The organism is Agreia sp. VKM Ac-1783, assembly GCF_900177765.1.
Lineage (GTDB): Bacteria > Actinomycetota > Actinomycetes > Actinomycetales > Microbacteriaceae > Agreia.
In genome coordinates this window covers 229,006-286,676 of record NZ_FXWI01000002.1, presented here as the reverse complement: position 1 = coordinate 286,676, position 57,671 = coordinate 229,006, and the positions used below count along the sequence as shown (strand labels likewise).

The 57,671-nt window shown below is 66.4% G+C and carries 58 protein-coding genes (2 of these 58 only partly in view); 55 read left to right on the top strand and 3 right to left on the bottom strand.

The genetic code is table 11. The annotated features are described in order from the left end of the window. The 12 genes from thrS to CCK87_RS06340 all read left to right on the top strand — a co-directional run. Positions 1-570, top strand: partial view of a threonine--tRNA ligase gene (gene thrS, locus CCK87_RS06395; protein WP_249273816.1) — the final stretch only. The gene continues 1,353 nt to the left of window position 1, outside the view; the window shows 570 of its 1,923 coding nt (coding positions 1,354-1,923); the start codon falls outside the window, past its left edge; it ends in the stop codon at positions 568-570. Continuing rightward, on the top strand, positions 570-1,133 hold the full coding sequence (locus CCK87_RS06390; protein ID WP_249273815.1) for an HIT domain-containing protein: 564 nt from the start codon (positions 570-572) through the stop codon (positions 1,131-1,133). The genes thrS and CCK87_RS06390 overlap by 1 nt, the downstream gene beginning before the upstream one ends. Positions 1,134-1,173: 40 nt before the next feature. Continuing rightward, positions 1,174-2,091, top strand: coding sequence for a pyridoxal 5'-phosphate synthase lyase subunit PdxS (pdxS, locus tag CCK87_RS06385; protein ID WP_086460617.1), 918 nt, complete (start codon positions 1,174-1,176; stop codon positions 2,089-2,091). Further along, on the top strand, positions 2,051-2,689 hold the full coding sequence (gene pdxT, locus CCK87_RS06380) for a pyridoxal 5'-phosphate synthase glutaminase subunit PdxT (protein WP_086460616.1): 639 nt from the start codon (positions 2,051-2,053) through the stop codon (positions 2,687-2,689). The genes pdxS and pdxT overlap by 41 nt, the downstream gene beginning before the upstream one ends. A gap of 99 nt (positions 2,690-2,788) precedes the next feature. Beyond that, the gene (locus CCK87_RS06375) at positions 2,789-3,553 is read left to right on the top strand and encodes a YebC/PmpR family DNA-binding transcriptional regulator (RefSeq protein ID WP_086460615.1); all 765 of its coding nucleotides are present in this window, start codon (positions 2,789-2,791) and stop codon (positions 3,551-3,553) included. 13 nt (positions 3,554-3,566) lie between these two features. Further along, positions 3,567-4,157, top strand: coding sequence for a crossover junction endodeoxyribonuclease RuvC (ruvC, locus tag CCK87_RS06370; protein ID WP_086460614.1), 591 nt, complete (start codon positions 3,567-3,569; stop codon positions 4,155-4,157). After that, entirely contained in the window at positions 4,154-4,771 is a 618-nt protein-coding gene (gene ruvA / locus CCK87_RS06365) for a Holliday junction branch migration protein RuvA (RefSeq protein WP_086460613.1), read from the top strand. The genes ruvC and ruvA overlap by 4 nt, the downstream gene beginning before the upstream one ends. Continuing rightward, a complete protein-coding gene (gene ruvB / locus CCK87_RS06360) occupies positions 4,768-5,820 on the top strand; it encodes a Holliday junction branch migration DNA helicase RuvB (protein WP_086460612.1) in 1,053 nt (350 codons plus the stop codon). The genes ruvA and ruvB overlap by 4 nt, the downstream gene beginning before the upstream one ends. Positions 5,821-5,909: 89 nt before the next feature. Then, complete coding sequence (gene yajC / locus CCK87_RS06355) at positions 5,910-6,329, top strand: preprotein translocase subunit YajC (RefSeq protein ID WP_086460611.1); 420 nt, start codon at positions 5,910-5,912, stop codon at positions 6,327-6,329. Positions 6,330-6,414: 85 nt separating this feature from the next. Beyond that, positions 6,415-8,130: a protein translocase subunit SecD gene (secD, locus tag CCK87_RS06350; RefSeq protein WP_086460610.1), complete on the top strand. Its 1,716-nt coding sequence runs from the start codon at positions 6,415-6,417 to the stop codon at positions 8,128-8,130. After that, a complete protein-coding gene (secF, locus tag CCK87_RS06345) occupies positions 8,130-9,161 on the top strand; it encodes a protein translocase subunit SecF (protein WP_086460609.1) in 1,032 nt (343 codons plus the stop codon). The genes secD and secF overlap by 1 nt, the downstream gene beginning before the upstream one ends. Before the next feature lie 57 nt (positions 9,162-9,218). Next, positions 9,219-11,471: a bifunctional (p)ppGpp synthetase/guanosine-3',5'-bis(diphosphate) 3'-pyrophosphohydrolase gene (locus CCK87_RS06340; protein ID WP_085486054.1), complete on the top strand. Its 2,253-nt coding sequence runs from the start codon at positions 9,219-9,221 to the stop codon at positions 11,469-11,471. A gap of 23 nt (positions 11,472-11,494) precedes the next feature. Here CCK87_RS06340 and CCK87_RS06335 read toward each other — a convergent pair whose 3' ends face one another. The 3 genes from CCK87_RS06335 to CCK87_RS06325 all read right to left on the bottom strand — a co-directional run bounded on the left by CCK87_RS06335 (position 11,495) and on the right by CCK87_RS06325 (position 14,244). Further along, the gene (locus CCK87_RS06335) at positions 11,495-12,070 is read right to left on the bottom strand and encodes a type IV toxin-antitoxin system AbiEi family antitoxin (protein WP_086460608.1); all 576 of its coding nucleotides are present in this window, start codon (positions 12,068-12,070) and stop codon (positions 11,495-11,497) included. Positions 12,071-12,149: 79 nt separating this feature from the next. Further along, positions 12,150-13,379, bottom strand: a complete 1,230-nt coding sequence (locus CCK87_RS06330) for a DUF349 domain-containing protein (protein WP_086461198.1) — start codon at positions 13,377-13,379, stop codon at positions 12,150-12,152. Between the two features lie 64 nt (positions 13,380-13,443). Continuing rightward, positions 13,444-14,244: a peptidylprolyl isomerase gene (locus CCK87_RS06325; RefSeq protein WP_086460607.1), complete on the bottom strand. Its 801-nt coding sequence runs from the start codon at positions 14,242-14,244 to the stop codon at positions 13,444-13,446. A 162-nt stretch (positions 14,245-14,406) separates the two neighbouring features. Here CCK87_RS06325 and CCK87_RS06320 point away from each other — a divergent pair, with 162 nt between their 5' ends. From CCK87_RS06320 to gltB, 43 genes are all read left to right on the top strand, one after another. Beyond that, positions 14,407-15,777: a replication-associated recombination protein A gene (locus tag CCK87_RS06320; RefSeq protein ID WP_086460606.1), complete on the top strand. Its 1,371-nt coding sequence runs from the start codon at positions 14,407-14,409 to the stop codon at positions 15,775-15,777. A 288-nt stretch (positions 15,778-16,065) separates the two neighbouring features. After that, on the top strand, positions 16,066-16,695 hold the full coding sequence (rpsD, locus tag CCK87_RS06315; protein WP_044439195.1) for a 30S ribosomal protein S4: 630 nt from the start codon (positions 16,066-16,068) through the stop codon (positions 16,693-16,695). A 113-nt stretch (positions 16,696-16,808) separates the two neighbouring features. Beyond that, positions 16,809-17,195 carry a DUF948 domain-containing protein gene (locus tag CCK87_RS06310; protein WP_086460605.1) on the top strand — a complete coding sequence of 129 codons (387 nt, stop codon included), beginning with the start codon at positions 16,809-16,811 and terminating at the stop codon, positions 17,193-17,195. Positions 17,196-17,202: 7 nt separating this feature from the next. Continuing rightward, positions 17,203-17,973 carry a hypothetical protein gene (locus CCK87_RS06305; protein WP_086460604.1) on the top strand — a complete coding sequence of 257 codons (771 nt, stop codon included), beginning with the start codon at positions 17,203-17,205 and terminating at the stop codon, positions 17,971-17,973. A 48-nt stretch (positions 17,974-18,021) separates the two neighbouring features. Continuing rightward, positions 18,022-18,240 carry a hypothetical protein gene (locus CCK87_RS06300; RefSeq protein ID WP_085486066.1) on the top strand — a complete coding sequence of 73 codons (219 nt, stop codon included), beginning with the start codon at positions 18,022-18,024 and terminating at the stop codon, positions 18,238-18,240. 66 nt (positions 18,241-18,306) lie between these two features. Further along, positions 18,307-20,964, top strand: a complete 2,658-nt coding sequence (gene alaS, locus CCK87_RS06295) for an alanine--tRNA ligase (RefSeq protein ID WP_086460603.1) — start codon at positions 18,307-18,309, stop codon at positions 20,962-20,964. Between the two features lie 4 nt (positions 20,965-20,968). Next, positions 20,969-21,460, top strand: coding sequence for a Holliday junction resolvase RuvX (ruvX, locus tag CCK87_RS06290; protein ID WP_086460602.1), 492 nt, complete (start codon positions 20,969-20,971; stop codon positions 21,458-21,460). Further along, the gene (gene mltG, locus CCK87_RS06285) at positions 21,457-22,644 is read left to right on the top strand and encodes an endolytic transglycosylase MltG (protein WP_249273750.1); all 1,188 of its coding nucleotides are present in this window, start codon (positions 21,457-21,459) and stop codon (positions 22,642-22,644) included. Before ruvX ends, mltG begins: the two co-directional genes overlap by 4 nt. Before the next feature lie 5 nt (positions 22,645-22,649). After that, complete coding sequence (locus CCK87_RS06280; RefSeq protein WP_249273749.1) at positions 22,650-23,543, top strand: shikimate dehydrogenase; 894 nt, start codon at positions 22,650-22,652, stop codon at positions 23,541-23,543. Between the two features lie 126 nt (positions 23,544-23,669). Continuing rightward, positions 23,670-24,875 carry a chorismate synthase gene (aroC, locus tag CCK87_RS06275; RefSeq protein ID WP_086460601.1) on the top strand — a complete coding sequence of 402 codons (1,206 nt, stop codon included), beginning with the start codon at positions 23,670-23,672 and terminating at the stop codon, positions 24,873-24,875. A gap of 9 nt (positions 24,876-24,884) precedes the next feature. Further along, positions 24,885-25,391, top strand: a complete 507-nt coding sequence (locus CCK87_RS06270) for a shikimate kinase (RefSeq protein ID WP_086460600.1) — start codon at positions 24,885-24,887, stop codon at positions 25,389-25,391. Continuing rightward, a complete protein-coding gene (gene aroB, locus CCK87_RS06265; protein WP_086460599.1) occupies positions 25,388-26,473 on the top strand; it encodes a 3-dehydroquinate synthase in 1,086 nt (361 codons plus the stop codon). Before CCK87_RS06270 ends, aroB begins: the two co-directional genes overlap by 4 nt. Positions 26,474-26,551: 78 nt before the next feature. Next, positions 26,552-26,980 (top strand): hypothetical protein, encoded by a 429-nt coding sequence (locus CCK87_RS06260; RefSeq protein ID WP_086460598.1) that lies wholly within the window; start codon positions 26,552-26,554, stop codon positions 26,978-26,980. Between the two features lie 11 nt (positions 26,981-26,991). Then, positions 26,992-27,429, top strand: a complete 438-nt coding sequence (locus CCK87_RS06255; protein WP_086460597.1) for a type II 3-dehydroquinate dehydratase — start codon at positions 26,992-26,994, stop codon at positions 27,427-27,429. An 83-nt stretch (positions 27,430-27,512) separates the two neighbouring features. Then, complete coding sequence (efp, locus tag CCK87_RS06250) at positions 27,513-28,076, top strand: elongation factor P (protein WP_055781292.1); 564 nt, start codon at positions 27,513-27,515, stop codon at positions 28,074-28,076. Between the two features lie 19 nt (positions 28,077-28,095). After that, positions 28,096-28,509, top strand: a complete 414-nt coding sequence (gene nusB / locus CCK87_RS06245; RefSeq protein WP_044438391.1) for a transcription antitermination factor NusB — start codon at positions 28,096-28,098, stop codon at positions 28,507-28,509. A 118-nt stretch (positions 28,510-28,627) separates the two neighbouring features. Further along, positions 28,628-29,179 carry a bifunctional pyr operon transcriptional regulator/uracil phosphoribosyltransferase PyrR gene (gene pyrR / locus CCK87_RS06240; RefSeq protein ID WP_086460596.1) on the top strand — a complete coding sequence of 184 codons (552 nt, stop codon included), beginning with the start codon at positions 28,628-28,630 and terminating at the stop codon, positions 29,177-29,179. Next, positions 29,176-30,132 carry an aspartate carbamoyltransferase catalytic subunit gene (locus CCK87_RS06235; RefSeq protein WP_086460595.1) on the top strand — a complete coding sequence of 319 codons (957 nt, stop codon included), beginning with the start codon at positions 29,176-29,178 and terminating at the stop codon, positions 30,130-30,132. Before pyrR ends, CCK87_RS06235 begins: the two co-directional genes overlap by 4 nt. Then, a complete protein-coding gene (locus CCK87_RS06230; protein ID WP_086460594.1) occupies positions 30,129-31,469 on the top strand; it encodes a dihydroorotase in 1,341 nt (446 codons plus the stop codon). The genes CCK87_RS06235 and CCK87_RS06230 overlap by 4 nt, the downstream gene beginning before the upstream one ends. After that, on the top strand, positions 31,462-32,010 hold the full coding sequence (locus CCK87_RS18555) for a hypothetical protein (RefSeq protein ID WP_249273748.1): 549 nt from the start codon (positions 31,462-31,464) through the stop codon (positions 32,008-32,010). The genes CCK87_RS06230 and CCK87_RS18555 overlap by 8 nt, the downstream gene beginning before the upstream one ends. Further along, a complete protein-coding gene (carA, locus tag CCK87_RS06225) occupies positions 32,007-33,188 on the top strand; it encodes a glutamine-hydrolyzing carbamoyl-phosphate synthase small subunit (RefSeq protein ID WP_249273747.1) in 1,182 nt (393 codons plus the stop codon). Before CCK87_RS18555 ends, carA begins: the two co-directional genes overlap by 4 nt. Further along, positions 33,188-36,481, top strand: coding sequence for a carbamoyl-phosphate synthase large subunit (carB, locus tag CCK87_RS06220; RefSeq protein ID WP_086460592.1), 3,294 nt, complete (start codon positions 33,188-33,190; stop codon positions 36,479-36,481). The genes carA and carB overlap by 1 nt, the downstream gene beginning before the upstream one ends. Beyond that, positions 36,478-37,362 (top strand): orotidine-5'-phosphate decarboxylase, encoded by an 885-nt coding sequence (pyrF, locus tag CCK87_RS06215; protein ID WP_086460591.1) that lies wholly within the window; start codon positions 36,478-36,480, stop codon positions 37,360-37,362. The genes carB and pyrF overlap by 4 nt, the downstream gene beginning before the upstream one ends. Continuing rightward, a complete protein-coding gene (gene gmk, locus CCK87_RS06210; protein WP_086460590.1) occupies positions 37,359-38,240 on the top strand; it encodes a guanylate kinase in 882 nt (293 codons plus the stop codon). The genes pyrF and gmk overlap by 4 nt, the downstream gene beginning before the upstream one ends. A gap of 130 nt (positions 38,241-38,370) precedes the next feature. Then, positions 38,371-38,634 carry a DNA-directed RNA polymerase subunit omega gene (gene rpoZ / locus CCK87_RS06205; protein WP_044438377.1) on the top strand — a complete coding sequence of 88 codons (264 nt, stop codon included), beginning with the start codon at positions 38,371-38,373 and terminating at the stop codon, positions 38,632-38,634. A gap of 136 nt (positions 38,635-38,770) precedes the next feature. Then, positions 38,771-40,021: a bifunctional phosphopantothenoylcysteine decarboxylase/phosphopantothenate--cysteine ligase CoaBC gene (gene coaBC / locus CCK87_RS06200; protein ID WP_086461195.1), complete on the top strand. Its 1,251-nt coding sequence runs from the start codon at positions 38,771-38,773 to the stop codon at positions 40,019-40,021. Further along, positions 40,018-41,214: a methionine adenosyltransferase gene (gene metK / locus CCK87_RS06195; RefSeq protein ID WP_086460589.1), complete on the top strand. Its 1,197-nt coding sequence runs from the start codon at positions 40,018-40,020 to the stop codon at positions 41,212-41,214. The genes coaBC and metK overlap by 4 nt, the downstream gene beginning before the upstream one ends. Positions 41,215-41,217: 3 nt before the next feature. Continuing rightward, a complete protein-coding gene (locus CCK87_RS06190) occupies positions 41,218-43,239 on the top strand; it encodes a hypothetical protein (protein WP_086460588.1) in 2,022 nt (673 codons plus the stop codon). Beyond that, the gene (gene fmt / locus CCK87_RS06185; protein ID WP_086460587.1) at positions 43,236-44,183 is read left to right on the top strand and encodes a methionyl-tRNA formyltransferase; all 948 of its coding nucleotides are present in this window, start codon (positions 43,236-43,238) and stop codon (positions 44,181-44,183) included. The genes CCK87_RS06190 and fmt overlap by 4 nt, the downstream gene beginning before the upstream one ends. Continuing rightward, complete coding sequence (locus CCK87_RS06180) at positions 44,180-45,589, top strand: transcription antitermination factor NusB (protein ID WP_086460586.1); 1,410 nt, start codon at positions 44,180-44,182, stop codon at positions 45,587-45,589. Before fmt ends, CCK87_RS06180 begins: the two co-directional genes overlap by 4 nt. A 49-nt stretch (positions 45,590-45,638) precedes the next feature. Continuing rightward, positions 45,639-46,307, top strand: coding sequence for a ribulose-phosphate 3-epimerase (gene rpe / locus CCK87_RS06175; RefSeq protein ID WP_086461194.1), 669 nt, complete (start codon positions 45,639-45,641; stop codon positions 46,305-46,307). A gap of 9 nt (positions 46,308-46,316) precedes the next feature. Then, positions 46,317-46,580, top strand: a complete 264-nt coding sequence (locus CCK87_RS06170) for a phosphoribosyl-ATP diphosphatase (RefSeq protein WP_044438370.1) — start codon at positions 46,317-46,319, stop codon at positions 46,578-46,580. 82 nt (positions 46,581-46,662) lie between these two features. Continuing rightward, positions 46,663-47,502, top strand: a complete 840-nt coding sequence (gene hisG, locus CCK87_RS06165) for an ATP phosphoribosyltransferase (RefSeq protein ID WP_086460585.1) — start codon at positions 46,663-46,665, stop codon at positions 47,500-47,502. Between the two features lie 2 nt (positions 47,503-47,504). Continuing rightward, positions 47,505-48,266 carry an imidazole glycerol phosphate synthase subunit HisF gene (gene hisF, locus CCK87_RS06160; protein ID WP_086460584.1) on the top strand — a complete coding sequence of 254 codons (762 nt, stop codon included), beginning with the start codon at positions 47,505-47,507 and terminating at the stop codon, positions 48,264-48,266. Then, positions 48,263-48,640, top strand: coding sequence for a phosphoribosyl-AMP cyclohydrolase (hisI, locus tag CCK87_RS06155; protein ID WP_086460583.1), 378 nt, complete (start codon positions 48,263-48,265; stop codon positions 48,638-48,640). The genes hisF and hisI overlap by 4 nt, the downstream gene beginning before the upstream one ends. Next, positions 48,637-50,169, top strand: a complete 1,533-nt coding sequence (locus CCK87_RS06150) for an anthranilate synthase component I (protein WP_086460582.1) — start codon at positions 48,637-48,639, stop codon at positions 50,167-50,169. The genes hisI and CCK87_RS06150 overlap by 4 nt, the downstream gene beginning before the upstream one ends. Beyond that, positions 50,166-50,900 (top strand): Trp biosynthesis-associated membrane protein, encoded by a 735-nt coding sequence (locus tag CCK87_RS06145; RefSeq protein WP_086460581.1) that lies wholly within the window; start codon positions 50,166-50,168, stop codon positions 50,898-50,900. The genes CCK87_RS06150 and CCK87_RS06145 overlap by 4 nt, the downstream gene beginning before the upstream one ends. A gap of 62 nt (positions 50,901-50,962) precedes the next feature. Then, the gene (locus CCK87_RS06140) at positions 50,963-51,193 is read left to right on the top strand and encodes a DUF6704 family protein (protein WP_044438359.1); all 231 of its coding nucleotides are present in this window, start codon (positions 50,963-50,965) and stop codon (positions 51,191-51,193) included. A gap of 3 nt (positions 51,194-51,196) precedes the next feature. Continuing rightward, positions 51,197-51,976, top strand: a complete 780-nt coding sequence (gene trpC / locus CCK87_RS06135; protein ID WP_086460580.1) for an indole-3-glycerol phosphate synthase TrpC — start codon at positions 51,197-51,199, stop codon at positions 51,974-51,976. After that, positions 51,973-53,202, top strand: a complete 1,230-nt coding sequence (trpB, locus tag CCK87_RS06130) for a tryptophan synthase subunit beta (RefSeq protein WP_086460579.1) — start codon at positions 51,973-51,975, stop codon at positions 53,200-53,202. Before trpC ends, trpB begins: the two co-directional genes overlap by 4 nt. Positions 53,203-53,216: 14 nt before the next feature. Beyond that, positions 53,217-54,002: a tryptophan synthase subunit alpha gene (gene trpA / locus CCK87_RS06125; protein WP_249273814.1), complete on the top strand. Its 786-nt coding sequence runs from the start codon at positions 53,217-53,219 to the stop codon at positions 54,000-54,002. 205 nt (positions 54,003-54,207) lie between these two features. Beyond that, on the top strand, positions 54,208-55,161 hold the full coding sequence (gene lgt / locus CCK87_RS06120) for a prolipoprotein diacylglyceryl transferase (RefSeq protein ID WP_249273813.1): 954 nt from the start codon (positions 54,208-54,210) through the stop codon (positions 55,159-55,161). Positions 55,162-55,370: 209 nt separating this feature from the next. Next, positions 55,371-57,671, top strand: partial view of a glutamate synthase large subunit gene (gltB, locus tag CCK87_RS06115; protein ID WP_283160434.1) — the 5' portion only. Its footprint extends 2,223 nt past the window's final position; 2,301 of the gene's 4,524 nt are visible here — the first part of the coding sequence; the start codon lies at positions 55,371-55,373; its stop codon lies off the right edge, out of view.

The following is a 57,671-nucleotide window of genomic DNA, read 5'->3' as shown; positions in this document are numbered from 1 at the left end:
CCCGGGGGAGCCGCGTTCTACGGACCCAAGATCTCGGTGCAGGCTCGTGATGCGATCGGTCGCACCTGGCAGATGTCCACGGTCCAGCTGGACTTCAACCTCCCGGAGCGGTTCGAACTCGAGTACACGGCGTCGGATGGCACCAAGAAGCGCCCGGTGATGATCCACCGCGCACTCTTCGGATCGATCGAGCGCTTCTTCGGCGTGCTCACCGAGCACTACGCCGGCGCTTTCCCGGTCTGGCTCGCACCCGTTCAGGTCGTGGGAATCCCTATCGCCGAACAGTACGAGGACTACCTCGCGGAGGTCGTGTCCACCCTGAAGAAGCAGGGCGTGCGGGCGGAGCTCGACGTGTCGGCCGACCGCATGCAGAAGAAGATCCGCAATCACACTCTGCAGAAGGTCCCGTTCCTGCTCATCGCGGGAGAAGAGGACCGAGCTCAGGGTTCCGTGAGCTTCCGCTTCCGCGACGGCACGCAGGAGAACGGCGTGCCGATCGACGAGGCCGTCGCCCGCATCCGGGCAGCGATCGACTCGCGTCTGCAGGTCACCAGCCAGGGACAGGCGTGATTCCCGCAGACCAAGAATTTCCCGAGGTTCCGATCGAGAGCTCGGCCGATTTCGCTGCGGTTCCGGATGCCTACCAGCGGCTGTGGACGCCGCACCGGATGGTCTACATCGAGAACGGCCCGGTGTCGGGAGAAGACTCGTGCCCGTTCTGCCGTGCGCCCCAGCTGAGCGACGAAGAAGCTCTCATCGTTCATCGAGGCGAGCACGCGTACGTGCTGCTGAATCTCTTCCCCTATAACAGCGGCCACCTGCTCGTCTGTCCCTATCGCCACGTCTCCCTCTATGACGAGGCGACCGAGGCCGAGGTCGTGGAGATCGCCGCGCTCACGCAGACGGCGATGAGAGTCGTTCGTGAGACGTCGCAGTGCCACGGCTTCAACATCGGCATGAATCAGGGCAGAGTCGCGGGCGCAGGAATCGCGGATCATCTTCACCAGCACGTCGTTCCTCGATGGTCCCAGGATTCGAATTTCTTCCCGATCATCGCGAAGACGAAAGCCCTTCCGCAGCTTCTCGGCGACGTACGCGCGTCGATCGCCGCCGCCTGGCCCGAGTCAGCCTAGACACCAGCACCCCGAGTAGAATCGGGTTCGAGAGGACACAATGAGCACCCTAGAAACACCTTCACAGAATGGCCGTACCGAGCATGGATCGAGCCGCGTCAAGCGCGGTCTCGCGGAGATGCTGAAGGGCGGCGTGATCATGGACGTGGTCAACGCCGAGCAGGCGAAGATCGCCGAAGAAGCAGGCGCCGTCGCCGTCATGGCTCTCGAGCGCGTTCCCGCCGACATCCGATCGCAGGGTGGCGTCGCGCGCATGAGCGACCCCGACCTCATCGACGGAATCATCGGCGCCGTCTCCATCCCCGTTATGGCCAAGGCGCGCATCGGACACTTCGTCGAGGCGCAGGTGCTCCAGGTTCTCGGCGTCGACTACATCGACGAGTCCGAAGTGCTGAGTCCCGCAGACTACGTCAACCACATCGACAAGTGGAAGTTCCAGGTTCCCTTCGTGTGCGGAGCGACCAACCTCGGCGAAGCACTGCGCCGCATCAACGAGGGTGCGGCGATGATCCGCTCCAAGGGTGAAGCCGGAACCGGCGACGTCTCCGAAGCCACCAAGCACATCCGCAAGATCAAGTCCGAGATCGCCGCTCTGTCGTCGATGTCGAAAGACGAGCTCTACGTCGCCGCGAAAGAGCTGCAGGCTCCCTACGACCTCGTCGTCGAGATCGCCGAGACAGGAACGCTTCCGGTCGTGCTGTTCACCGCCGGCGGCGTGGCGACTCCCGCCGACGCCGCGATGATGATGCAGCTCGGTGCCGATGGCGTCTTCGTCGGATCGGGTGTCTTCAAGTCGGGCAACCCGGCAGAGCGCGCGGCCGCGATCGTCAAGGCGACGACCTTCTACGACGACCCGACCGTCGTCGCCGAGGTCTCGCGAGGCCTCGGCGAGGCGATGGTCGGCATCAACGTCGCCGATGTGCCCGCGCCGCACCGGCTCTCCGAGCGTGGCTGGTAGTCACGGCACCGCCCCGCGGGTCGGGGTCCTCGCCCTTCAGGGCGACTTCCGCGAGCACCTTCGCGTCCTGAGCTCGCTCGGGGCGGATGCCGTTCCGGTACGCCGCCCCGAGGAGATCGATGACATCGATGGACTGGTCATCCCGGGCGGCGAATCGAGTGTCATGGACAAGTTGTCGAGGGCTTTCGGACTCGCTGAGCCGCTTCGTGCCGCGATCTCGGGTGGCCTGCCGGTCTACGGCACCTGCGCCGGCCTGATCATGTTGGCCGACGGCGTGCTCGACGCGATCCCGGGTCAACAGACCCTCGGAGGGCTTTCCATCTCAGTGAGGCGCAACGCCTTCGGCAATCAACTGGATTCATTCGAGACGGATCTCTCGGTGCCCGCGCTCGGAGATCCACCCGTGCACGCCGTCTTCATCCGAGCGCCCGTCGTCGAGTCCGTCGGCGAGGGGGTCACCGTGCTCGCCCAACTCGACGACGCTCGGGTGGTGGCCGTCGAGTCGCAGAATCTCCTCGGCACGGCCTTCCACCCGGAGGTCACCGGAGACGTGCGATTCCACGAGTACTTCCTCGACAAGGTCCGGGCCTCGCGCTAGGGCGGCACACCGGTCATGAGCGGCGGTTCTCCGAGGGGGGCGACACGCCGCTCACTAGACTGAACGTTGATCGAATAGAGCACGCAGGGAGCAGAAACAGTGTCCGGGCATTCCAAGTGGGCGACCACCAAGCACCAAAAAGCCGTCAAAGACCAGCGCCGAGCAAAGTCGTTCGCCAAGCTGATCAAGAACATCGAGGTCGCCGCCAAGATCGGCGGCGCTGACCTCAACGGCAACCCCACCCTCGTCGACGCCATCCAGAAGGCCAAGAAGACGTCGGTGCCCATCGACAACATCAACCGCGCGGTCAAGCGCGGAGCGGGACTCACCGGCGAGTCGGTCGACTACCAGACGATCATGTACGAGGGTTACGGCCCCAACGGCGTCGCACTGCTGATCGAGTGCCTCACCGAGAACCGCAACCGTGCAGCTGCAGAAGTGCGCACGGCCATGAGCCGCAACGGCGGAGCGATGGCCGACCCCGGAAGCGTCGCGTACAACTTCGCGCGGAAGGGCGTCATCGCCGTGCCCCACGCCGATGCCCTGACCGAAGACGACGTGCTTCTCGCTGTGCTCGACGCCGGCGCTGAAGAGGTCATCGACCACGGCGCCCAGTACGAGATCGTCACCGATCCCAGCGAGCTGGTGGCCAACCGCGAGGCGCTGCAGACGGCGGGCATCGAGTACGACTCGGCAGACGTCGAGTTCGTCGCATCGCTCAAGGTCAATGTCGACGCCGAGGGAGCCCGCAAGGTCTTCAAGCTCATCGATGCGCTCGAAGACAGCGATGACGTGCAGAACGTCTACAGCAATGTCGATCTGAGCGACGAGGTCCGCGCCGAACTCGACACCGACGAGGAGTAGGGCCCACCCCGACGTGCGTGTTCTCGGAATCGATCCAGGGCTCACACGCTGCGGCGTCGGCGTCGTCGATGTGACCGCGAATCGAGTGGCGACCCTCGTCGCGGTCACTGTGGTGCGCACGCCTCCCACGATGGATCTCGATCAGCGCCTCCTGGGGATCGCGCTCGGTCTCGACGAACTCATCGGCGAACACAGACCAGAGAGCATCGCGATCGAGCGGGTCTTCGCCCAGCACAACGTGAGCACCGTCATGGGCACGGCCCAGGTCAGCGGCATCGCGCTTCTCGCGGCGGCTCGCCACGGAATCCCCGTGAGCCTGCACACCCCGACGGAGGTCAAGGCGTCGATCACCGGGTACGGTCAGGCGGAGAAGAAGCAGGTGGGCACGATGGTGGCCAAGATCCTCGGCCTCGCCGAGATTCCCAAACCCGCCGACGCCGCCGACGCCCTGGCCCTCGCCATCTGCCACGCGTGGCGCTCGCCCGCGACCCGCAGCGCCCACGCGCCCGAGGGAGCGGCATCCGGAGCGGGCATGACCCGCGCCCAGCAGGCGTGGCGCGCCGCAGAGAAAGCAGCGGGCAGTGCCCGTAGGCTGACACGGTGATTTCTGCCCTTCGAGGAACTGTCCTCCGCGTGAGCGGTTCGTCCGCCGTCATCGAGGTCGGGGGAGTGGGATTCGACGTGACCCTGACTCCGGCCCACACTCTGTCTCTGAGGGTGGGGCACGAGGCATCCGTCGTCACGTGCCTCATCGTGCGCGAGGACTCGCTGTCGCTGTTCGGCTTCGTCGACCACGACTCGCTCGATCTCTTCACGCTTCTCACCGGCGTCACGGGTGTAGGACCGAAGTCGGCGATGGGCGTGCTCGCCGAGCTCTCGCCCGCCCAGATCGCCATCGCCGTCGCGCAAGAAGACGACGCCGTCTTCCGCAAGGTGTCGGGAATCGGCCCGAAGACGGCCAAGCTCATCGTGCTCTCGCTTGCCGGAAAGGTCGCCATCTACGCGGCGGCACCGGCGCCGGCCAAAGAGATCACGGGAACCGTGCGCGACGACGTGCTGGCCGCGCTCGTCGGGCTCGGCTGGAATGAGAGGTCGGCCGAGGCCGGTCTGGATGCTGTGCTCCTGCACGCATCGGACGACGAGACGACGTCGGTGCAGGCCCTGCTTCGACTTGCTCTCACCGAACTCGGCCCGCGTAACCCGGGTGGTTCGCGATGACGCCCTCCGACCCCTCGACGCCTCGCGACGCGAGCCCGATTGTGAACCCCGAACCGCTCTCCGAAGGAGAGATCGCGTTCGAGGGAGCGCTCCGACCCAGGAGTCTCGCCGAGTTCGTCGGTCAGGCCCGGGTGCGTGGCCAGCTGCAGCTCCTCATCGAGGCGGCCGCCATCCAGAACCGCACCCCCGATCACATCCTGCTCGCGGGCCCGCCCGGTCTCGGCAAGACCACGCTCGCGATGATCGTCGCGCACGAGAGCGACCGTCCGCTCAGACTCACGAGCGGCCCGGCCATTCAGCACGCCGGCGATCTCGCGGCCGTGTTGTCGTCGCTGGTACCGGGCGAGGTGCTCTTCGTCGACGAGATCCACCGCATGGCGCGGACGGCCGAAGAGATGCTGTACCTCGCCATGGAGGACTTCCGTATCGACATCATGGTCGGCAAGGGTGCCGGCGCCACCTCGATTCCGTTGGACCTGGCGCCGTTCACGCTCGTCGGGGCGACCACACGATCGGGACTTCTGCCGAACCCGCTTCGCGACCGTTTCGGCTTCACCGCGCACCTCGAGTTCTATTCGACCGACGAGCTCGTGCACGTGTTGCGTCGCGCTGCCGCCCTCATCGAGCTCTCGATCGACGAGGCTGCCCTCGTCGAGATCGCCCAGCGATCACGAGGAACGCCGCGCATCGCCAACCGCCTTCTGCGGCGAGTGCGCGACTACGCGCTCGTGCACGGTGGTCGGGCGAGCACGTCGGTCGTCGACGCCGCACTCGAGCTCTATGACGTGGATGTGCTGGGGCTCGACCGGCTCGACCGAGCGGTCATGAACATCTTGATCACGCGCTTCAATGGGGGGCCCGTGGGCCTCAGCACCCTCGCCGTGTCGGTCGGCGAGGAGGCCGAGACGATCGAGAGCGTCGTCGAGCCCTTCCTCGTTCGGGTCGGTCTGATCACGCGGACCCCGCGTGGACGGGTGGCCACTGCCGCGGGATGGCGGCACATGGGAATCGACCGTTCGTCGGACTCCCTGTTCGGCGATGACCTATAATTCACTGTGGCCCATAGGCCCGCCCTCAGGCGGCGTCACTAGTATGAAGCCGACAATCACCCCCCATTGCTGGAAGGCACGACTTTTTCATGGCTCTTGATCCCCTAACCATTGGCATGCTGGCGGTACTGGCCATCCTCGTGTTCTTCATGTTCCGCAACAGCCGTAAGCGCCAGCGCGAGGCTGCAGAGCTGCAGCAGAAGGTGCAGGTCGGCGCAGACGTCATGACCAACTTCGGCGTCTTCGGAACCATTCTCGACATCGATGAGGACGACAACAAGGTTCTGCTCGAGACGTCGCCCGGTACCGTGCTCACCGTGCACCGCCAGGTCGTCACCCGGGTCATCGACGACCACGACAATGACACCACCGACGACACCGACACCGACGCGGCGACCACCGAGCCCGCATTCGGCAAGCGTGTCGAAGAGACCGTCGAGACGACTCCCGACTCGAAGCCCACCAGCTCGGGCTCCACGACGTCGAAGACCGACAAAGTCGACGAGTAACCTCCCTCCTTTTCCAACCCCTCGCGCACAACACACACCCGGCCGCTCTGGTTGGGGCGTGCGCTAAAGAAAGCTGAGTTCGCCGGTGGCATCAACTCTTTCCGCGGTCAAGCAGGCGTGGCGAACGCTCATCTGGCTCGTCGTCATTCTGGCCGTGCTCGCCGGAACCATCGCCGGTGGCGTACTCTTCAGCGCCCCCGGCGCGGGCTGGGGTCTCAAGCTGGGTCTCGACCTCGAGGGCGGAACGCAGATCATTCTCGCGCCGAAGCTCGAGAGCGGCCAGCAGGTCAACGCCGAGCAGCTGTCGCAGGCCGTGTCGATCATCCGGCAGCGCGTCGACGCCTCGGGCGTCTCCGAGGCCGAGATCAGCACTCAGGGCGGACAGAACATCGTCGTCTCGATTCCGGGAACCCCTGATCAGGACACGCTAAACCGCATCGAATCGTCGGCGAAGCTCGAATTCCGTCCGGTGCTCGTCGCCGACGCGGCCCCGACCGCGGCTGTCACGCCGACGGCGACTCCCGCAGAGGGATTGTCTGACACCCCGACCGTCGCGCCGACGAACGCAAGCGATCTCAACTGGGTCACGCCGGCCCTTCAGGACCAGTTCACCAACTTCGGCTGCGACTCAGACGGAGCCAAAGACGCCGGACAGGCCCCCGCGGACAAGCCACTCCTCGCATGTGATGAGAACGGTCAAGCCAAGTACATCCTCGGCCCCGTCGAGGTGACGGGCGAAATGATCTCGGATGCGACGAGCGGTGTCGCTCAGACGCAGACCGGAGCCTCGACCGGCCAGTGGGTCGTCAACATCGTCTTCAACGACGAGGGCACCTCGAAGTTCGCCGACGTCACCACCCGCCTGAACGCACTCCAGGGCAGCCAGAACCAGTTCGCCATCGTGCTCGACGGCAAGGTCATCTCGGCGCCCACCACCAACGCCGTCATCACCGACGGCCGGCCCCAGATCTCCGGATCCTTCACCCAGGACTCCGCGAAGACGCTCGCCGACAACCTGAAGTTCGGCGCCCTGCCGATCGGCTTCACGGTGCAGAGCAACGACTCCGTCTCGGCCACCCTCGGATCGTCGCAGCTCCTCAGCGGGCTCATCGCAGGTCTGATCGGTCTGATCCTCGTGGTCATCTACTCGCTCTTCCAGTACCGCGCGCTCGGCCTCGTCACCGTGGCCTCGCTCGTCGTCGCCGCCGCCATGACCTATCTGGTGATCGCCCTCATGTCGTGGCGTATCGATTTCCGCCTGTCGCTCGCCGGGGTCGCTGGTCTGATCGTCGCGATCGGATTCACGGCCGACTCGTTCATCGTCTACTTCGAACGAATCAGAGACGAGCTCCGAGACGGCAAGGGACTGGCATCCGCGGTCGAGGCCGGTTGGCGCCGCGCCAAGCGCACCATCTACGCCGCCAAGGCGGTCAACCTCCTGTCTGCCGTGGTGCTCTACGTGCTCGCGGTCGGAAACGTTCGCGGGTTCGCGCTCACGCTCGGTGTCACGACCGTCATCGACGTTCTCGTCGTGATCCTCTTCACCCACCCCGTGCTTCGTCTCCTCGCGGCGACCAAGTTCTTCTCGAGCGGGCACAAGGCATCCGGCCTCGACCCGACAGCGCTCGGCGCGATCTACCGCGGACGCGCCGAGTTCCGCAAGCCGGTCGACTCGATCGCCACAAAGAAGTCCGGCGCCGGTCGCGAGGCCGCGCTTCGGCAGACCATCGCCGAGCGCAAGGCAGCCCAGCTCACCGCTGAGAAGCCCGCTGATACCACGAAAGATGGGAAGGACTCCTGATGGCCAGTTTCGCGCAGTTCGGAAACGACCTCTACACAGGCAAGCGCTCCTTCGACTTCATCAAGCACCGGCGCATCTGGTACACGATCGCCATCGTTCTGATGGTCGCTTCGGTCGCCATCCCGCTGGTGAAGGGCGGCTTCAACTTCGGAATCGAATTCCGGGGCGGTTCGCAGTTCGTCGTCAGCGATGTCGCCGACACCCCGCAGTCCGTCGCGGAAGAAGCCGTCGCCTCCGTCGTTCCGAAGGCTGTCGCCCGCGTCTCGACCCTCGGCGCCTCCGGCGTCCGCGTGCAGACCGACCAGCTGACCGGCCAGGAGACCAACGAGGTCCGTACGGCACTCGCCACGGCCTATAAGGTTCCCGAGACCGAGATCACGGCTTCGTTCATCGGTGCGTCCTGGGGCTCGGATGTGACGGGTCAGGCGATTCGAGGTCTGGTCGTGTTCCTGATCCTCGCCGGCATCGCCATGGCCATCTACTTCCGCACCTGGAAGATGTCCGCAGCGGCCATGCTCGCCCTTCTGCACGACCTCGTCCTCACGGCGGGAGTGTACGCCGCGACAGGGTTCGAGATCACGCCGGCGGCGGTGATCGGCTTCCTCACCATCCTCGGCTACTCGCTCTACGACACCGTCGTGGTCTTCGACAAGGTTCGTGAGAACACCGCCCGCCTGGGCAAAGATTCGCATCTGACGTTCGGCGAAGCCGTGAACCTCGCGGTGAACCAGACGCTCGTGCGTTCCATCAATACGGCGGTGGTTGCGGCGCTGCCCGTGGCGGCGATTCTCTTCATCGGAGCCTTCGTTTTGGGCGCCGACACGCTGAGAGACATCTCGCTCGCGCTTCTGGTGGGAATCCTCGTCGGAACGTACTCCACGATCTTTGTGGCTGCGCCTCTCTACGCTCAGCTGCGCGAGCGCGAGCCGAAGATCGCCAAGCAGAACGAACGCACCCTCGCGGAGCGCGCACGCGCATCCTCTGCGGGACGTCCGTCGGACGCCGTGGTGGAAGGTCAGCCCACGGCGTAACCGCGTTGTTCTCGGCACTGTCCGGCGCGGGGGATAATTGACAGTGGAGGCCCCACTATGACGGACAGCACAACGACGTCGAATGCCAGCCTGCGCCGTCTGGTTCCGAGAATCTTCTCGCGAGCTCAGCCCACGGGCGCTGTCGATGCGTTGATTCGCACGGTGCGGCTGAATCACCCGAAGGCCGACCTCACGGTTATCGAGCGTGCGTACGCGGTCGCCGAGCGCGCTCACGACGGCCAGAAGCGGCGCAGCGGCGAGCCGTACATCACGCACCCGGTCGCTGTCGCGCAGATTCTCGCCGAACTCGGAATCGGCTCGAAGACCGTCGCCGCAGCTCTTCTGCACGACACGGTCGAAGACACGGAGTACTCGCTCGACCAGTTGCGCGCCGACTTCGGCGACGAGGTCGCCATGCTCGTCGACGGTGTGACGAAGCTCGACAAGGTCAAGTACGGCGACAGCGCCCAGGCCGAGACCGTGCGCAAGATGATCGTCGCGATGTCGCGAGACATCCGGGTTCTCATCATCAAGCTCGCCGACCGTCTGCATAACGCTCGCACGTGGGGATTCGTGCCCGCGGCATCCGCGGAACGCAAGGCGAAGGAGACACTCGAGATCTACGCGCCTCTCGCGCATCGTCTGGGAATCCAGACGATCAAGTGGGAACTCGAAGACCTGAGCTTCGCCGTGCTCTACCCCAAGCTCTACGTCGAGATCGAGAACCTCGTGCGCCAGCGCACGCCTCAGCGCGAGGCGTACGTGCAGCAGGTCATCGACTCGGTCAACGATGACCTGAAGAGCTCGAAGATCCGGGGCAAGGTCGTCGGCCGACCCAAGCAGTACTACTCGATCTACCAGAAGATGATCCTGCGCGGCCGCGACTTCGACGAGATCTACGACCTCGTCGGAATCCGGGTTCTCGTGAACTCGCTCCGCGACTGCTACGCCGTTCTCGGTTCGATCCACGCCCGCTGGAATCCGATTCCCGGCCGCTTCAAGGACTACATCGCGACGCCCAAGTTCAACCTCTACCAGTCGCTTCACACGACGGTCATCGGTCCTGATGGGCGCGCGGTCGAGATCCAGATCCGTACTCACGAGATGCACCGCCAGGCCGAGTACGGTGTCGCGGCCCACTGGAAGTACAAGGAGCGGGTGAACGGCGGACGAACCGCTCAGGTCGACCAGACCGCCGACAACGACATGGCCTGGCTCGCCCGCATCTCAGACTGGCAGGCCGAGACGGTCGACCCGGGGGAGTTCCTCGACTCGCTGCGCTTCGAGATCGGAGCCAAGGAGGTCTACGTCTTCACGCCCAAGGGAAAGGTCATCGGCCTTCCCGCCGGCGCTACTCCGGTGGACTTCGCCTATGCGGTTCACACCGAGGTGGGCCACCGCACGATGGGCGCGAAGGTCAACGGCCGTCTGGTGCCGCTCGAGTCCACCCTCAACAGCGGCGACTCCGTCGAGGTCTTCACCTCGAAGAATCCCGACTCCGGTCCCAGCCAGGACTGGCTCGCCTTCGTTCAGAGCCCTCGCGCCCGCAACAAGATCCGACAGTGGTTCACCAAGGAGCGACGGGACGAGGCGATCGAGCAGGGCAAGGATGCCATCGCTCGCGCCATGCGCAAGCAGAACCTTCCCCTGCAGAAACTCATGAGTCAGGACTCGTTCGCCGAGGTCGCCTCTCAGATGAGGTACGACAGCGTGTCGGGGCTCTACGCGGCAATCGGTGAGGGCCACGTGTCCACGCAGTCCGTGATCGAGAAGGTGCTTGCCGGACTCCAGAACGAGGCCATCAGCGAGGACTCCGACCTCGATGTCGTGGTGCACGGTCGTCGTCGAAGCAAGCTGAGCGACTCGGGCGTGCTGGTGAGGGGCGCCCCCGACATCCTGGTGAAGCTCGCGAAGTGCTGCACTCCGGTGCCGGGCGACAAGATCGTCGGCTTCGTCACGCGCGGGTCGGGAGTCTCGGTGCACCAGGCCGACTGCCACAACGTCGCATCGTTGCTCAATGAGCCTGAGCGGATGATCGACGTCGAGTGGGCGCCGTCATCGAAGAGTCTGTTCCTCGTGCAGATCCAGGTCGAGGCGCTCGACCGCTCCGGGCTTCTCTCCGATGTGACCCGCGTGCTCTCCGAACACCACGTCAACATCCTCTCAGCCACGGTCAACACCTCGAGCGACCGCCTGGCCATCAGCCGGTTCGTCTTCGAGATGGGCGACACCACCCACCTCGACCGCGTGCTCAACGCGGTGCGCCGCATCGATGCCGTGTACGACGTGTACCGGGTCAGCGACGGCTGATACCCGCATCGCCGACGATGGCGTCAGCGCGGTGCATCGCCTCGCTGCGCCAGCGCTGCTGAGAGAAGCGCGTCGGTGATGCGCTGAAGCGCACGCGCCTTATGAGGCAGATTGCGTGCGGCGTCGAAGTAGCCACGACACTCGGGCAGGCCTGACGACTCGAGGAGCTTCGCAATGATCGGGCCGTCTTTCGGGCCGTCGAACGCTCGATCGCGCGCCAGATCGATCGCCGTTCGAAGGGGAGTGGTGACCTCGATGCCGGCGATCGTCATCGTGTCGCCAGGCCTCAGCGCCACCTCGCGGACGACGGCCAGATGTCGAGAGGCACTCGACCTGTTGGCGTATCTCACGGCGATCGTGTGCAGTCGCGGTGGCGTCGTCACCGCGCCGTGCACCCAGGCAGCGCTGTGGCGTTCGACGATGCTGCGACGCGCCAGAACCGGTCGCACGGCGAGTGCTCGAACGACCGGAGTCTGAGGCACATCCGCGAAGACGAAGGCCGACGATGACAACGGTACGAGTTCTCCGTCGCGGCACGCCGCCCACAGTTCGCTCAGGGGGAGGTCGTCTTCGGTGAGGACGGATTCGAGGCGCGTCATACGCCCAGTGTGAAGTCTTCTCGGACTGCCGTTCGGCCTCGCGGTCGATCTGTGGAGAACTCGGAACGAGCAGCGGCTGCTAACCGAGCGCGTCGAGCCAGACCTTGCGCGCGTCGAGGGACTCCTGCAGTTCTTTGGCCTTGCGGGTATCTCCGGCGGCTGTCGCCGCAGCGATCTCGCCCTCGAGCTTCTCGATGGCGTCGTGCAGCTGGCCGGCGAGGCCCTCTGCTCGTGCCTTCTTCTCGGGGTTGTTGCGCTGCCAGAAGTCTTCGTCGAGCTTGCGCACCGCAGCTTCGACCTTGCGCAGGCGATCCTCGATGGGCTTGACCTGATCGCGGGGCACCTTGCCGATCTCGTCCCATCGGCGCTGGATGCCCGTGAGGACCTCTTTGGCGCGCGTGCGGTCGGTCTCGGCCAGCAGCGGCTCCGCTTCGGTCAAGAGGGCGAGCTTCAGCTGCAGGTTGCCGGCGAACTCCTCGTCGTCTTTCGCGATGATCTCGCTTCGAGCGCCGTAGACCACGTCGCCGGCGGCCTTGAATTTCTCCCACAGCGAGTCGTCGTAGCGCTTGCCGGCCCGTCCGGCCTTCTTCCACTCGTCGAGGAGGTCGCGGTAGGCGTTGACGCCGTCTGCGCCCTTCTCGGTGAGAGCCTCGGCGGCTGCGACGAGCTGCTGCTTCTTCGTGCGTGCGTCGCGGTGGGCGTTGTCGAGCTCGGAGAAGAACGCCTTGCGGTGCTGTTCGATGATCGTGCGCGCGTCGCGGAATCGCTTCCACAGTTCGTTGGCCTCGGCGCGGGGAAGGCGCGGGCCCTCCTGCTGGTGCTTCTGCCAGCGGGCGAAGAGCGAGTCGAGCGTGCTCGTCACCTGCTTCCACTGGGCCTTCGCGGGATCTTCGGCGGCCAGCGCCTCGATCTCGGTGACGATCGAAGTGCGGTACTCGATGGCCTCGGCCAGCTGCGCCTTGGCCTCGGCCGACTGCTGCTCGTTCAGTGCGCCGAGCGTCTCTGTGAGAGCGGCGAGACGGGTAGAGAGAGCCTCGAGGTTGCCGAGCGCGTTCGCGCTCGAGACGGCCTCGCTCAGTGCCTTGACGGCCTTGCCGATGTCGGCGGCAGAAGCGCCCCGCTTGGCGCGCTGCTCCAGCAACGTCACCTGGCCGGCGAGATCGGTGTATTTGCGCTCGAAGTACCCGAGGGCCTCCTCGGCAGTGCCATCGGGATACTGCCCGATCACACGCTCGCCGGACGCCTCGCGCAGATAGACCGTTCCGGTCTCATCTACGCGTCCAAATGGATGCTCAGCACTACTGGTCACGAAATTCACCCTGTCGACGTTGTTCGGAATGCGCTATTCAACCCTATTGCACGAGGGCAACTGGTTACTGAACCGCGATAGTGCCGATGGTAACGGGAATCGCAGGCTTGCCGTCGGCCGAACCGTCCGCGGTGCCGGCACTGATGACACCGGCCTTGAGCGCATCGAGCCCACTCGTGACCGTTCCGAGCACGGTGTAGCCGCCCGCGGCATCCGACGGAATCGTGGTGTCTTCGTACACGATGAAGAACTGGCTTCCCATGCTGGAGCCGTTTCCGCCCTGGCGTGCCATCGCGATGGTGCCCGCCGGGTACACGTCTCCCTCAGGCGCGTTCTCGATGGGGCCGAAGCTGTAGCCGGGGCCACCCGATCCGTCACCGTTGGGATCTCCGCACTGGAGCACGCCGAACCCGGGGGACGTGGTGAGCCTGTGGCACGTCAGGCCGTTGTAGAAGCCCTTCTGCGCCAGGGTCACGAAGTTGGCCACGCCCTGGGGAGCGGCTGCGCCGTCGAGGGAGATTCCGAGCGGGATGTCGTTGACCGTCATCTCGCCCGTCCACGCACGACCTTCGGCCACGGCGGGGTCTGGCACGTCGGCCGAGTTCGGCGTCGACGTCGGCGCGGGCGTGTCGGTGGATGCCGCGGTCGAGCTGGGCGACGGCGTCGGCGTTCCAGGGCCGCCCGAGAAATAGAACACCTGCACGACGACGGCAGCGGCGATGACCAGGATGGCCACGAGCACGGCGACCACATTGTCACGCCGGCGTCGAGCGATCTTCGAGGCGTGCATGGTCTGCCGCGCCTGATAGTCGCGCAGACGCTGACGCGCAGCGCGGGCCTCTCGGTCCTGATTCCTCGGTGCCACGGATCCTCCATCACCCGACAGATCGGGCGAACACTCGTTTGTTGGGTACGACGGGACCGCGTCGCGCGCGTGAATCCCTCCTGAACTTTACGGGCCACGGGGCATCCTTCCCAACCCGACGTTCTCGGGGCCGGTGTCGCATGCTGCCGGTAGCCTTATTCGATGGTCACCTCTCAGCCCGGTCTGCACAGCGGATCGGTTCCTCTCGCCGTGCGTATGCGCCCGCGCTCGCTCGATGAGGTGGCCGGACAAAAGCACCTGTTGCGCCCGGGGTCGCCTCTCGTGAACCTCGCGTCAGACACCGAGGGCACCCAGGGCTCGGTCTCGGTCATCCTGTGGGGGCCTCCGGGCACGGGCAAGACCACGCTCGCTCAGGCCATCGCGCACAGCTCCGGGCGCAAGTTCGTCGAGCTCTCCGCGGTCACCGCCGGAGTGAAAGACGTGCGCCAGGTCATGGAGGAGGCCTTCCGAAGCCGCGACCTCTACGGGCTGTCGACCGTGCTGTTCCTCGACGAGATCCACCGCTTCACCAAGGCGCAACAAGACGCCCTCCTTCCGGGAGTCGAGAACGGCTGGGTCATCCTGGTCGCGGCCACGACAGAGAATCCGTCGTTCTCGGTGATCTCGCCCCTGCTCTCCCGGTCGCTGCTCCTCACTCTCGAACAGCTCAGCGACGACGATCTCGGCATCGTCGTCGATCGCGCCGTGTCGGATGCCCGGGGTCTCGCCGGCCGCGTCCGTCTCGATCCCGACGCCCGCTCTGCCATCGTGCGTCTCGCATCCGGAGACGCGCGACGAGCGCTCACGGCCCTCGAGGCCTCTGCGGGGTCGATTCTCGCGTCGGCCCCGCCGAGTGGGAGCCCCGACGAGGACGAGAACGACGAAGCCGACGAGGCTCCTCTCATCACTGAAGAGACCGTCGCGCAGGCCGTCGACCGCGCCCTCCTGCGCTACGACCGCAACGGAGACGAGCACTACGACGTCATCAGTGCCTTCATCAAGTCGATCAGAGGCTCCGACGTCGATGCGTCGGTGCACTATCTCGCCCGCATGATCGAAGCCGGAGAAGACCCGCGCTTCATCTGCCGCAGACTCATCGTCTCCGCTTCCGAAGACATCGGCATGGCAGATCCTCAGGCGCTGGTCGTGGCCGTAGCGGCGGCCGACGCCGTTCAATTCATCGGCATGCCCGAGGGCCGCATTCCGCTGGCCGAGGCCACCGTCTACCTGGCGACCGCGCCCAAGTCGAACGCCTCCTACCTGGCGATCGACCAGGCCATCGGCGACATCAGAGCGGGAAAGTTCGGGCGCGTGCCCAAGCACCTGCGTGACGCCCACTATCCGGGCGCCAAGAGGCTCGGCCACGGCAAGGGCTACAAATACCCGCACGACGACGACAGGGGAGTGCTCACGCAGCAGTACCTGCCAGACGAGCTCGGCCGCACCGAGTACTACCGGCCGACAGAGCACGGAAACGAACGAGACGTGTCTGCTCGGTTGGCGAAGATCCGGCAGATCACCCGCGGGCAATAGAACTGCCGCTCTGCCGCGTCATACTGCCGCGTCCTACTGCCGCGCCTCGATGCTCGACTGTGGTAGTGTCGATACGCCTGTTCCGGGTGGCTTTCGTGCGGCTGCGAATCCATTCAGCGAAGATGGTCGTGTTCTGTAGCCGAACCGATCTCGGCACAATCCCCTCATTTTCCTCCGCAGACGAGGCCGACCTTCACGGGTCGAGTCTCTGACAGCGGTGATTCCTCTGTGGGAGCAGACACTCTGTTCGCACCTCATCCAGCACGACGATTCACTGAAAGGATGTACATGTCTACCAAGTCACGTACACGCAGCAAGACCCGCCTCTCGCGAGCCCTCGGCATCGCCTTGACCCCGAAGGCCGCGCGCTACCTCGAGAAGCGTCCCTACGCTCCGGGCGAGCACGGCCGCACCAAGCGCAAGACCGACTCCGACTACGCCGTGCGTCTGCGGGAGAAGCAGCGTCTGCGCGCCCAGTACGGAATCCGTGAAGCCCAGCTGAAGATCATCTTCGAAGAGGCACGTCGCGCCAAGGGCCTGACCGGTGAGAACCTCGTCGAGCTGCTCGAGATGCGTCTCGACGCCCTCGTCGTGCGCTCGGGCCTCGCCCGCACCACGGCTCAGGCTCGCCAGCTCGTCGTGCACCGTCACATCCTCGTCGACGGCCAGCTCGTCGACCGTCCCTCCTTCCGCGTGAAGCCGGGACAGCTCATCCACGTGAAGCCCAAGAGCGAGGGAACCGAGCCGTTCCAGGTCGCCGCCGCAGGCGGACACCTCGACGTGCTGCCCAAGGTTCCGGGTTACCTCGAGGTCGAGATCGACAAGCTGCAGGCTCGCCTGCTCCGTCGTCCGCTGCGCGCCGAGGTCCCCGTGACCTGTGAAGTGCAGCTCGTCGTCGAGTACTACGCCGCACGCTGATCCATCGCGTGCCCATTGGGTACGCTGAGGGGCGGGACACCGAGATTTCGGTGCCCCGCCCCTTTTTCATTGCAATGGATGCCCATGGCCGGCATCCGCTAAGGAGCTCACCCATGTCAGGTGGAGATATCGCCGGACTCATCGCGGCCGGAGTCTTCGCGATCCTCGTGGCCTTCCTCGCGCTGCCGCTCATCAAGCTGGGCGGCGTCTTCGACGAGACGCGTGCCGCGATCAAGGAGCTGAGCGACAACGTCACCCCGATCCTCGAGGAATCGACCGTGACGATTCAGGAGGCGAACAAGCAGATCGCCCGTGTCGACACGATCACGAAGAACGTCGCCGAGGTGACAGGAAACGTCACCAGTCTGGTGGCCCTCTTCGCTGCGTCGGTCGGCGGCCCCCTGATCAAAGTCGCCGGGTTCAGTGCCGCCGTGAGAGCGGGCATCCTGAGCTTCCGCGGACCGAAGCAGGCCTCCTCGCGCCGACGTCGGTCGAAGTAGTCACTCGGTGGAGTTCCTTCTGATCGTTCTCGCCATCGGGCTCGCCATCGGCCTGTTCTTCATCGTGCGTTCGACGGTGCGCTACATCCGATACTCCGATGCCTCATCAGACCCCGACGTGGGAGTGAATCCCCAGGCCGACTACATCTTCGGACGGGTCGGAGTTCAGGGCACCCCGGCCGCGGCCGACCAGCGACCGACGATCGTCGACGCTCCTTTCACCGACGCGGCAGCACCGACGATCGCCCCCATGGAGGTCGGCATGGTCTTCGGCAACCCGGGAGGTCGGCATCCCGTCACCCGCTACGACATACCGGACGGGCTGCACCTCACACTGCCGGAACTTCTGCAAGGCCTGCGTCGCGATCTCGTCGACGGCGAGGAAGCCTGCAGTATCGTCGCGGCCGGCAAAGCAGGTTCCAGCGACGCGCGCCTCGACTCCGCCGCCCGAGTTGCCGCCCTGCGAGACGACGTCGGCGCCCTCGAGGCGGTCCTCTCCGAGAGCGCGGGCGGCGACCCTGACGATGCCGTGCTCGACCAGGTGTGGATCTACGTGGTGTTGAATCGCATCGCCGTGTCGTGGGAGAGCTACGCCGCTCCTCGAGACGTGCTGGCGGCATCCGTTCGTCAATTCGAATGGCTCGACGCAGAGCTGTCGGCGTGGTTGACCATTCTCGACGACGAGACCGACGACGCCGCACTCGCTGCCGTGTGGCGGCAGCGACTCGACGACGAGGTATCCAGGCGAGCAACGGCCTTGGCCGTGCGCGCCGACTAAACTTGACTCCACCCCCAGCCCCCCACCACGCGTCTCGAGGAGAGAACATTGAAGAACATCCTGTGGCTCGCACTCGGAGTCGCTCTCGGATTCGTCGTCGCCCACCAGGTCAACCAGACCGCTGAGGGCAAGAGATTCTTCTCCGATCTCGATAAGCGCACCAAGGGGTTCACCGAGTCCGTCGTCGACGGCTACCGCGAGCGGGAGTCGGAGCTCCGCGCTGTCCTCTCCGACGCCGGCGACGCGATCACGTCGACTGGCCGCTAACACCTTTTCCCCTCGCGTCGTCGACTGCGGTCTTCGTAGTACGACGCGCCGAACGCAACGGACCCCATGAACACCGCCGATATCCGCCAACGCTGGCTCACCTTCTTCGCCGACAAGGGACACACGGTCGTTCCGAGCGCATCGCTCGTCAGCGACGACCCGACTCTGCTCTTCACTGTCGCGGGCATGGTGCCGTTCATTCCTTATCTCACGGGCCTGGTCCCCGCCCCGTACCCGAGGGCGACGAGCGTGCAGAAGTGCATTCGCACGCTCGACATCGAAGAGGTCGGCAAGACCACCCGGCACGGCACGTTCTTCCAGATGAACGGCAACTTCTCGTTCGGCGACTACTTCAAAGAGCAGGCCATCCGTTACGCCTGGGAGCTGCTCGTCACGCCCGAGGCCGATGGCGGACTCGGCTTCGACGAGAAAGACCTCTGGGTCACCGTCTACGAAGACGACGATGAGGCCATCGAGTACTGGAAGAAGACGGCGGGCCTGCCCGACGAGCGCATCCAGCGTCTGGGCATGGACTCGAACTACTGGTCGACCGGCCAGCCCGGCCCGGCCGGCCCCTGCTCCGAGATCTTCTTCGACCGCGGCCCCGCCTACGGTCGCGAGGGCGGACCGGCGGCCGACGACGACCGCTACATCGAGATCTGGAACCTCGTCTTCATGCAGTATCTGCGGGGAGAGGGAACCGGCAAGAACGACTTCGAGATCCTCGGAGATCTGCCGAGTCGCAACATCGACACGGGCATGGGCCTCGAGCGCGTCGCGTTCCTCAAGCAGGGTGTCGAGAACCTCTACGAGATCGACCAGGTGCGCCCCGTGCTCGACACGGCGTCGCTGATCTCCGGTCGTCGCTACGGCGCCGACCACGAAGACGACATCCGGATGCGCGTGGTCGCCGACCACGTGCGCAGCGCGTTGATGCTGATGTCCGATGGTGTGATGCCGTCGAACGAGGGCAGGGGATACATCCTCCGCCGCCTGCTGCGCCGCTCGGTGCGTTCCATGCGTCTTCTCGGCGTCGACACCGCGGTCTTCCCGGAGCTCTTCCCGGCATCCCGCGACGCCATGAAGGCCGCGTACCCCGAGGTGGAGACCGATTTCGACCGCATCTCGCGGACCGCGTACGCCGAAGAGGAGTCGTTCCTACGCACCCTCAGCGGTGGCATCAATATTCTCGACCTCGCCGTGAACTCGGCCAAAGACAAGGGTGCCAAGACCCTCGCAGGCGACACGGCCTTCCAGCTCCACGACACCTACGGCTTCCCGATCGACCTCACCATGGAGATGGCCGAGGAGGCCGGGCTCGCCGTCGACCGCGTCGCCTTCGAGTCGCTCATGAGCGAGCAGAAGCAGCGCGCCAAGGCCGACTCGAAGGCCAAGAAACTCGGCATCACCGATCTGGGTGTCTACAGCCAGTTCAGGGCCATCGGCGAGACAACGTTCCTCGGCTACGACGAGCTGGTCACCGAGTCGAAGATCCTCGGACTCATCATCGACGGACAGTCGGTGACGAGCGCCGTCGCCGGTGAGACCCTCGAGGTCATCCTCGCCGAGACGACGCTCTACGCCGAGTCGGGTGGCCAGGAGGCCGACTCCGGCGTCATCCGGGGCGACGGATTCGAGCTCGAGGTGCTCGACGTTCAGAAGCCCGTCAAGGGCCTGATCAGTCACCGCGTTCACGTCACGAGCGGCCAGGTGTCGGTCGACGATGCGGCGACGACCGTGGTCGACCCCGAGTGGCGTCGCGGCGCCACCCAGGCGCACTCGGGCACGCACCTCGTGCACGCGGCGCTTCGTCAGACCCTCGGCCCGCAGGCCCACCAGTCCGGCTCGTACAACAAGGCCGGGTACCTCCGTCTCGACTTCTCGTGGAACCAGCCTCTGTCGAGCGAGACGCGCTCTGAGATCGAAGAGATCTCGAACCTCGCGATCCGCAGCGATCTCGAGGTCGTCACGCGCGAGCTTCCCCTCGACGAGGCCAAGGCGCTCGGTGCCATGGCACTGTTCGGCGAGAAGTATGGCGACGTCGTGCGCGTCGTCGACATCGGTGGACCCTGGTCGCGCGAACTCTGCGCCGGAACGCATGTGCAGCACAGTTCCGAGATCGGCATGATCAATATCCTCGGAGAATCGTCGATCGGCTCGACCAACCGCCGAGTCGAGTCGCTCGTCGGGATCGAGGCGTTCCGCCAGTTCGCCGCCGAGCGCAGCGTCGTGACGCAGCTGGCGACCACACTGAAAGCTCCGCGCGAAGACGTGCCCGCTCGCATCCAAGACCTCGTCGCGAATTTGAAGGCGGCTGAGAAGAAGCTCGCCGCCTACGAGGCGAGCGCGCTCAGCGCGCGCGTTCCCTCGCTGGTCGACGCCGCGCGTACCGTGGGCGAGCTTCGCCTGGTCGCGACCGACGCCGGGGCCCTGTCGTCGTCTGATGATCTGCGAACACTGGTCACGGGAGTGCGCGAGCGGCTCGGATCCGCCCCCGCCGTCGTGGCTCTCGCAGCGATCGTCGCCGAGAAGCCCGTCGTCATCGTCGCGACCAACGACGCGGCGCGCGCGCTCGGGCACCGTGCCGGTGTTCTCGCCAAGCAGGCCGCATCCGTTCTCGGCGGTGGAGGCGGCGGAAAAGACGACCTCGCCCAGGGTGGCGGTACGAACGTAGGCGCCATCGACAGTGCCCTCGCGGCGGTGTCGCAGACGGTTCTGGGCTGATCGGGTGAGGTCAGGCGTGCGCCTCGGCGTCGACGTGGGCAAAGCCCGCATCGGCGTCGCGCGCAGCGACTTCCACGGCATGCTGGCGACCCCGCTCGAGACCGTTGCACGATCGACCGGCGACAGCACCACTGACGTCGATCGATTGACGGCACTGTGCGACGAACTCGACTGTTCCGAGGTCGTCGTCGGTCTGCCGCTGTCTCTGTCGGGAGGCACGACGCCGTCGACCGACGACGCGATCTCGTTCGCGGGGCGAATCGCCTCTGCCACGGGCAGGCCCGTGCGAATGATCGATGAGAGGCTCACGACGGTGTCGGCGCAGGCCGCCCTGCACACCTCCGGCCGTGCCGTGAAAGGGTCGCGTCCCGTGATCGACCAAATCGCCGCGGTTATACTTTTGCAGCATGCCCTCGATTCGGAGGCGTCCACGGGAAACCCGCCCGGAATCGCCGCATCCGAGTTGGGACCCGATCCACAGGGGGATTTACCGTGACTGACCGTCAGCCACCAGAAGACCACCCGTTCTCGGAGTTCCTGCGTGAGCCCGCTTCGACGTCGAAGCCAACGGGCCAGCCGCAGTCACGACGAGAGCGGCGCGAGACGCACGAAACCGTGCAGCACTCGACGCGGCCGCCCCGGCGGCGGCGTCGCGCACTCACCGGCGTGATCGTGACCGTCGTCATCCTCGGTCTGATCGTGGGAGGAGGCGCCTTCGTCTACTCGACGTTCGAGCCTCAGATCACCGCGATGCTCAACCCGAAATCCAGCGACGACTACAGCGGCAACGGCTCGGGCGAGGTCATGGTGAAGATCACAGACGGCGAGTTCGGCGACGCCATCGGGGTCAAGCTGCAAGAGGCCGGCGTCGTGAAGAGCTCCGACACCTTCTACTCGCTTCTGCTCAAAGAGAACCCGCAGCCCGTCTTCCAGACCGGCACGTTCAAGCTGGCGACGAAGATGAGCTCGAAAGCCGCACTCGCCGCACTGCTCGATCCGGCGAACAAGGTCGACTACACGCTGACGATCCCCGAGGGCACCACGGCGTCGGGCATCTACCAGTCGCTCGCCGACGTCACAGGGATGCCGTTCGACGACTTCAAGGCCGCGGGCGCGGACTTCGCATCACTCGGCGTACCCGCGGAGGCTCCGAGCATCGAAGGATTCCTCTTCCCGGCGACCTACGAGTTCCAGCCCGGACAGACGGCGGCCGAGATGCTCAAGACGATGGTCGACCGCACCTACCAGGCTCTCGATGCGGCGGGCGTGCCCGTCGATCAGCGCTTGCAGGTGCTGACGCTCGCCGGCCTCATTCAGAGCGAGTCCGGCAGCAAGGACGACATGTACAAGGTGTCCCGGGTCTTCCAGAACCGCATCGCCGACGGCATGAACCTCCAGTCGGATGCCACGGTTCGATACGGCGCCGGCGGTGGCGAGGTCGACACGACAGAGGCCGAACGCGACGACGCGTCGAACCCGTACAACACGTACGCCAACCCGGGTCTGCCCATCGGTCCGATCTCCAATCCGGGCGACGACGCCATCGATGCGGCTCTGCACCCCGCGGAGGGCGCTTGGCTGTATTTCGTCACCGTGAATCTCGACACGGGGGAGACCGTCTTCTCTGTCACTCAGGAGGAGCACGACGAAGCCGTGAAGCAGTACCAGGCGAACCACTGACGACCATGGCCGACTCGACGATGCCCGCAGCACCGATCCGGCGTCTGGCCGTCCTCGGCTCGCCGATCGCGCATTCCCTGTCGCCGCGTCTGCACACGGCGGCCTACGCCGCGCTCGGTCTCGACTGGCGTTACGACGCGGTCGACGTCACGGAGGACGATCTGGCCACGTTCGTGGCGGGGCGGCGTGACGAGTGGCTCGGACTGTCGCTGACGATGCCACTCAAGCACGGCATCCAGCCGATGCTCGACGGCCGTGACGAGCTGAGTATGCTCACCGGCTCGACGAACACCGTACGCTTCACGCACGTCGATGGAGAGCGTCGACTCGACGGCTTCAACACCGACGTCGGAGGCATCGTGCGTGCCCTCGCCGAGAAGTCGATCGTCCACGCCCGCCAGGTGGCGATCCTGGGTGCCGGGGCGACCGCCGCATCGGCCGTGGTCGCAGCAGCTCAACTCGGGGCAGAACACGTGAGCGTTCTCGCGCGCAGCCCGGAGAAGGCCGAAGACCTCACGCGGATCGCACACTCCGCGGGAACGTCGATCGCTCTTCTTCCGCTCACCGTCGCGTCGCTCGACATCGTCGACGCCTCGCTCGTGATCTCGACTCTTCCAGGAACCGTGGAACCCGCCGTGCTGCTCGGCGACAGCACGATCGCCGCCCGATCAGATCTGCTCGATGTCGCCTATCACCCCTGGCCGAGTGCCCTCGGCGACATCTGGAACGCCTCGGATCGATCGGTCGTGTCGGGCCTGCGCATGCTGATCCATCAGGCCCTCCTGCAGATCCGCATCTTCGTGAACGCCGATCCGGCGCTGCCTCTGCCCGACGAGTCGGCCGTGCTGGCGGCGATGGAGGCGTCGGTCAACAGTCTCGACGCACCGCTCGAGCGATAGCTCACCGCCCAAGCCAGAAGCCGATCTGTGGGAGGATCGAGTGTCGGCTGTCCGCACGCCGACGCGTCTGGCCGCCGGTCACCGGCCGCCGTCGACCATCCTGCCGCCTGAAGGAACAGCCCTTATATGCTTCGTTGGATCACCGCCGGAGAATCGCACGGCCCTGAACTCATCGCCACCATCGAGGGGCTGCCCGCCGGCGTGCCCGTGTTGATGGACGACATCCGCGCCGACCTCGCGCGCCGCAAGCTGGGCTATGGCCGAGGCGCGCGTATGAAGTTCGAGCAAGACGAGCTGACGATCTCGGCCGGTGTGCGGCACGGCTACTCTCTCGGCAGCCCGGTCGCCATCCGCATCGGCAACACCGAGTGGCCGAAGTGGGTCGAGGTGATGAGCCCCGAACCCGTCGATGCCGATCAGGCCAGTCGCGGTCGGGGAGCACCGCTCACGCGCCCTCGACCGGGTCACGCCGATCTGGTGGGTATGCAGAAGTACGGCTTCGACGAGGCTCGACCTGTTCTCGAGCGCGCGAGCGCCCGTGAGACGGCGGCACGGGTGGCACTCGGCGCCGTGGCGAGAAGCTTCCTGTCGCAACTGGGCATCTCCCTGGTGAGTCACACGCTGTCGATCGGTCCGGTGCGGGTGCCCGAGGGCAGCCCTCTGCCCATGCCTCGCGATGTCGCGACGCTCGACGCCGATCCTCTCCGCTGCTTCGACGAGGCGACCAGCGCCCTCATGGTGGCGGAGGTCGACGCGGCGCACAAAGACGGAGACACCCTCGGTGGCGTCGTCGAGGTGCTCGCCTACGGAGTGCCGCCCGGCCTCGGCTCGTACGTGCACTGGGACCGACGCCTCGACTCCGCGCTGGCTGCCGCTCTGATGGGCATCCAGGCGATCAAGGGCGTCGAAGTCGGCGACGGGTTCCTCACCACCACGCGCCGAGGATCGGACGCGCACGACGAACTCGTGCAGTCGGAGGGCCGGATCACGCGCCTCAGCGACAAGGCCGGCGGCACCGAGGGCGGAATGACGACCGGTACCGTGCTGCGTGTCCGCGCCGGAATGAAGCCGATCGCGACCATTCCCCATGCTCTCCGCACGGTCGACGTCGCCACGGGCGAGGCTGCGGCCGCGCACCACCAGCGTTCCGACGTGTGCGCGGTCCCCGCGGCCGGTGTCGTCGCCGAGGCGATGGTGGCGCTCGTGCTGGCGAACTCCGTGCTCGAGAAGTTCGGGGGCGATTCCGTGCCCGAGACCAAGCGCAACCTCGAGTCGTACCTCGCGCACATCCCCGACCGTCTCGCATCCGCCGGCACCGACGGCACCGACTAGGCCGGCTTCATGCTCCTCGTGCTGATCGGTGCGCCTGCCGCGGGAAAGTCCCGGATCGGCAAGAAGGTCGCCCGCACGCTGGGCGTGCCGTTCATCGACACCGACACGGAGATCGTGCGTCAGCACGGTGCCATCTCGGAGCTGTTCGCCGCCCACGGAGAGGCTCACTTCAGAACGCTGGAGCGCGTCGCCGTCGAGCACGCGCTCTCGGGAACGGGTGTCGTCGCGTTCGGCGGGGGAGCCGTGCTCGACCCGCGGACGCAGGCCGACATCGCGTCGCTGCCGGTCGTGCTGCTGACCGTCGACGCCTCCGCCGTCGCGGCGCGACTGGCCAACGGCAAGCGCCCTCTCATCACCTCGATCGAATCGTGGCAGGCGCTCGTCGACTCGCGCCGCGAGCTCTACGAGTCGCTTGCCGACTTCTCCATCGACACGTCTCATCGCCCGACGGAGGTCATCGCGACCGACATCGCGCGGTGGGCTCGTGCACACCGATCTCAGAAAGACACACAATGACAGAGAGCACCCCCGCGACCCGGATCACCGTCTCCGGGACGGACCCCTACGACGTCGTGATCGGACGAGGACTCGTCGGCGATCTCTCCGAGTTCCTCGGCCAAGGTGTGCGGAAGGTCCTGATCGTTCACGCTCCCACGTTGGCGGCGAAGGCGGCGGCGATGCGGGAGAGCCTGCTCGGCCGCTACGAGGTGCTTCTCGCCGAGGTGCCGGATGCGGAACAGGCGAAGCGCGTGGAGGTCGCCGCGTTCTGCTGGCAGGTCATGGGCCAGTCGGACTTCACGAGATCCGACGCCGTCATCGGCTTCGGCGGGGGAGCGATCACCGACCTCGCCGGGTTCGTCGCGGCGACCTGGCTTCGCGGCGTTCGCCTCGTGCAGGTGCCGACGTCTGTTCTCGGTCTCGTCGATGCAGCCGTGGGCGGCAAGAATGGCATCAACACGGCCGAGGGAAAGAACCTCGTCGGCACGTTCTACGCGCCGAGTGCCGTGGTCGGAGACCTCGACACGTTCGACACCCTTCCTCGAAACGAGATCCTCGCCGGCTTCGCCGAGATTGTGAAAGCCGGCTTCATCTCCGAGCCCGAGATCCTCGACATCATCGAGGCCGACGTCGACCGGGCAACCGACCCGTCAACCCCCGAGTTCAGGCGAATGGTCGAACTCTCGATCGCTATGAAGGCGCGCGTGGTCGGCGAAGACTTCACGGAGCAGGGTCTCCGCGAGATCCTCAACTACGGTCACACCCTGGGGCACGCGATCGAACACGCCGAGCGCTATCAGTGGAGGCACGGCGCCGCGATCTCGGTCGGCATGGTCTTCGCGGCAGAGCTGGGACGACTCACCGGAGCGCTGTCGGACGAGGTCGTCGAGCGTCACCGGCGCATTCTCACCTCGTTGACCCTGCCGGTCAGCTACCCGGTCGGGCGCTGGCAGACCCTGCTGGCGACCATGCAGCGCGACAAGAAGGCTCGCGCGGGCATGCTCCGTTTCATCGTCCTCGATGACCTCGCCAAGCCATCGGTTCTCGCCGGTCCTGAAACATCGCTTCTCTTCGCCGCGTATCAGGAGATCGGCTCCTGACCGAGACTGTGCAGGAGAAGACTGCCGCCCTGGGGACAAGTTCAGAGCTCGCCGTCTGAAAGAGGCGAAGGTGTCTGCATGACGATCTCCTCTTCGACACCCGGTCCCGACACGATCATCTCCACCGACGCCGACGCTCGCGAGCTCCTCTCCACACTGCTCGGTCCCGCGCTCAGACGCCAGCTCTGGGCATTTCTCCTCGCCTCGAACGGACGGCAACTGCCCATCGTCATACCGATCGACGGCATTCCGGTCAGTCCGAGCGAAGACGAGCTGCGTTCGATCGTGTCCAGCCTGGGGCAGGTTCTCGACGAATACGGTCCGGGAGGCAGCATCCTCTTCGCCCTCGAGCGGCCTGGAGACGAGACGCCTCACGGGTTCGACGAGCTGTGGGCAGACGGGCTGCACTCCGCAGCCGACGCCGAGGCCGTCGACGTCTTCGCGATCTATCTCGTGCACGACGACGGGCTCCGCATGATGAAAGCACGGCTGTCTGCTCCTCGCTAGAGTTAGGCGTCATGACCACTGTGCTCGTGCTGAACGGACCAAACCTCTCGCGTCTCGGCAGCCGAGAGCCAGACGTCTACGGATCACAGGATCTCGATGCCCTCCGCACCCTGCTCGTCGCCGACGCGGCAGATCGTGCAACCATCGAGCTGCGTCAGACCGACGACGAGGCGCAGCTGATCCGCTGGCTCCACGAGGCGGTCGACTCGTCGACACCGGTGATCCTGAACCCCGCCGCTTTCACGCACTACAGCTACGGACTTCGCGATGCCGCAGCCATGGTGACCAAAGCGGGCATTCCTCTCGTCGAGGTGCACATCTCGAATCCGCACGCCCGTGAGACGTTCCGGCACACGAGCGTCATCTCCGGCGTCGCCACCGGCGTCATCGCGGGCTTCGGATTCGACTCCTACAGGCTGGCACTCCGGGCGGTGATCGGCCTCAACTAGGCCGAGAGTCGCCAGACGGTACACTCACTGAGGGCCATTTCTCGCGCCCGCACAATTCTTCACTCGAACGGAACAGTTTTTCCATGGCTTCAACCAGCGACATCAGAAACGGCGCCGTCCTCAAGATCGACGGCCAGCTCTGGGCAGTCATCGACTTCCAGCACGTCAAGCCTGGCAAGGGCGGCGCATTCGTGCGCACCAAGATGAAGAACGTCCTCACCGGCAAGGTCGTCGACAAGACGTTCAACGCCGGAGCGAAGATCGAGACGGCCAATGTCGACCGTCGCGACTTCCAGTACCTGTACAAAGACGGCAACGACTTCGTCTTCATGGACACGGCCGACTACGACCAGCTGACCGTGACCGCTGCTGTCGTCGGCGACGCCGCCAACTTCATGCTCGAGAACCAGGCCGTGACGGTCGCGCTCAACGAGGGGCTTCCGCTCTATGTCGAGCTGCCCGCGAGCGTGACGCTCGAGATCACGTACACCGAGCCTGGCCTGCAGGGCGACCGCTCGACGGGTGGCACCAAGCCCGCCACGGTCGAGACCGGCTACCAGATCCAGGTTCCGCTCTTCCTCGAGCAGGGCACCCGCGTCAAGGTCGACACGCGCACGGGGGACTACCTCGGCCGCGTGAACGACTGACCGCGAAAGCGATTACGCAATGAGTGCACGCACCAAAGCTCGCAAGCGCGCCCTCGACGTGCTCTACGTCGCCGACGTCCGACAGATCTCGATCAACGAGGCCCTCGCCGCCGAGGCCACCCGTGCGCTGAGCGAACCGGCCCGAGAGGCATCGTGGCTGTACGCCCGCGAGATCATCGACGGCGTCGTCGACCACGGCGACGAGATCGACGAACTCATCGAGACCTACGCCCAGGGCTGGACGCTCGCGCGCATGCCGATCATCGACCGCGCGCTGTTGCGTATCGGCATCTGGGAGGTCCTCTTCAACGACGACGTTCCCGACGGCGTGGCGATCAATGAGGCCGTCGACGCGGCCAAGCTGCTCAGTACCGACGACTCCGGCAGCTTCCTGAACGGAATCCTGGGACGCGTGCAGCAGTCCAAAGGCTGAGCGCTCCCCGTGACAACGGAGAGTACCCCGGAGCACCACACGTCGACTGATAGGCTCATCGGCGAAACAGACATCCTTTAACCATCCGTCCTGTGAGGCGGGGAAGGAGGTCAGGCTCGTGGCTCGAATAGTGCTGCAGAACTCTGACATAACCCGAGCGTTGACTCGGATCTCGCACGAGATCCTCGAGTCCAACCGGGGAGCGGACGATCTCGTGATCCTGGGCATCCCCACGCGCGGAGTGATCCTCGCCGAAAGGATCGGTGCGCAGATCCGCCAGATCGAGGCCTCGGCGCCGGTCGATCTCGTGGGTTCGCTCGATGTGACCATGTACCGCGACGACCTCGCACACCATCCGACCCGTGCGCCGCAGCGCACCCGGGTTCCCGCTGGCGGAATCGACGGCAAGACGGTTGTGCTCGTCGACGACGTCCTCTACTCCGGACGCACCATCCGCGCCGCGCTCGACGCCATCGGAGACCTGGGCCGGCCACGCGCGGTTCGCCTCGCAGTCCTCGTCGACCGGGGACATCGAGAGCTGCCCATCAGAGCCGACTTCGTGGGCAAGAACCTGCCCAGCTCCACCGATGAGCGCATCAACGTGCGTCTCTCCGAGATCGATGGCAGCGAAGAGGTCAGCATCGACCTCGCGACGGGAGCCGGCGCATGAGGCACCTCCTCTCCACCCGAGATCTGCTCCGCGATGACGCGATCGGGCTGCTCGACATCGCGGAAGACATGAGCGAGGTGCAGAACCGCGAGGTCAAGAAGCTCCCCACCCTGCGCGGCAAGACGGTCGTCAACCTCTTCTTCGAGGATTCGACCCGAACCCGCACCTCATTCGAGGTGGCGGCGAAGCGCCTCTCAGCCGATGTCATCAACTTCTCGGCCAAGGGATCGAGCGTGTCGAAGGGCGAGAGCCTGAAAGACACGGCCCAGACCCTCGCGGCGATGGGGGCAGACGGCGTCGTCATCCGGCACTCCGCTTCGGGCGCCCCGCAGGTGCTCGCGCAGAGCGGCTGGATCGATGCCGGAGTGGTCAACGCCGGCGACGGCACCCACGAACATCCCACCCAGGCACTGCTCGACGCCTTCACCATGAGGCGGCGAATCCACGGCGACGCGGCTCGCGGTCGTGACCTCGACGGCGTCAGCGTCATGATCGTCGGGGACGTTCTGCACTCCCGGGTAGCGCGCTCGAACCTCTGGCTCCTCGAGACCCTCGGAGCGCACGTCACCTTCGTCGCTCCGGCCACTCTGGTTCCCGTCGGTGCATCGACGTGGCCGGCGGACATCCGGTACGACCTCGATGCCGCGCTCGCCGAGGTGCGGCCGGACGTGGTGATGCTGCTGCGCATCCAGCAGGAGCGTATGAACGCAGCATTCTTTCCCACGACCCGCGAGTACGCGCGCCAGTGGGGCCTCGACGATGAGCGTCTGCTGGCCCTGCGCCCCGATAGCATTGTCATGCACCCCGGCCCCATGAACCGTGGACTCGAGATCTCGTCTCGGGCCGCCGACTCGGCGCAGTCCACCGTCATCGAGCAGGTGGCCAACGGGGTGTCGATCCGCATGGCCGTGTTGTATTCATTGCTGTCCGGCGACCGGGAGGCCAGATCATGACAACGACCCTGATCACGGGGGCGACACTGCCCGACGGAACCACGACCGATCTCCTGATCGCAGACGGGGTGATCGCCGAACGCGGGGCAGGGCTTTCTGGGCCCGCCGGCGCACGCGTTCTGGATGCCGCGGGTCTGGTCGCGCTTCCGGGTCTCGTCGATCTGCACACGCACCTTCGCGAACCCGGATTCGAACAGAGCGAGACGGTGCTGTCGGGAACGAGGGCCGCAGCGGCGGGCGGCTTCACCGCTGTCTTCGCCATGGCGAACACGATGCCCGTCTCGGACACCGCGGGTGTCGTGGAGCAGGTGCAGGCCCTGGGCGACGCGGCCGGCTACGCCACTGTTCGTCCCATCGGCGCGGTCACCGTGGGACTCGGCGGCGAGCGCCTGTCGGAGATCGGCGCGATGGCGAACTCCCGTGCCGGCGTGCGGGTCTTCTCCGACGACGGCAAGTGCGTGCACGATTCACTGCTGATGCGCCGCGCCCTCGAATATGTGAAGACCTTCGACGGCGTCGTGGCGCAGCACGCCCAGGATCCGCGACTGACCGAGAACGCGCAGATGAACGAGGGCGCTCTCTCGAGCGAACTCGGCCTCAAGGGCTGGCCTGCCGTCGCGGAGGAGTCGATCATCGCCCGCGACGTCCTGCTCGCCAAGCACGTCGGAGCCCGGTTGCACATCTGCCACCTGTCGACGGCGGGCTCGGTCGACGTCGTGCGCTGGGCGAAGGCCCGCGGCATCGAGGTCACAGCGGAGGTCACGCCGCACCACCTGCTGCTCACCGAAGAGCTCATCCGCAGCTACGACGCGCGCTACAAGGTGAACCCCCCGCTTCGCCGCGACGAAGACGTGCGCGCGCTCCGCGAGGGGCTGGTCGACGGCACCATCGACATCGTTGCGACCGATCACGCGCCGCACCCCGAAGAGTCCAAAGACTGCGAGTGGGACCACGCGTCGTTCGGCATGGTGGGCCTCGAGTCCGCTCTCTCGGTCGTGCAGGCCGCGATGGTCGACACCGGTCTGTTCGATTGGGCGGATGTCGCTCGCGTGCTTTCTCAGACCCCGGCCCAGATCGGCAGACTCGAGGGTCACACGCACTCGTTCGAGATCGGCGCGAGCGCCAACCTCGTCCTCGTCGATCCCGCGTCGTCGAGCACCTTCTCGGTCGACAGACTCGCGGGTAAGAGCCACAACTCGCCCTACCTCGGCATGACCCTTCCCGGATCGGTGCGTCACACGTTCCACCGCGGCTACCCGACCGTGCTCGACGGCTCTGTTCTGAGCGCATCAGAGGTCGCCGCGGCGGCCACGGCGGCAGGGGTGGCCCGTGGATAGGATCCTTCCCGGCTCGATCATCATCGTCGGAGTCATCGGGCTCCTGATCCTGATGGTTCTCGGTTGGCGAGCGCGCGGTCGTCGCCAATCCGCGCTGTCGACCTCGGCGGTGCCCGCCGACGAGCTGCTCGGCGAGTTGCGCGTCGCCGTCACCGGTCTCTACGTCTCGACCACGACCGCGGGCGCCCCCCTCGACCGGGTGACCTTGCCCGGCCTCGGATTCCGGGGGCGCGCAGCCGTCTCCGTGTTCGACGCCGGCGTCCTCATCGCCGTGACCGGCGAGCCGCAGGTCTTCGTCGCGGCCGATCGCATCCGCTCCGTCGGTACGTCGACATGGACCATCGACCGGGTCGTGGAAGAGGGCGGCCTGGTTCGCCTCGACTGGATCCTCGAATCGGAATCTCCCACCCCGTCGGCCGATGTCGAGAGCTTCTTCCGCATCGAGAGTCCCGAACAGAGTTCCCGCCTCATCGAGGCGATCACCGTGCTTACGCCCTCACAGGGCCCTGCCAACCCCGACCAGGAAGGATCCCTCGCGTGATCTCAACAGAACCCGCCGTCCTCGTACTCGAAGACGGCAAACGCTACGCAGGTCGCGCTTACGGCGCCCGCGGACGCACCCTGGGAGAGGCGGTCTTCGCCACCGGCATGACCGGGTACCAGGAGACGCTCAGCGATCCCTCCTACGCCGGCCAGATCGTTCTGCAGACCGCGCCCCACATCGGCAACACGGGCACGAACGACGAGGACCTCGAGTCCGCGAAAATCTGGGTGGCCGGATACGTCGTGCGCGACCCCTCGCGCATGGTCTCGAACTTCCGCGCGACCCGCAGCCTCGACGACGATCTCGTCTCCGGCGGAATCGTCGGCATCTCCGGCGTAGACACCCGCGCGATCACCCGGCACCTGCGCTCTCTCGGAGCCATGCGCGCCGGAATCTTCTCGGGAGACGACTTCGATCTCAGCGACTCTGAGCAGCTCGCCATCGTGCGCGATGCAGAGGCCATGGCGGGTCGCAACCTCTCGAAGGAGGTCTCGACCCCCGAGCAGTACACGATCGACGCTGTCGGCGAGCGCGTCGGAAGTGTCGCTGTCCTCGACCTCGGAGTGAAGACCTCGACGCTCCGCTATCTCGCCCAGCGCGGCTTCGATGTCGTCGTCCTGCCCGAGTCGGTGACGACGGAGGAGGTCGTGGCCCTCAAGCCGAGCGCCCTGTTCTACTCGAACGGCCCCGGCGACCCGGAGGCATCCGAACGTCACGTGCAGCTGCTTCGCGACGTGCTCTCCGAGAAGATCCCGTACTTCGGCATCTGCTTCGGCAACCAACTCCTCGGTCGCGCCCTCGGCTTCGGCACCTACAAGCTGCCCTTCGGTCACCGCGGCATCAACCAGCCCGTGCTCGACAAGACCACGGGCCGGGTCGAGATCACCAGCCAGAACCATGGCTTCGCCGTGGATGCGCCGCGCGAGGGCGTCGTCGACAGCCCGGCCGGCTTCGGCCGGGTCGAGGTCAGCCACCTCAGCCTGAACGACAACGTGGTGGAGGGCATCCGCTGCCTCGACATCGACGCGTTCAGCGTGCAGTACCACCCGGAGGCCGCGGCCGGGCCGCACGACTCCATGTACCTGTTCGATCGCTTCCGCGACATGGTGCTCGCCATCGACAAGGGCGAGCCCCAGACAGAGATTCACTCCATCATCGACGGGAAGAACCAGTAATGCCTCGCAGGGAAGACATCAAGAGTGTCCTGGTCATCGGCTCCGGACCGATCGTCATCGGCCAGGCGTGCGAATTCGACTACTCCGGAACCCAGGCGTGCCGCGTTCTCCGCGAGGAGGGCGTGCGCGTCATCCTCGTGAACTCGAACCCGGCCACGATCATGACCGACCCGGACTTCGCCGACGCGACCTACGTCGAGCCCATCACCTGGCAGGTCATCGAGACCATCATCGCCAAGGAGAAGCCCGACGCCATTCTGCCGACCCTCGGGGGCCAGACCGCGTTGAACGCGGCCATCGATCTGCACAAGCACGGCATCCTCGAGAAGTACGACGTCGAACTCATCGGCGCCTCGTTCGAGGCGATCAACAAGGGCGAGGATCGCCAGATCTTCAAGCAGCTCGTTCTGGATGCCGGTGCCGACGTCGCCCGCTCGCACATCGCGCACACGGTCGAGGAGGCCGTGGAATTCGCACTCGACCTCGGGTACCCCCTGGTCGTGCGCCCCTCGTTCACCATGGGTGGGCTGGGCTCCGGATTCGCCTACACCGAGGCAGAGCTCCGCCGCATCGTCGGCGACGGTCTGCACCAGAGCCCCACCACCGAGGTGCTGCTCGAGGAGTCGATCCTCGGCTGGAAGGAATACGAGCTCGAGCTCATGCGCGACACGGCCGACAACACGGTCGTGGTGTGCTCGATCGAGAACGTCGATCCGGTCGGTGTGCACACCGGCGACTCGATCACGGTGGCGCCCGCACTCACCCTGACCGACCGCGAGTACCAGAACATGCGCAACATCGGCATCGACATCATCAGGGCCGTCGGCGTCGACACGGGTGGCTGCAACATCCAGTTCGCCATCGATCCCGCGAACGGCCGGGTCATCGTCATCGAGATGAACCCGCGCGTCTCACGCTCGAGCGCGCTGGCATCCAAGGCCACCGGCTTCCCGATCGCCAAGATCGCCGCAAAACTGGCGATCGGCTATCACCTCGACGAGATCCCCAACGACATCACCAAGGTGACGCCGGCGTCGTTCGAGCCGACCCTCGACTACGTGGTCGTCAAGGTTCCCCGGTTCGCCTTCGAGAAGTTCCCAGCTGCCGACACCACGCTGACCACGACCATGAAGTCGGTCGGCGAGGCGATGGCCATCGGCCGCAACTACACGCAGGCGCTGCAGAAGGCTCTGCGGTCGCTGGAGAAGCGCGGCTCGTCGTTCCACTGGGAGCCGCTCGACGCATCCAAGGACGAGCTGCTGGCCCTGGCCAGCGTGCCGACCGACGGTCGCATCGTGACCGTACAGCAGGCGCTCCGCGCCGGTGCCACCGCGGAGGAGGCATTCGAGGCCACGAAGATCGACCCCTGGTTCATCGACCAGATCGTGCTCATCAACGAGGTGGCGGAGGCCATCGCGTCGAGCGAGAACGCCGACACGAACATGTTCCTCCTCGCGAAGGAGCACGGATTCTCCGACGCGCAGATCGCCGCCCTCCGCGGCTTCGGCGAGAAGGAGGTGCGCGAGGTGCGCCACATCCTCGGCGTGCGTCCCGTGTTCAAGACCGTCGACACCTGCGCGGGGGAGTTCCCGGCACTCACGCCGTATCACTACTCCAGCTACGACTTAGAGACGGAGGTCGAGCCCTCCGACCGCCGCAAGGTCGTCATCCTGGGTTCCGGCCCCAACCGCATCGGCCAGGGAGTCGAGTTCGACTACTCCTGCGTGCACGCCTCGTTCGCCCTGAGCGACGCGGGCTTCGAGACGATCATGATCAACTGCAACCCCGAGACCGTGTCGACCGACTACGACACGAGCGACCGGCTGTACTTCGAACCGCTCACCCTCGAGGACGTGCTCGAGGTCATCCACGCCGAGAGCCAGTCAGGCGAGCTCGTCGGGGTCGTCGTGCAGCTGGGCGGCCAGACCGCCCTCGGACTCGCCAAGGGCCTGAAGGCCGCGGGCGTCCCGATCCTCGGCACCACGCCCGAGGCGATCGACCTCGCCGAAGAGCGCGGGCTCTTCTCGAAGATCCTCGACGACGCGAATCTCCTCGCCCCGAAGAACGGTACGGCGAGCGACTTCACCGGCGCCGTCACGATCGCAGAAGACATCGGATACCCGGTTCTCGTGCGCCCGTCTTATGTGCTGGGTGGCCGCGGCATGGAGATCGTCTACGACTCGCCCTCGCTCGAGGACTACTTCTCGCGCATGGACGGTCAGGGCATCATCGATCCGGCCCACCCGCTGCTCGTCGACCGATTCCTCGACGACGCGATCGAGATCGACGTCGACGCGCTCTACGACGGACACGAGCTCTATGTCGGCGGCATCATGGAGCACATCGAGGAGGCGGGAATCCACTCCGGCGACTCGAGCTGCACACTTCCTCCGGTCACCCTCGGCCGCGAGGTCATCGACCGGGTGCGCATCGCGACGCTCTCCATTGCGGAGGGCATCGGCGTACGAGGCCTGCTCAACGTGCAGTTCGCGATCGGCCAGGGCATCCTCTACGTTCTCGAGGCCAACCCGCGCGCCTCGCGCACCGTGCCCTTCGTGGCCAAGGCGTTGGGCATCCCGCTCGCCAAGGCCGCCTCGCGCATCATGGTGGGATCGACGATCGCAGAGCTGCGAGCCGAAGGCATGCTGCCCGTCGTCGACGGCTCCATCGTGCCTATGGATTCGCCGATCGCCGTGAAGGAGGCCGTGCTGCCGTTCAAGCGCTTCCGCACAAAAGACGGGCTGATCGTCGACTCGCTGCTCGGCCCTGAGATGCGCTCGACGGGCGAGGTCATGGGAATCGACCGCGACTTCCCCCGCGCGTTCGCAAAGAGTCAGGAGGCCGCGTATGGCGGCCTGCCGACCTCCGGCACGGTCTTCGTCTCCGTCTCCGATCGAGACAAGCGGGCCATCGTCCTCCCGGTTCTCCGTCTGCTCGAGCTGGGCTTCGACATCCTCGCCACGGCCGGAACCGCCGAGGTCCTGAACCGCAACGGCATCACCGCCCGCATTGTGCGCAAGTTCAGCGAGGGAGCTTCGAGTGACGAAGACGAGCCGACGGTCGTCGATCTCATCAACCGCAACGAGGTCGACATCGTCGTGAACACCCCCAGCGGGTCGAGCGCACGAGCCGACGGGTACGAGATCCGAGCGGCGGCGGTGGCGGCCGACAAGCCTCTGTTCACGACCATCGCCCAGCTGGGCGCGGCGGTCGCTTCGTTCGAGGCGACCCGAGAGGGCTTCGACGTGTCTAGCCTGCAGGAATACGCGATCGCCAGGGCAGCGCGCCTGTGACCCGCACGTTCGGTCAGCGCCTGCACGCGGGCATCGAACAGTACGGCCCGCTGTGCGTCGGCATAGATCCCCACGGTTTCCTTCTGGATGCCTGGGATCTGCCGCGCACGGCGACCGGCCTGCGCGAGTTCGGGCTGAGGGTGGTCGAGGCAGCGAGCGGCACGATCGGCATCGTCAAGCCACAGGTCGCTTTCTTCGAGATGTTCGGCTCGGCCGGATTCTCGGCTCTCGAAGAGGTGCTCGCGGCCGCTCGCGCGGCCGGACTGATCGTGATCGCCGATGCAAAGCGCGGCGACATCGGGTCGAGCGTCGACGCGTACGGCGACGCCTGGCTCACCCCGGGCTCTCCGCTCGAGGCCGACGCCGTGACTCTGGCCGCGTACACGGGAACGGGGGCTCTGGCAGGAGTCTTTGATCTGGCGGAGCGTCACGGCAAGGGCGCATTCGTGCTCGCCGCGACGTCGAACCCGGAATCGCAGACGCTGCAGACCGCGACGGTGACCGGGGGAGAACGACCAGGGATCAGCGTCGCCGGGCTCGTCGCAGCCGAGATCGACGCGTGGAACCGTTCGCACGCATCCACGGACGACGGCGAGGGCCACGAACTCGGTAGCATCGGAGTCGTGCTCGGTGCGACGAAGAACCTTCTCGATTACGGGGTCGACGCGCTGTCGCTCGGCCAGGCGACTCCGCTGATGCCCGTGCTCGCCCCGGGGTTCGGACACCAGGGAGCTCGCTTCGACGACATCCGCTCGATCTACGGGCCGCTCTCGGCCGGCACGGTCGTGAGCACGTCGAGAGCCGCACTCGCTGCCGGGCCATCCGCCCTCAGAGACACGCTCGCCGACCAGGCGGCCCAACTAGCCGGAGCCCTGTCATGACCGTTCCCGACGTCGATCGCGCGGCCGGATCCCGGGCTGCCATCGCGGCCCGGCGTGCCCGCGCAGCCATCAAGAAAGCGGTAGCGGAGCAGCGCCGCAGCGCGACCGGCGTGCTCGACCGGGCCTCGAAGCATCCCGACAGCCTCGAGGCCGGCATGCGGGTCACCGAACTGCTCCAGGGCATCCCGGGTCTCGGTCGCGTTCGAATCGAGCGGGTCATCGAGCGACTCTCGATCTCGCCGAGCAAGCGTCTAGGCGGGCTCGGTGCGCTGCAACGCGATCGTCTGCGCGCCTACCTCGAGAAGCGCGCGCCCTTCTCCGGCGACGAGGACGCCTCGCGCCTGGTGGTCCTGGCGGGCCCGACAGCGGTCGGCAAGGGAACGGTGTCCACCTGGATCCGCGAGAACGTGCCCGGTGTTCTGCTCTCGGTCTCTGCCACGACCAGGGCTCCGAGACCGGGGGAGATCGACGGCGTCAGCTACTACTTCGTCGACGACGCCGAGTTCGACCGGATGATCGCGGCCGGCGAGTTCCTCGAGTGGGCCGTCGTGCACAACTCGTCGCGCTACGGCACCCCGCGCGCCCCCATCGATAAGGCGCTGGCCGAGGGCAAGAGCGTGCTGCTCGAGATCGACATCCAGGGCGCGCGCCAGGTGCGCGAGGCCATGCCTGAGGCCCGACTGGTGTTCCTGCTACCGCCGAGCTGGGCGGAACTCGTGCGCCGACTCACGGGCCGAGGCACCGAGACGGCCGAGGAACAGGAGCGTCGACTGGCGACGGCCGAGGTCGAACTGGCCGCTCAGAACGAGTTCGACTACCTCATCGTCAACAACGACGTCGAGACCGCCGCGCGCGACGTCGTGGAGCTCATGAAGTGATAAGCGGCCAATCCGAGAGATCAACGGCTTATTCGAGGTAGACTTGTCTACTTGTGCACGGTGAACCCCGCACGATCACCGCACGATCTTTTCTCAATCCGGCCGGCGAGGCCAATCAAGGAGTATCACCATGGTCAACAGGGCACAGGGAATCATCGATCCCCCCATCGACGAACTGCTCTCGAAGGTTGAATCCAAGTACGCGCTCGTGATCTTCGCATCGAAGCGCGCGCGACAGATCAACGACTACTACGCCGACCTGCACGAGGGAAGCCTCTTCGACAACGTCGGACCGCTGGTCGACTCGACGATCGACGACAAGCCCCTCTCGGTCGCCATGCACGAGATCAACGAGGACAAGCTCACGGTCAAGCCGATCGCGGCCACCGAATAGCAGCAGCGAATGCAGGTCCGTTCCCCGGGCTGTCGTCGGGCCAGCGCCCGAGCGACCGGGGAGCGGATTCGTTCGTTAACGGCAGAGTTGTGTACGACGGAAGGGCAGTACTGAGGTGACAGACCCGCAGAAGCGACTGCGCATCGTGGTGGGAATCACGGGTGGCATCGCGGCGTACAAAGCCGTGGGCGTCGTGCGTGCTTTCGTACTGGCGGGCCACGACGTGCAGGTCGTCGCAACTGAGCACGCCCTGCGATTCGTCGGCAAGCCGACGCTCGAGGCGATCTCGCGAAACGTCGTGCACACCGATCTCTACGAGGCGGTGGCCGAGGTTCGGCACGTGTCGATCGGCCAGTCCGCCGATCTCATCGTCATCGCCCCGGCCACGGCGAACTCCCTGGCCAAGATGGCGGCGGGTCTTGCCGACGATCTGCTCGGCAATACCGTTCTCGCCTCGAAAGCACCGATCGTGGTCGCGCCCGCGATGCACACCGAGATGTGGCAGAACCCCGCCACCGTTGCCAACGCCGCTCTTCTCGCCTCTCGCGGCATCCACTTCGTCGGACCGACGAGCGGACAGCTCACCGGCGCGGATTCCGGGGCCGGTCGGATGGCCGAGGTCGACGACATCGTCGCCGCATCCCTGGCCGTGGCCGCGGCCGCACACCCCGGCCCGCGCCGCGACCTCGACGGGGTGCGTGTGCTCGTCACCGCCGGCGGAACCCGTGAGCCGCTCGATCCGGTCCGGTTCATCGGCAACCGCTCGAGCGGTCGCCAGGGGGCCGCGCTCGCGCAGGCTGCCGCCTCACGCGGCGCGCAGGTCACTCTGATCGCGGCGCACGTCGAGGTGGCGCTTCCCGAGGGCGTCACGGTCGTCTCCGTCGAGACGACGGCGCAGCTCGCCGAGGCCGTCGAGCAGCATGCCCCCGCGAGCGACGCCATCATCATGGCGGCGGCGGTCGCCGACTACAGGCCGGCGGCTGTCTCGAACGCCAAGATCAAGAAAGAGACGATGGGCGACACGCTCACGCTCGAGCTCGTCAAGAACGCCGACATCCTCGCGGGCGTCGCCGCGCGCGCCAGTGCCGGCCAGATCGTCGTGGGCTTCGCCGCCGAGACCGCAGAGACCGATGAGGCCCTCCTCGAGCTGGGGCGAGCCAAGATCGCACGCAAGGGCTGCGACTTTCTCGTGGTCAATCGGGTCGGCTGGAACGAGGGTTTCGCCACGCAAGGAAACGCGGTGACGGTCCTCGACCGAGCCGGGTCTATAGTGATCGAGGCCCGGGGCAGCAAGCTGTCGGTGGCCGATGAGATCCTGTCTGTACTGGCCGAGCGACTGCTCGCAGACGGGCACCGCACCCCATCAGAATTCCCTGGAGCACCATGACGAGCCTTCGCCTCTTTACGTCCGAGTCTGTCACCGAAGGACACCCCGACAAGATCTGCGATCAGATCTCCGACAGCATCCTCGACGCCCTCCTCGAGGTAGACCCCGCGAGCCGCGTCGCCGTCGAGACCCTCGTGACGACGGGCCTCGTGCATGTCGCCGGCGAGGTCACGACCTCGGGTTATGTCGACATCCCCACGATCGTGCGCGACAAGGTGTCGTCGATCGGCTACACGTCGAGCGATGTCGGATTCGACGGAGCGAGTTGCGGTGTCTCGGTCTCGATCGGCGCGCAGTCGCCCGAGATCGCCGCCGGCGTCGACAACGCGTGGGAGAACCGTCAGGGCGAGACCCGCACCGATCCGTTCGATCTGCAGGGTGCCGGCGACCAGGGCATCATGTTCGGTTTCGCCACCACCGAGACGCCCCAGCTCATGCCGCTGCCCATCTGGCTCGCGCACCGTCTGGCCGAGCGTCTCGCCGAGGTGCGCAAATCAGGAGAGCTCGGCTACCTGCGGCCCGACGGCAAGACCCAGGTCACCATCGGCTACGACGGCATCGTGCCGAAGACCATCGAGACGGTCGTTCTCTCGACCCAGCACACGGAGTCGGTGACGAACGCCGATCTCTTCCACGACATCGAAGAACTCGTCATCAAGCCGGTGTTGGCAGACAGCGACCTCGACTCGCGCTCCGCAGACTTCCTCATCAATCCCACCGGCAGATTCGTCGTCGGCGGCCCCCAAGGCGACGCCGGACTCACCGGCCGCAAGATCATCGTCGACACGTACGGTGGAGCCTCGCGCCACGGCGGCGGAGCCTTCTCGGGCAAAGACCCGTCGAAGGTCGACCGTTCGGCCGCCTACGCCATGCGCTGGGTCGCGAAGAACGCGGTCGCGGCCGGTTTCGCCGACAGGCTCGAGGTGCAGGTCGCCTACGCCATCGGCAAGGCTGCGCCCGTCGGACTGTACGTCGAGACCTTCGGAACCGGAAAGCTCCCCGACGAGCGCATCATCGAGGCCATCAATGCGGTCTTTGATCTGCGCCCGGCGGCCATCATCCAGCACCTCGATCTGCTGCGCCCCATCTACGGCGCGACGGCCACGTACGGTCACTTCGGTCGTGAGCTTCCCGATTTCACCTGGGAGAAGCTCGACCGTGTCGCAGACCTGCAGGCCGCAGCTCGCCTCTAAGCGATGACAGCGCAGGCCGCGCCGGAGCAGCTGCTCATCGCGCGGGTGATGCTCGAATCGCCCCTTCCTCAGCTCGACCGGCTCTTCGACTACGCCGTGCCGGGCGCGCTGCGAGAGCAGGCCAGACCCGGAGTGCGCGTCAAGGTGCCCCTGCGGTCTGCCGGTCGCATCGCGCGCGGCTACATCGTCGAGACGACAGAGGCAGTCGAGTATTCCGGAACGCTGAGCGAGATCGACGAGGTCACGTCGTCGGTGCCCGTGCTGACGCCTGCCGTCTGGAACCTCGCGCGGCGAGTGTCGGAGCGGGCCGCCGGCAGCGCGAGTGACGTCGTGCGCCTGGCCGTTCCCCCTCGTCAGGTTCGGGTCGAGAAGGCCTGGCAGCTCGAGCAGCAGTCCGAGAACTCGCCGGCCGAGTATCGAGCGAACCCCACCGTCACCGGCTACGGGGAGCGCGTCATCGATTCCGCTCTCGACACTGGCCGCCGCGTAGCCCTCGCCGCGATACCGGCCGTGCACGAGGTTTCCCCGGGGGTCTGGGTCGGACGCTGGGCCGTCACCCTGGCCGAGGCGGCCGCCCGCACGCTCGCTTCGGGGCGCAGCGCGATCGTCGCCGTGCCCGATTACCGCGACCAGCAACAACTCATCGAAGCCCTCGCTGTGCTCGTGCCGCTCGATCGTATCTCCCAGCTCGACGCTCGTCAGCCGAATGCAGACCGATACCGGGCGTTCCTTCGCTGTCTCGAAGCCGCACCTCGTGTGATCGTCGGTAACCGATCGGTCGTCTACGCTCCGGCTGAGAATCTCGGACTGATTGCCGTGTGGGACGATGCCGACCCCCTGCACAACGAGCCGCTGAGCCCCTACGTGTCCACGCGCGACGTCGCGCTGGTACGCCAGGAGCAGTCCGGCTGCGCCCTGCTGTTCGCGTCGCACTCTCGCAGCACGTGGCTCGAGCGGCTCGTCGAGATCGGCTATGTAGCGCCCTACACACCCGATCCCGCTGTGCTTCCGCATGTCGTCCCCACCGCAGATCAGCCGGGCGCTGATGCCGCGGCGCACGCCCGCATTCCCTCCACCGCCTGGAACACGGCCCGTCGCGCGCTCGAAGACGGGCCTGTTCTCGTGCAGGTCGCCCGACCCGGATACGCCCCCGTACTCGCGTGCCAGGACTGCCGCACTCCCGCGCGCTGCCGAGTCTGCGAAGGCACGCTTCGTATCGGTGGCGCCCGGCAGACCCCGTCGTGCGAGTTGTGCGGGGCGATCGCCGCCGATTGGCACTGCCGACACTGCGAATCCACGCGCATCCGACTCGTCACGGCCGGCACCGGTCGCACGGCCGAAGAACTGGGCCGAGCATTTCCCGGAACGCGGATCATCGTCTCCGATGGCGAGCGGCCCCATCTCACGGTCGACGCACGACCTGCACTCGTCGTCGCGACACGCGGGGCCGAACCCGTGGCAGCCGGCGGCTACAGGGCCGTCCTGCTGCTCGACGGCGAGCGTATGCTCGCTCGAGAATCCCTGACCGTGGCCGAGGACTGCCTGCGATGGTGGTCGAACGCCATAGCGCTGGCTGCGCCGCGGGCGCCGGCCATCATCGTCGGCGTCGGGGGAGCGCTGGCCCGCTCCCTGGTCACATGGAGCCAGCACCGCTTCGCGGCCGCCGAACTGCCCGACAGGCGAACGCTGCGCTTTCCTCCTATGGTGCGGCTGGCCACGGTCACGGGGCGCCCCGAGACCGTCGAGCAGGCGATCTCCTCGCTGCCCGATTCGGTGGAGGGGCACGAATCGGCGACAATTGACGTGCTCGGCCCGGTCGACGCCGGCGACGGCCTCGTTCGTGCGACCATACGATTCGACTACGCATTCGGCGCCGAGGTCGCCCGCAGCCTGCGCTCGTCGATCATCCGCAATTCCACAGGACGAACGAAGCGTCAGACGAGCAAAGCCACCGGTACCAAGACCAGCTTCAGGCCTCCGCCTGTGCTGAGGGTTCGATTCGACGACACGGAGATCCTGGAATGAAACTCGTCTTCGCCGGCACTCCCGCCGTAGCGCTGCCCACCCTCGACATCCTCGCCTCACGTCATGAGATCGTGTCGGTCATCACCCGTGAGGACGCACCTCAGGGGCGCAAGCGCGTTCTGACCCCGTCTCCCGTCGCATCCCGGGCGTCCGAGCTCGGCATTCCCACGATCCGGGCCAACAGGCTCGACGACCTCGTCACGCAGCAGGTCGCCGATCTCCAGCCCGACCTCGGCGTGATCGTCGCGTACGGGGGACTGGTGCGCAGCCCGCTGCTCGAGACACCGCGTCTCGGCTGGATCAACCTGCACTTCTCGCTGTTGCCTCGCTGGCGGGGAGCAGCCCCCGTGCAGTGGTCCGTCATGAGCGGCGACAACGAGGCGGGAGCATCCGTCTTCCAGCTGGTCGCAGCCCTCGACGCCGGGCCGGAGTTCGCTCGCCTGACGCGGCCCATCGGTGCTCACGAGAGCTCGGGCCACCTTCTCGAGGCCCTCTCCCACGAGGGCGCGGAGCTCACGGCGAAGGTCGTCGACGAGCTCGAGGCCGGCACAGCCCGATCGACGCCCCAGCAGGGCGAGGTCACGCTGGCCCCGAAGATCACGCTCGAGCACGCTCGCGTCGACTGGAGCGAGCCCGCCGACGTCGCCTTCCGTCGCATCCGCGCAACGACGCCCGAGCCGGGCGCCTTCACCGTCGTCGACGGCCTCAGGCTCAAGATCCTCGAGGCCGCACCCGCCTACGACACAGCGTCGCTTCTCCCGGGCACGCTCCAGAACGACGGCAGCAGAATCCTGATCGGCACGGCCACGACGCCCATCGAACTGCTCCGCGTTCACCCCGCCGGCAAGAAGCCGATGTCGGCGACCGACTGGTGGCGCGGTCTCGCCGTAGGCCAGCCTCACATCGCAGACATCCCCGCAACGAACAGAGTCGACACACCATGAACACCAGGCCCCGCTCCTCTCAGATCGTTCAGCCGGCGCGTCGCATCGCCCTCGAGGTGATCACCGCGGTTCGTGAAGACGATGCATACGCCAACCTGCTTCTGCCCACCAAGCTGGCGAGGGCGAAGCTCCAGACCAATGACGCCGCCCTCGCCACCGAGCTCACGTATGGCACTCTCCGCATGCGCGGCTATTACGACAGAGTCATCTCCCTGGCGGCGGGCCGGCCCGTCGAGAAGATCGACCCCCTCGTTCTCGACGTGCTCGAGTTGGCGACGCATCAGCTGCTGGGCATGCGCACAGCGAGTCACGCCGCCGTCAACGAGTCCGTCGAACTCGCGCGGCTCGTGAGTTCCCGCTCCGCGACCGGATTCGTCAACGGAGTGCTCCGCACCATCACCCGCAGCGAGCCCGACGTCTGGCGAGATCGCGTCATCGCCGATGCAAAGGACAACGACAGCAGGCTGTCCGCCGAATACTCTCACCCCACCTGGATCATCCGTGCCTTCCGCCGTTCGCTCTCCGCGGCGGGAGTGTCGGCCGACGCACTCGAAGACGAGCTGCGTGATCTGCTCGACGCAGACAACGTGCCGCCTCGGCTGGGCCTCGTCGCGCTGCCCGGCCTGGCCGATCGCGACGACATCACCATCCCCGGCCGCGCCACTCGCCGTTCGCCCATCGGCTTCTCGGCCACCGGGGGAGATCCCAGCGATATCGCCGAGGTGCGCGCCGGCACCGTCAGAGTGCAAGACGAGGGATCACAGCTCGCGGCCCTCGCTCTTAGCCGTGCCGCGTCGATCGCGCCGGGTGAGAAGTGGCTCGACCTCTGCGCCGGTCCGGGCGGCAAATCGGCGTTGCTGGCCGCCGAGGCGCGATTGGGCGGCGCTGTTCTCACCGCCAACGAGCCCGTGCCGGCCAGGGCCCAACTGGTCCGCAATGCCCTCGAGGCCATCAGCGATCCTCCCGAGGTCCTCGAACTCGACGGCACGACCATCGGGGCCATGCGTCCGGAGTCGTTCGATCGCATCCTGGTCGACGCGCCGTGCACCGGCCTGGGCGCCCTGCGGCGTCGACCGGAAGCCCGGTGGCGCAAGAGCCCGCGTGATGTCGCCGATCTCGTGCAGCTGCAGGAGCGGCTCATAGACTCCGCCGTCGAGGCCCTGCGGCGCGGTGGCATCCTCGCGTATGTGACCTGCTCGCCCCATGTGGCCGAGACTCGAGGGCAGGTGGTCGGTGCCCTCTCCCGCTGGGGAGATCGGCTCACAGCCCTCGACACCGGCACGGTGGTCGCGGAGATCTCCGGCGAGACCAGCGAGCGGGCGTCCGAGGCGTCACAGGTGCAGCTGTGGCCGCACATCGACGCGACCGACGCCATGTTCATCGCGCTCTTCCGCAAAGCCGACTAGACCGTGCGCCGAGACCGAGCGTCTCGTCGCGCTGGATAAGCTGATGACCATGCCCGTGCGTATCAACCCCAGCATCCTGGCCGCCGACTTCGCCCACCTCGCGACGGAGCTCGACCGCATCTCGTCGGCCGATGCGGTTCACGTCGACGTGATGGACAACCATTTCGTGCCCAACCTGACGTTCGGCATCCCCGTGGTCGAGCGTCTTCTCCAGGTGACCGAGCTTCCCCTCGACATGCACCTGATGATTACGGATGTCGATCGTTGGGCTCCGACCTTCGCAGAGCTCGGCGTCTTCTCCGTCACCTTCCATGCCGAGGCCACCGACGAGCCCGTCGCTCTGGCGCGTCGCCTACGTCAGATCGGCGCGCGCGCGGGCATCGCGATCAAGCCGGGAACCCCGGTCGAGCCCTACCTCGACGTGCTCGCAGAGTTCGACCAACTGCTCGTCATGACGGTCGAACCGGGCTTCGGCGGTCAGTCGTTCATGCCCGAGACGATGTCGAAGCTCGTCGCAGCGCGCGAGGTCGCCTCGCGCAGCGGACTCGATGTATGGCTGCAGGTCGACGGCGGCATCAACGAGCAGACCATCGAGGTGGCCGCCAGAGCGGGTGCCGACACCTTCGTCGCCGGGTCGAGCGTGTTCGGCGCCGACGACGCCGGCGCTCAGGTGCAGCTGCTCCGCCAGAGGGCGCTCGAGCACACCCACGTCGCCTAAACTCTTCACGTGAAGACTTTCGATGAGCTGTTCTCCGAGCTGAGCGCCAAAGCGCTCGAGCGCCCAGACGGCTCCGGCACTGTTCGCGAGCTCGACGCCGGCGTCCACTTCATCGGCAAGAAGATCGTCGAAGAGGCCGCCGAGGTCTGGATGGCGGCGGAATACGAGTCCGACGACGAGATGGCTGCGGAGATCTCCCAGCTGCTCTACCACCTCCAGGTGCTCCTCATCGCCAAGGGACTGACGCCGGCTGACGTCTACCGACATCTGTGAGCACGGCCGCATCCGTTCGTTCTCATAGCTGCCCAGGCTGACGCGCCCTCTCGCCCGTCGGTCGACAATTCGAAAGACTCTTATGCTCAAGATCGCGGTGCCCAACAAGGGCTCCCTGTCCGAAACCGCCGTTCAGATGCTCGCCGAATCGGGGTACCAGACCCGACGCGATACGCGAGAGCTGCACCTCGTCGACGAGCGCAACGGGGTGGAGTTCTTCTATCTGCGCCCTCGTGACATCGCCACCTACGTCGGCAGCGGAGCTCTCGACATCGGCATCACCGGGCGCGACCTGCTGCTCGACTCCGAGTCTCCCGCGAAGGAGATCGCCTCGCTGCAGTTCGGCGAGTCGACGTTCCGCTTCGCGGGTCCGGATGGCGGCTTCGCCGGGGTGTCCGAACTCGAGGGCCGGCGGGTCGCGACGAGCTACCCCGGACTCGTCAAGGCATTCCTGGCTCAGCACTCCGTCTCGGCGACGCTCGTGCGCCTCGACGGCGCGGTCGAGTCGGCCGTTCGTCTCGGCGTGGCCGACGCAGTCGCCGATGTGGTGTCGACCGGGTCGACTCTCAAGAAGGCCGGCCTCACGATCTTCGGCCCCGTGATCCTCGAATCCTCCGCCGTCGTCATCTCATCGGGCATCGACAAACCCGGCGCCGACACCCTCCTGCGTCGACTGCAGGGCGTGCTGGTCGCCCGTCAGTACGTGCTGATGGACTACGACGTGCCCCTGTCGAAGCTCGATGCAGCAGCGGCGATCACGCCGGGCCTCGAGTCACCCACCATCTCGCCGCTGCGCGATCCAGAATGGGTGGCCGTGCGGTCCATGGTGCCGCTGGCCGACACCAACCAGGTGATGGATGCGCTGTACGACGTCGGCGCGCGCGCGATTCTCGTCAGCCCCATCCACGCCGCTCGGATCTGATCATGAGCGTCGCCATCCGGGTGATTCCCTGTCTCGACGTGGCCGCCGGTCGCGTCGTCAAGGGCGTCAAGTTCGAGAACCTCCGCGACGCGGGCGATCCGGTCGAGCTCGCGCGCATCTACGCCGAGCAGGGTGCCGACGAGTTGACGTTCCTCGACGTGACCGCGACAGTCGACGACCGCTCGACGACCTACGACGTGGTGCGCAAGACCGCGGAGCAGGTCTTCATCCCGCTCACCGTCGGTGGGGGAGTCCGTTCGACAGACGACGTCGCCAGGCTCCTCGCATCCGGAGCCGACAAGATCGGCGTCAACAGCGCGGCGATCGCGAGGCCGGCTCTGATCGACGAGATCGCTGACAGGTTCGGCGCGCAGGTGATCGTGCTGTCGCTCGACATCAAGCGCAGTGACACCGTGCCGTCCGGTTTCGTGGTGACGACGCACGGCGGTCGACGCGAGACGACGCTCGACGCCCTCGACTGGGCCGCCGAGGCCATCAGACGGGGAGCAGGCGAGCTCCTGGTCAACTCGATCGACGCCGACGGAACGAAGGACGGCTTCGACCTCGAGCTCATCGGCGTGATGCGCTCGATCAGCCGCGTTCCCGTGATCGCGTCGGGTGGTGCCGGTCGTCTCGAACACTTCCCCGAGGCCATCCGTGCCGGCGCCGATGCGGTGCTCGCCGCAAGCGTCTTCCACAACAGAGAATTGACCATCGGTCAGGTCAAAGACGAACTGAGACAAGACGGGGCGTTGATCCGATGACACAGACAGCCGACGACGTCGAGGCCGTACTCGCGCGAGCGAACTTCGCGGCAGACGGCCTTCTCCCGGCGATCATCCAGCAGTGGGACACGAAGGACGTTCTTATGCTGGGATACATGAATTCCGAAGCGCTGCGTCGCACCCTGACCGAGGGGCGGGTCACCTTCTGGTCGCGCTCACGTCAGGAGTACTGGAGGAAGGGCGACACGTCGGGCCACGCGCAGTATGTGCGCGGCGCAGCCCTCGACTGCGACGACGACACATTGCTCGTGCAGGTGGAACAGATCGGGGCGGCCTGCCACACGGGCGCCAAGGCGTGCTTCGACGTCGATCCACTCGACCCCGTCATCGGGTCGGCCGGAGAATCGGCATGATCGGCGGGCGGGTCGCGTCGACCACGCGCCGTGAATTCGACGAGCTCTTGAGCAGCCATCGTGTGCTCCCCGTGCTTCGAACCCTCTTCGCCGACGGCGAGACTCCCGTGGGCGTCTATCGCAAGCTGGCCCGCGGCCGGGCCGGATCGTTCCTGCTCGAATCCGCCGGCCAAGGAGGCGTCTGGTCACGGTTCTCGTTCATCGGTGTGTCGAGCTACGGCGTGCTCACCAGCGACGACGACCGCGCAGTATGGGTCGACCTCGGGCTGAGCGAATCCGATGCCTTCCCCGACGGGCTGCCTGACCAGCCCCTCGCGGCTCTCTCCGCCCTCTTCCACACCTGGCAGACACCGATGATCCCGGGACATCCGCCGCTGACCGGCGGACTCGTGGGATTCATCGGGTGGGAGACCATCCGACAGATCGAGCATCTTCCGCACCGGCCGCCCGCAGACTATTCGGTGCCGAGCCAGGCCATGGGCTTCGTGCGCGACCTCGTGGTGATCGATCATCTGACGGGTACCGTGCAGTTGATCTCAGCCGTGCTCGCCGACCCTCGCGGTGATGCTGACGTGCAGTGGCGAGACGCGCAGGAGCGACTCGATGCCATGCAGGCCGAACTCGCGAAGCCCACCGAGACGAGGCTCGACGACGCCGACTTCGACACGGTCGGCCAGCCCGTCGCACGCACCGAGCGGAGCGACTTCCTCGACGCCATCGAGCGAGCCAAGGTGCACATCCGCGACGGCGACGTCTTTCAGGTCGTCATCTCACAGCGCTTCGATCTCGAGACCTCGGCCGAACCGATCGATGTCTATCGTGTGCTGCGCACGCTCAACCCCAGCCCGTACCTCTATCTCCTCGCACTCGAGCGGCCTGACGGAACGCCGTACACGATCGTCGGTTCCAGCCCCGAGGCGCTCGTCAAGGTCGACAACGGCCGTGCCTTCACCCATCCGATCGCGGGCTCGCGCCCTCGGGGCGCGACGGTAGAGCGCGACGTCGAGCTGGAACACGAGCTCCTCGGTGACGAGAAAGAGAAGTCGGAGCACCTCATGCTGGTCGACCTGGCGCGCAACGACCTCCTCAAGGTCTGTGTGCCGGGCAGCGTCGAGGTCACCGAGTTCATGCGCATCGAACGCTTCAGCCACATCATGCATATCGTGTCGTCGGTCGAGGGAGCGATCCGTCCGGGAGTCACCGCGATCGACGTGTTCAGCGCGACGTTCCCGGCGGGAACCCTGTCGGGTGCACCCAAACCTCGGGCGCTGCAGATCATCGACGACCTCGAACCCGCCCAGCGCGGCGTGTACGGGGGAGTGGTCGGCTACTTCGGCTTCGCCGGCGACGCAGATCTGGCCATCGCCATCCGCACGGCGACCATCGAATCCGGCGTCGCACACGTGCAGGCGGGCGGAGGACTGGTGGCTGACTCCGACCCGGATTCCGAGTTCCTCGAGTCGCAGAACAAGGCCGCGGCTCCTCTGCGAGCGGTCGCCATCGCGAATGCCATGCGGCGGATCGTATGACGACGTCAGACACCGCGGCGACCTCGCCAGAGAAACCAGGATCCGCAAGGCTCAAGGGCCTGATGATCCTCGGCGTACTCGCAGTGAGCGGACTCGTGTTCCTCGCGTGGTCGCAGTCGTGGGGATCGCTCAGTGTCACGTCTGACGGCGGTTCGAGCCGCGTCCTCGATGTGCCAGGCGCGACCGCGGCGCCCGCGCTGGCCGCGCTCGGACTCGCCGGACTCGCCAGTGCCGCAGCCCTGGCCATCGCGGGTCCCGTCATTCGCATCGTGCTCGGAATTCTTCAGGTTCTGCTCGGCGCCAGCATCGTCCTGTCGGGCACGGGTCCACTCGTCGACCCGGTGTCGGCGGGTTCGCCGGTCGTGACGGCAGCGACGGGCGTCGCCGGAACCGAGTCGATCCGCACGATCGCGCGCAGCGAGGCCGTCACGGCCTGGCCTGTCGTCGCCATCCTGCTGGGCGCTCTTCTCGCGCTTCTCGGCGTCGCCGTCGCGGTCACGACGACCCGCTGGCCCGTGTCGGGGCGCAGGTACCAGGCGGTCAGATTCGCCTCGGAAGACGGTCGCGTGCTGCACGCAGACGAGCTGCTCGATCTCGATGACGAGACAGACGCCGCCGAGACGGCCGCGACTATCGCCGATGAGAGTCCGGATGACGCGGCGGTGCGCCGAAAGGCGGCATCCGTCGACAATTGGGACAGCTTGAGCCGCGGAACAGACCCGACCGCGTAGCGCTCGGTCACAGGAACGCGCATTCCTTTCGACTACTATTGATCCCGAACAAGAGGAGTTCCATGAGCAACGTTTCTGAAGAACCTGGACACGGTCACTCGCCGGCCGCCTGGACCGCCGTGATCGTGATGCTGATCGCTTTCAGCATCGGCACCGTCGCCTTTTTCTTCGACGTGCAGTGGCTCGTGTGGGCGTCTGCCGGTCTCCTCGTCGTGGGAGCGATCCTCGGCAAAGTGCTGGCCGTCGCAGGTTTCGGGGCGTACAGCCCGCGCTATGCGGGTAAAGGACACTAGAGGGTGCTCGATCAGCTCCTCGCCGGCGCGATCGAGGATGCGGAGACACGACAGCAGAGCGTGAGCCTGGCGTCTGTCGAAGCCGCCGCTCTGTCTGCGCCCGCGCCCCTCGACGCACTCTCCTTTCTCGCTCCGTCGGAGCGCGTCAAGGTGATTGCCGAGATCAAGCGTTCCAGCCCGTCCAAGGGCGCACTCGCCGACATCGTCGATCCCCAGGCTCTCGCCCGTGAATACGAGGCAGGTGGCGCCAGTGCCGTCAGTGTTCTCACCGAGGGTCGGCGCTTCGGCGGTTCACTCGACGACCTGCGCGCGGTGCGCGCGGCGATCGACATCCCCGTTCTGCGCAAAGACTTCATCGGCCTCGAGTACCAGGTGTTCGAGGCCCGGGCCGCGGGTGCCGATCTCGTGCTGCTCATCGTCGCCGCTCTCGATCAGAAGACGCTCACGCGACTGCACTCCCTGATCACCGAGCTGGGCATGACCGCGCTCGTCGAGACGCACTCCGCCGACGAACTCAGCCGTGCCATCGATCTCGGCTCCCGCGTCATCGGTGTCAACGCTCGCAACCTCACCACGTTCGAGCTCGATCCCGACCTGTTCGGCCGACTGGCCGACAGCATCCCCGAAGGCACGATCCGCATCGCGGAGTCAGCGGTGAAGACCGCCGCCGATGTGGCCCACTACCGCCGTTCCGGCGCAGACGTGGTGCTCATCGGAGAGGCCCTGGTCACCCACGGCAGCCCTCGCGAAACCCTCACAGAATTCCTGAGCGTGAACCCATGACGATCGACTCGAGCCCCACCCACCTGCGCGACGAGACGGGCCCGTTCTTCGGCGAGTTCGGGGGGCGGTTCATGCCCGAGTCGCTCATCGCCGCTCTCGACGAACTCTCCGCCGCGTACGACGATGCGAAGGCAGACCCGGAGTTCCACCGCGAGCTCGCCGAGCTGCACCGCACCTACACCGGACGACCCTCCATCATCACCGAGGTCCCTCGTTTCGCCGAGCACGCCGGCGGCGCCCGCATCCTCTTGAAGCGCGAAGACCTGAACCACACCGGTTCGCACAAGATCTGCAACGTGCTCGGGCAGGCTCTGATCGCCAAGCGCATCGGCAAGACCCGGTTGATCGCCGAGACGGGCGCGGGCCAGCACGGGGTCGCGACGGCGACCGCGGCGGCCCTGTTCGGCATGGAGTGCGTCGTCTACATGGGCGAGGTCGACACCGAACGGCAGGCCTTGAACGTCGCCCGCATGCGGCTCCTCGGAGCAGAGGTCATTCCGGTGACCACCGGAACGCGCACCCTGAAAGACGCCCTCAACGAGGCCTTCCGCGACTGGGTCGCCAACGTCGAGAACACCCACTACCTGCTGGGCACCGTCGCCGGCCCCCATCCGTTCCCGGTCATGGTGCGCGACTTCGTGAAGATCATCGGCGAAGAGGCACGCCAGCAGGTCATCGACATGACGGGCGCTCTGCCCGACGCTGTCGTGGCCTGTGTCGGCGGCGGCTCCAACGCCATCGGGATCTTCCACGCGTTCCTCGACGACCCCGACGTGGCGCTGCACGGCTACGAGGCCGGCGGCGACGGAGTCGACACGCTGCGTCACGCGGCCAGCATCACCATGGGTCGCCCCGGAGTGCTGCACGGCTCACGCAGCATCATGCTGCAAGACGAAGACGGCCAGACGGTCGACTCGCACTCCATCTCGGCCGGCCTCGACTACCCCGGAGTAGGCCCGGAGCATGCGTGGCTCGCATCCATCGGTCGCGCCACCTACACGCCGGTGACCGACGCCGCAGCGATGCAGGCGTTCCGGCTGCTCTGCCAGACCGAGGGCATCATTCCCGCGATCGAGTCGGCACACGCCCTGGCCGGCGCCATCCAGCTCGGGCGCACCCTGGGCGAGAAGGCCACCATCCTCATCAACCTGTCGGGTCGCGGCGATAAAGACGTCGAGACCGCGGGTGCCTACTTCGGCGTTCTGGATGCCGGGGCCGGCGCATGACCGCCGCCGGCGTCATCGAGTCTCCCGTCGCATCCGCCATCGAGGCCAGCCGCAGGTCGCGGGCCGGAGCACTCATCGGCTACCTGCCCGTCGGGTTCCCCTCTCTCGATGAGAGTATCGACGCGGCCGTGGCCCTGGTCGAGAACGGCGTCGATGTCCTCGAACTCGGCATCCCGTACTCCGACCCGGTCATGGACGGCCCGGTCATCCAGAAGGCTACCCAGGCATCGCTCGACGCGGGCTTCCGACTCCGCGACGCCTTCACGGCCGTCGAGAAGATCAGGGCGCGCGTCGACGCTCCCGTTCTGCTCATGACCTACTGGAACCCCGTGGTGCAGTACGGCGTCGCACGCTTTGCCGACGACCTCCGTTCAGCTGGGGGAGCCGGGCTGATCACGCCCGATCTCACGGTCGACTCCGGTGCCGATTGGCTGACCGAAAGCGACCGCACGGGTCTCGACAGGGTCTTCCTCGCCGCCCCCACGTCGACGGAAGAACGCCTCCGACTCGCGGTCGAGAACAGCCGCGGATTCGTATACACCGTCTCGACGATGGGAACGACGGGAGCCCGCGCCGAGCTGGGCCTGGCCGCGGAGAAGCTCGTTGGCCGTCTGCGTTCCGTCGGATCGACCAGCGCCTGCGTGGGCATCGGGGTCTCGACAGCGGATCAGATCGCCGACATCCTCGGTTATGCCGACGGCGCGATCGTCGGATCGGCCCTCGTGCGCGCACTCGCAGAAGACGGAGTCGACGGAGTCGCCCGTCTCGCCGCCCAGCTGGCGACCGGCACCGGTCGCTGAGCGACACTCCCGCCGTCCTACAATAAGCATCAGCCCCTCTTACGTCTGATCTCCCGCTTCGGCGAGCGAACAGGCGCCCGCACGAGCACAACACGATGAAAGGTCGAAACCGTTGGTCTTCGCCCCCACCAGCATCCCGAGTCCGACGCCGGAATGGCAGAGCCTGAAATTCGATGTCAGCGGCTTCACCGGATGGCTACACAGCCTGGGACTGCCGCAGTTCAACAACACCCTTGAGATCCGCGTCTACGCGCTCTGCATCCTCGCGGGAATCGTGTTGGCCACCATCCTCACCTCGCGTCGGCTGACCGCGCGCGGGGCGGAGCCGGGCGTCGTGCTCGACATCATCCTGTGGGCCATCCCGTTCGGCATCATCGGGGCCCGCATCTACCACGTGCTCACGCACCCCGGCGACTACTTCGGCGAGGGAATCGAGTGGTGGAAGATGTTCGCCATCTGGGAGGGCGGCATCGCCATCTTCGGTTCGCTCATCGGCGGCGCGGTCGGCGCTTACATCGGCTGCCGTCTGAGCGGCATCCGCTTCTGGACGTTCGCCGACGCCCTCGCGCCGGGCATGCTGCTCGCGCAGGCAGCGGGCCGCTTCGGCAACTACTTCAACAACGAGCTCTTCGGAACGCCCACCGACCTGCCGTGGGGTCTCGAGATTCAATCGTCGAATCCGGCCTTCCCCGTGGGCCTGGCCGACGGAACGCTCTTCCACCCGACCTTCCTCTACGAGGTCATCTGGAACCTGGCGGGCGTCGCCGTCATCCTGCTGCTCGAACGCAAGCTGCGCCTCCAGTGGGGCAAGGCCTTCGGCGTCTACCTCATCTGGTACGGCATCGGTCGCACCATGTTCGAGACGATGCGCGTCGATCCGAGCGAGATCTTCTTCGGCGTGCGCACCAACGTGTGGGGCGCGCTGTTCGCCATCGTGGTCGGACTCCTCATCATTCTCATCCAGCGCCGCGAGCACCCCGGTGCCGAGCCCGGGCCCTACCGGCCGGGCGCAGAATGGGTGCCCGCGGGTGCTGGGGTAGAATCGAGCGATACTTACTCGGACGACGAGCTCAGGGGCGATGGAGCCACCGATTCTCGCGAGAAAGAATCCGTCGCATCAGACGCCACAAGCGTCGTCGGTGCGAAATCCACGAACTGAACACGACCGTCGCGCAACTCGCGTCCTCAGCTTCCGAACACCCCTACAGCCGACTCGACCCGACAGGGCATCACGGCATTTCCCTTATGGGCCAGCGGCGTCCCAGATCCTTAAGTAATTACGTAGAGGACGGCACTTCCTTGTCCCAGCAGCCACGGTCCGAGCAGCCCCCGCAGTCCCGATTCAGTTCCGTCCCCGCCGCCCAGGGGTTGTACGACCCTGCCGCGGAAAGAGATGCCTGTGGCCTGGCCATGGTGGCCACCCTGCGCGGTACGGCAGGGCACGACATCATCGACACGGCGCTCGGCGCGCTGCGCAATCTCGAGCACCGAGGCGCGATCGGTTCCGACGCCGGAACCGGTGACGGCGCGGGAATCCTCACGCAGATTCCCGACGAGTTCCTCCGCGCCGTCGGCCCGGCCGAGCTTCCCCCGGTAGGCCGCTACGCGGTCGGCAACGCGTTCCTCCCGACCGATCCGGCCGAACGCGACGCGATCGTCTCACGCATCGCCGAGATCGCCGACTCCGAAGGTCTGCGCATCCTGGGATGGCGCGAGGTCCCGATCCGCCCCGACGAGCTGGGGCGCCTCGCCCGCGCTGCGATGCCGGCGATCTGGCAGCTCTTCGTCACCAGCATCAACCACGACGCCGAGGGTGCTCCGCTCAGCGGGCTCGTCCTCGACCGGCTGACGTACCGCCTGCGCAAGCGCGCGGAACGCGAGCTCGAGGTGTACTTCATGTCGCTCTCGTCGCGCACCCTGACCTACAAGGGCATGGTCACGACGCTGCAACTCGAGCCGTTCTACCCCGACCTGTCCGACGAGCGGTTCGCCTCGAAGCTCGCGCTCGTGCACTCCCGCTACTCCACGAACACCTTCCCGTCGTGGCCCCTGGCTCAGCCCTTGCGCATGATGGCGCACAACGGCGAGATCAACACCGTGCAGGGCAACCGCAACTGGATGCGCGCGCGCCAGTCCCAGCTCGAGTCCGAGGTCATGGGCGACCTGACCCCGCTTCTGCCGATCGTCACGCCCGGGGCGAGCGACTCTGCGTCGTTCGACGAGGTCGTCGAGCTGCTGACGCTCGCCGGTCGATCGCTTCCGCACGCCATCATGATGATGGTGCCCGAGGCGTGGGAGAACCAGGCCGACTTCGACCCCGAGCACAAGGCGTTCTACGAGTACCACTCGATGTTGATGGAGCCGTGGGACGGTCCGGCCGCTCTCGTCTTCACCGACGGCGATCTCGTCGGAGCGACCCTCGACCGCAACGGACTTCGTCCCGGACGATACCTCGTGACCGACGACGACCTCGTGGTGCTCGCCAGCGAGATCGGAGTCATCGACGTCGATCCCGCCAGAGTCGTGCGCAAGGGACGTCTTCGCCCCGGCAACATGTTCCTCGTCGACACCGACGCCGGCCGCATCATCGAGGACGACGAGATCAAGGACTCGCTCGCAGCCACCGGACCGTACGCCGAGTGGCTCGATGCCGGTCGCATCAACCTCCGCGACCTTCCCGAGCGCGAGCACATCGTGCACACGCCCGCGTCTGTGACGCGCCGTCAGCGCACCTTCGGCTACACCGAAGAGGAGATCCGAATCCTCCTCATGCCGATGGCCAAGAACGGCGCTGAGCCGCTGGGAGCCATGGGCTCGGACACGCCCATCGCCGTGCTCAGCGAACGACCGCGCCTGCTGTTCGACTACTTCACCCAGCAGTTCGCGCAGGTGACCAACCCGCCGCTCGACTCGATCAGAGAAGAGGTGGTCACCTCGATGCGCCTCGGCCTCGGGCCGGAGCGCAACCTCCTGACGGCCACGGCCGAGCACACGCGCCAGGTCATTCTCGACTTCCCCGTCATCGACAACGACGAGCTCGCGAAGATCCAGCACATCGATCCGCACTCCGGAAGCCGCATCACGACGACGATCCGCGGCCTCTACCGGGTCGAAGACGGACCTCTGGCGATGCAGGAGCGCATCGCGGAGATGTGCCACGAGGCCGACCAGGCCATCGACGACGGCGCCTCGTTCATCGTGCTCTCCGACCGTGACTCGAACAAAGACCTCGCTCCTGTTCCGTCGCTGCTGATGCTCTCGGCTGTGCACCACCACCTCATCCGCCAGGAGACCCGCATGAAGGTCGGCCTGATCGTTGAGGCCGGTGACGTCCGCGAGGTACACCATGTCGCTCTCCTCATCGGCTACGGCGCGTCGGCCGTGAACCCGTACCTCGCCATGGAGACCTGCGAGAACCTCGTGCGGAGTGGTCGTCTGACCGGTCTGACCCCGGAGAAGGCGGTCAAGAACGTGATCAAGGCGCTCGGCAAGGGCGTTCTCAAGATCATGTCCAAGATGGGCATCTCGACGGTGTCGAGCTACGCCGGGGCGCAGGCGTTCGAGGCCGTCGGCCTCGGAACCGACTTCGTTCGCGAGTACTTCACCGGCACCACGACCAAGCTGGGCGGAATCGGAATCGACGTCGTCGCATCCGAGAGCGCCTCGAGG

Coding starts and splice junctions, on each gene's coding strand:
- alaS (WP_086460603.1), top strand. CDS start 18,307: ATGAACACCGCCGATATCCGCCAACGCTGGCTCACCTTCTTCGCCGAC.
- efp (WP_055781292.1), top strand. CDS start 27,513: ATGGCTTCAACCAGCGACATCAGAAACGGCGCCGTCCTCAAGATCGAC.
- CCK87_RS06145 (WP_086460581.1), top strand. CDS start 50,166: ATGACGACGTCAGACACCGCGGCGACCTCGCCAGAGAAACCAGGATCC.
- aroB (WP_086460599.1), top strand. CDS start 25,388: ATGACAGAGAGCACCCCCGCGACCCGGATCACCGTCTCCGGGACGGAC.
- rpsD (WP_044439195.1), top strand. CDS start 16,066: ATGTCTACCAAGTCACGTACACGCAGCAAGACCCGCCTCTCGCGAGCC.
- aroC (WP_086460601.1), top strand. CDS start 23,670: ATGCTTCGTTGGATCACCGCCGGAGAATCGCACGGCCCTGAACTCATC.
- CCK87_RS06180 (WP_086460586.1), top strand. CDS start 44,180: ATGAACACCAGGCCCCGCTCCTCTCAGATCGTTCAGCCGGCGCGTCGC.
- CCK87_RS06280 (WP_249273749.1), top strand. CDS start 22,650: ATGGCCGACTCGACGATGCCCGCAGCACCGATCCGGCGTCTGGCCGTC.
- CCK87_RS06140 (WP_044438359.1), top strand. CDS start 50,963: ATGAGCAACGTTTCTGAAGAACCTGGACACGGTCACTCGCCGGCCGCC.
- pdxS (WP_086460617.1), top strand. CDS start 1,174: ATGAGCACCCTAGAAACACCTTCACAGAATGGCCGTACCGAGCATGGA.
- carB (WP_086460592.1), top strand. CDS start 33,188: ATGCCTCGCAGGGAAGACATCAAGAGTGTCCTGGTCATCGGCTCCGGA.
- hisF (WP_086460584.1), top strand. CDS start 47,505: ATGAGCGTCGCCATCCGGGTGATTCCCTGTCTCGACGTGGCCGCCGGT.
- CCK87_RS06230 (WP_086460594.1), top strand. CDS start 30,129: ATGACAACGACCCTGATCACGGGGGCGACACTGCCCGACGGAACCACG.
- CCK87_RS06335 (WP_086460608.1), bottom strand. CDS start 12,070: ATGACGCGCCTCGAATCCGTCCTCACCGAAGACGACCTCCCCCTGAGC.
- ruvB (WP_086460612.1), top strand. CDS start 4,768: ATGACGCCCTCCGACCCCTCGACGCCTCGCGACGCGAGCCCGATTGTG.
- CCK87_RS06190 (WP_086460588.1), top strand. CDS start 41,218: ATGACAGCGCAGGCCGCGCCGGAGCAGCTGCTCATCGCGCGGGTGATG.
- yajC (WP_086460611.1), top strand. CDS start 5,910: ATGGCTCTTGATCCCCTAACCATTGGCATGCTGGCGGTACTGGCCATC.
- secF (WP_086460609.1), top strand. CDS start 8,130: ATGGCCAGTTTCGCGCAGTTCGGAAACGACCTCTACACAGGCAAGCGC.
- nusB (WP_044438391.1), top strand. CDS start 28,096: ATGAGTGCACGCACCAAAGCTCGCAAGCGCGCCCTCGACGTGCTCTAC.
- CCK87_RS06320 (WP_086460606.1), top strand. CDS start 14,407: ATGGTCACCTCTCAGCCCGGTCTGCACAGCGGATCGGTTCCTCTCGCC.
- fmt (WP_086460587.1), top strand. CDS start 43,236: ATGAAACTCGTCTTCGCCGGCACTCCCGCCGTAGCGCTGCCCACCCTC.
- CCK87_RS06270 (WP_086460600.1), top strand. CDS start 24,885: ATGCTCCTCGTGCTGATCGGTGCGCCTGCCGCGGGAAAGTCCCGGATC.
- trpB (WP_086460579.1), top strand. CDS start 51,973: ATGACGATCGACTCGAGCCCCACCCACCTGCGCGACGAGACGGGCCCG.
- CCK87_RS06255 (WP_086460597.1), top strand. CDS start 26,992: ATGACCACTGTGCTCGTGCTGAACGGACCAAACCTCTCGCGTCTCGGC.
- pdxT (WP_086460616.1), top strand. CDS start 2,051: ATGTGCCCGCGCCGCACCGGCTCTCCGAGCGTGGCTGGTAGTCACGGC.
- rpe (WP_086461194.1), top strand. CDS start 45,639: ATGCCCGTGCGTATCAACCCCAGCATCCTGGCCGCCGACTTCGCCCAC.
- hisG (WP_086460585.1), top strand. CDS start 46,663: ATGCTCAAGATCGCGGTGCCCAACAAGGGCTCCCTGTCCGAAACCGCC.
- gmk (WP_086460590.1), top strand. CDS start 37,359: ATGACCGTTCCCGACGTCGATCGCGCGGCCGGATCCCGGGCTGCCATC.
- CCK87_RS06260 (WP_086460598.1), top strand. CDS start 26,552: ATGACGATCTCCTCTTCGACACCCGGTCCCGACACGATCATCTCCACC.
- CCK87_RS06235 (WP_086460595.1), top strand. CDS start 29,176: ATGAGGCACCTCCTCTCCACCCGAGATCTGCTCCGCGATGACGCGATC.
- rpoZ (WP_044438377.1), top strand. CDS start 38,371: ATGGTCAACAGGGCACAGGGAATCATCGATCCCCCCATCGACGAACTG.
- CCK87_RS06310 (WP_086460605.1), top strand. CDS start 16,809: ATGTCAGGTGGAGATATCGCCGGACTCATCGCGGCCGGAGTCTTCGCG.
- metK (WP_086460589.1), top strand. CDS start 40,018: ATGACGAGCCTTCGCCTCTTTACGTCCGAGTCTGTCACCGAAGGACAC.
- CCK87_RS06340 (WP_085486054.1), top strand. CDS start 9,219: ATGACGGACAGCACAACGACGTCGAATGCCAGCCTGCGCCGTCTGGTT.
- CCK87_RS06150 (WP_086460582.1), top strand. CDS start 48,637: ATGATCGGCGGGCGGGTCGCGTCGACCACGCGCCGTGAATTCGACGAG.
- hisI (WP_086460583.1), top strand. CDS start 48,263: ATGACACAGACAGCCGACGACGTCGAGGCCGTACTCGCGCGAGCGAAC.